The organism is Microbacterium sp. NPDC077644, assembly GCF_040702785.1.
GTDB lineage: Bacteria > Actinomycetota > Actinomycetes > Actinomycetales > Microbacteriaceae > Microbacterium.
Map to the genome: position 1 here is coordinate 475,968 of NZ_JBFBME010000001.1, position 55,886 is coordinate 531,853.

Below are 55,886 nucleotides of genomic sequence, written 5' to 3' on the forward strand. Positions count from 1 at the left end.
ACCTGGATCGGCGGTCACGGCTTCGGCGGAACCGTCGCCCGCGCTTTCGCCGCGGCGCACACCGATCGGGTCAACGGACTGCTCCTGCTGGGCGCTGAGGATGACGACACCCCGCTCGCCCCCGCCATCCCCGTTCTCATCGTGCAGGGCTCGGAAGACACCGTCACCCCGCCGGCCAACGGCGAACGGCTTCAGGCGACAGCCCCTGAGCGGGCGAGCGTCAAGAGCCTCGAGGGCGCCGACCACTTCTTCCCCGTGACGCACCCGATCGAGACCGCCGTCATCATCGAGGAGTACCTGGACTGGGACTGACCCCAGTCAGAGCAAAAGCACTGCTCCTCTCCGCGATTCCGCCGTCATGCATGCCGGCCCTCCGCGATCTCCTCGACGGTCTTCGCGTTGAACGCGGGAAGGTCATCCGGCGTCCGGCTCGAGACGAGTCCGTGGTCGACGGTCACCTGCTGATCGACCCACGTCGCTCCGGCGTTGCGCAGATCGGTGCGAAGGCTCGGGTAGCTCGTGAGCGTCCGCCCCTTGACGACGTCGGCCTCGACGAGGACCCACGCTCCGTGGCAGATCACGGAGACGGGCTTGGAAGCGTCGAAGAACGCTTTCGCGAAGGCAACGGCGTCCTGATCCATTCGCAGGTGATCAGCGTTCACGACGCCACCCGGAAGGACCAGCGCGTCGAAGTCGGAGGCGTCGGCGTCGGCCACATCCTGATCGACCTTCTGCTCGTGTCCGTTCTTCCCGGTCACCGTCCCGTCGGCGGGGGAGATCAATCGAGCCTGCGCCCCGGCATCGGTCACCGCACCCCACGGACTGGTCAGCTCACTGTCTTCGAAACCATCGGTGAGCAGGAACGCCACCTTCTTGCCATCGAGTTCTGCCATGATCTCTCCTCTCTTTCTGAATGATTCCACCTTGGCGCCGCTCCCGGCGGTCGAACAGGGGGTTGACGCGCTGACGCGAAGAGGGTGGGATGCCGGAGCATCCCACCCTCTTCGGACATCTCAGAACATCACGCCGGCTGCGCCAGGATCGTGAAGCTCACGGCTCCCTGCTCGTCGACACCGGCGTCGAGCACCTTGTCCGACAGGGCATCGGCGGCGACGTCCTCGAGGAAGACTCTGCTGCCCTGTCCCTCGACGACGACATCGGCCGGCTCGGGGGTGGGCACGACGTGAACCGCGAAGCGCGCTTCGCCGTTCGGACCCTGCCCCTCCGCGGTCTGGATGCGCAGCCCGGCCTCTGCACCGGCATCCTCTCGGCCGACGATCGTGGTGACGACGGCATCTGCATTCTCGGTCAGGGTGAGCACAGGGCTCTCCTTCCGTGTTGCGGACATGCTCCGGACGAAACATGTCCGGGCCACGATTCCGCACAGGAACGCCGTCTTCAAGCTCAGGTCAGGATTCTGAGGACTTTCTCATGTGGGCGGATGCAGTCGTTTGCGCAAGAAGACCTGTTCGGTGCCGTCGTCCTGCGGCACACGCTGCGTCTGTTCATACCCGCACGCTTCGTACAGGCGGATGTTCGCCTCGCTCAGGCTGCCGGTGAACAGCTCGGCCTGGGCGGCAGTGCTCGCCTCCTCGGCCGCCTCGAGCAACGCGCGGCCGACGCCCTCGCCCTGCATGTCGGGTGCGATCGCGATGCGCCCGATCATCAGGAGGTCTCCGTCTTGGACGGCTCGGATGGCTCCGACGAGGCGTCCGTCGACACGAGCGACCCACCCGTCGTTCTCCGCGATCTCCGCGCGCAGCTGCTCGAGCGTCTGCGTCAGCGGGGGCATGTCGGCCGATCCGTAGATCAGAGCCTCTGACACGAACGCCGCGCGTTGCACCGTCAGCACTTCACCGGCATCCCCCGGAGCGATGGGTTCGATCGTCAGGGTCATGCTCGGGGATCCTCTTCGCGAAGGCGAGGTTCGCGGCGATGCTCGGGGCGGAATCCCGCCTTGTCGGCGTAGAACGCGCGGATCCGATCCATGTCGGCCGACACCTCGCCGGTCAGCTCGAAAGTGGGGCCGATACCTGTCGTCATGGTGGTGCGGTCGACGAAGCAGAGCGTCACCGGCATGCCGGCATCCCGGGCAATGCGGTAGAAGCCCGACTTCCAGTATCCGGCGCCCGTGCGCGTACCGTCCGGCGTGATCACCAACCCGAACGTCTCGCCGGCGTGGACGCGTGAGACGACGTCGGCGACGACGCTGCTCGGGTCTTCGCGATCGACGGGGATGCCGCCGAGACGGCGCATCACCGGCCCGCGCCATCCGGCGAACAGGCTCTTCTTGCCGAGCCAGCGGATCTCGACACCGAGGCGCCAGGCGATCGCGAGCATGAGCACGAAGTCCCAGTTCGAGGTGTGCGGTGCACCGACGAAGACGGTGGGACGATCTGGTGCGGCTGCGCCGACGAGCCGCCAGCGGCTGACGCCCCAGAAGGCACGGGCGATGAGTCGTCGGAGCATCCCTCAACGGTAGGGGAAGTGGTATTCCGGATCGGGTATGGGGGTCTCACCCGCGCTCCCCGCTGCGCCTCATCAGAGCGGGCAGCGCGAGCCAGAGACCGAGCACGATCACCGCCCCGACGGCCGCGACGATCGTCGCCGGAGTGCGTCCGAGCGTGAAGTCGACGATCAGTGCGGTGACGCCGATGCTGAGCAGACCCACCACGACCAGGTCCGCCTTGACGAGGCGCGAGGCGATGCGCACCAGCTCCGGCTTGCGACGGCGGCCGAACAGTGAACGGTGCATGCCGACGGGCGCGAGCGCGAGGATCGTCGCGAGCGCCGCGAGACCGACGAGAACGAGATACAACCCGACCTGCAGAGGGTCGAGTTCGGTGAAGCGCGGTTGGAACGCCACCGCGAGCAGGAACCCCGACAGCACCTGCGTACCGGTCTGCATGACGCGCAGCTCCTGCATGAGCTCGTCCCAGTTGCGGTCGGCGCGCTCGTTCGCCGTCTCGTCGCGGCCGTCTTGGCTCAGGGCATCCTCGGCCGGGGCATCATGGTCCATGAGCCGAGTCTGGTCACGCGCCGGCCGTCCTGTCCAGCCTTCACCGCACTGGATGCCGCTTGCCGAGCTCGTGGTCAGAACCGGGCGTACCATGGAGGCATGACTTCTTCGCAGACCACGCAGCCGGGCGCCACGACCGAGGCGCAGCCGCTCACGGCGCCCGCCGGCCTCAACCTGCTCGGCGACACCGACGCCGGCGGTTGCTGCGGCGCCGACGGCTGCTGCTCGCTCTAGAGCAGCCAGCCGCCGACCGGCCGGAGGTCAGTGGCCTCCGGCGAACTCCGCATCCACGTCGTCCGCCGGCTTGCGGACGAAAGCGCTCAGCGCGACAGCACCCAGCGAGATGATCGCGGCGATCAGGAATGCCAGGCGTGCGCCCGGCGCACCGGCGACCGCGGTGTCCAGACCCTGATGCTCGCCCGCGTGCAGGATCGACGAGTACGTCACCGTGAGCAGGGCGACGCCGGCCGCACCCGCGACCTGCTGGATCGTGTTCAGCGCGGCCGAACCGTGCGAGTACAGGTGGCGACGCAACGATCCCAGCGACGATGAGAACAGCGGCGTGAACGACATGGCCAGGCCCACCGACATGATCGTCTGCGCGATGACCAGCATCCACCACACGGTGTGCTCGCCGACGGTCGAGTAGAAGAAGAGTGCGGCCGAGACCATGATCGTTCCGGGAACGAGCAGCGTGCGCGTCCCGCGGGCATCATAGATGCGACCCATGATCGGGCCGAGCAGTCCCATCAGCACCGATCCCGGCAGCAGGATGAGGCCCGACTGCAGAGCATCCAGGCCGGCAACGTTCTGGAGGTACTGCGGCAGGAGCGTGAGCGTTCCGAACATCGACAGCGCCAGCACGGCCATCACGATCACCGCGACGGTGTAGTTGCTGCTGCGGAACACGCGCAGATCGAGCAGTGCATCGTCGACGCGCTGCAGGACGAGCTGCCGCCAGACGAACAGTGCCAGGGCGATCGCGCCGACCACGAGCGAGACGATGCCGATCGTCGCGCCGCCGGACGCGCCCTCGCCGCCGAACTGGCTGAGGCCGTAGACGACCCCACCGAATCCGAACGCCGACAGCATGATCGAGAGGACGTCGATCGGCGCATCCTTGGTCTCGCCGAGGTTCGTCATCCACTTGGCACCCATCGCCAGGGCGATGATCGCGATCGGCAGGACGATGGCGAACAGGACGCGCCAGTTGAAGGCATCCAGAACGGCGCCGGCGAGCGTCGGGCCGATCGCGGGGGCGAGCGAGATGACGAGGCCGACGCGGCCCATCATCCGGCCGCGCGACTGCGGCGGCACGACGTTCATCATGGTGGTCATCAGCAGCGGCATCATGATGCCGGTGCCGCCAGCCTGGATGACGCGCCCGGTCAGCAGCACGGCGAAGCCGGGAGCGAGCAGGCACACGAGGGTGCCGATCGAGAACGCGCTCATCGCGGCGATGAACACCTGCCGGGTGGTGAAGCGCTGCAGGAGGAAACCGGTCGTCGGGATGACGACGGCCATGGTCAGCATGAACGCGCTCGTGAGCCACTGCCCGAGCTCGGGCGGAATGCCGAGGTCGGTGTTCAGGTGCGGGATCGCAATCCCCATCGTCGTCTCGTTGAGGATCGCGACGAAGGCGGCGACGAGCAGCAGCCAGATCACGCGCATGTCGGAGCGCGCGATGACGGGTTCCGCCTTCACGGTGGGAACGGAACCGGTGGAAGTGGTGGCCAAAACGTCTCCTCAAGAGATTGGGGCGGGCGGGAAGGCCGGGCGCGGAACCGACAGATCTGGCATCCGCTCGTGCGCGACGTTCCAAGATAACCCCGCACCGATGCGAGGAATTCCCTTCGACGCGAGATTTCTTGCGCGGTCTAGGCTGAGCGCATGAGCATGGGTGGCATGGGCGGAGGCCGCGGCGGTGGTGGCGGCGGCTTCCGGGGTGTCGACGAGGCAGCGCAGAAGAAGCTGAACGCGCAGGCGCCGAGGATCGAGGGCCTCGGCAGGCGAGTCGTCGCGCTGTTCCGGCCCTACCTCGGCCGCATCATCGTGACTGGCATCCTCGTGGTGGCGGGCGCCGCGATCGCCGTCATCCCGCCGCTGATCGTGCAGCGCATCTTCGACGACGCGCTCTTCCCGACCGATGGCGGAAGCCCGGAACTCGGCCTGCTCATCCGTCTCGTACTGGCGATGGTGGGGCTCTTCCTGCTGTCGGCGGTTCTCGGGGTCGCGCAGACCTGGCTCACCTCGACGGTCGGCAACAGCGTCACCGGCGACCTGCGCGTGCGCCTCTTCGAGCACCTGCAGGCCATGGAGCTCGGCTTCTTCACACGCACGAAGACCGGTGTCATCCAGTCGCGTCTGCAGAACGACGTCGGCGGCGTCTCGGGCGTCCTGACGAACACCGTCACGAGCATCCTGGGCAATGTCGTCACGGTGATCGCGTCGCTCGTCGCGATGATCCTCATCGACTGGCGGCTGACGCTGATCGCGGTCGTGCTGATGCCGTTCCTGGTCGTCGTACAGCGCAAGGTCGGCCAGGTGCGCGCACGGATCGCGGGGGAGACGCAGGAGTCGCTGAGCGAGCTCACGTCGATCACGCAGGAGACCCTGAGTGTATCGGGGATGCTGTTGTCGAAGGCCTTCAACCGGCAGCGCACGGAGTCCGATCGGTATCAGTCGGAGAATCGGAACCAGGTGACGCTGCAGGTGCGGCGGGCCATGAGCGGACAGGGATTCTTCGCGGTCGTGCAGGTGCTCATGGCGTCCGTGCCTGCCGTCATCTATCTCGTGGCCGGCTACCTCATCGCCGGCGGCGAGGGTGCGATCACCGCCGGAACCGTCGTCGCGTTCACCACCGTGCAAGCACGGCTGCTGATGCCGCTCATGGGGCTCATGCGCGTCTCGCTGGATCTGCAGACGTCGTCCGCGCTGTTCGCCCGCATCTTCGAGTACCTCGACCTCGTGCCGGAGATCGAGGACGCTCCAGGCGCCATCGCGGTCGCACAGGCGCCCGGTCCGCGGGGCCGGATCGAGTTCCAGGACGTCGTCTTCCGATACCCGGATGCCGCGCCCGACGCGCGCCCGACGCTGCAGGGCGTGTCGTTCACGGCCGACCCCGGACAGCACGTCGCGTTCGTCGGGCCGTCGGGTGCGGGCAAGACCACCGTGCTGTACCTCGCGCCGCGGCTGTACGAGGCGCACGGTGGTGCTGTGCTGTTCGCCGGGGCCGACGTGCGCACTCTCACCCAGGAGTCGATCATCGACGACGTGGGAATCGTGTCGCAGGAGACGTACCTGTTCCACGCGACGATCCGCGAGAACCTCATGTATGCGAAGCCGGATGCCTCGGACGAGGAGATGATCGCCGCGTGCCGCGCGGCCAACATCCACCACATCATCGCCGGGTTCGAGAAGGGCTACGACACGATCGTCGGCGAACGCGGCTACCGGCTCTCCGGCGGCGAGAAGCAGCGCATCGCGATCGCGCGCGTGCTGCTGAAGGATCCGCCCGTGCTCCTGCTCGACGAGGCGACGAGCGCGCTGGACACGGTCTCGGAGCGGGTCGTGCAGGAGGCCCTCGATGAGGCTGCTAAGGGGCGCACCGTGCTGTCGATCGCGCATCGCCTCTCGACGGTCATGGGCGCCGATGTCATCCATGTTCTGGAAGCCGGGCAGATCGTCGAATCGGGAACGCACGCCGAGCTGCTGGCGGCGGGGGGCCTGTACGCCGAACTCGCGGCGCAGCAGGTCGCGGCATCCCGGATCACGGGTGCCGAGGTGGAGATCGAGCGCGAGGTTTCCGGGGGATTGATGGCTGCCTTCGCCGACCGGCGGGCGGATCGCGCGCCGGCGGGATCCGTCGCCGAGGATGCTGTGAACACCCTCACCGCCTCGGTGCCTCTGCTCGACGGGGATGCCGGCGATCAGCGCGTCTACCCCGCTGAGGGGTGAGTCCGCCGGACCGAATCCCAGACGTCGCGTCTCCGTGACGGCGTGTCAGACGCCGGACACGCCGTCGTCCTGATCGATCGTCTGGGAATCGGCGCGCTCGCCGGCGCCCAGCGCGCCGACCTGTCAGTGCGCCGACATGCCGCCGTCCACGAACAGCGAGTGTCCGGTGATGTACGACGAGCCGGCGCCGGCCAGGAACACCGCGGCAGCCGCGAAGTCGCTCGGGAGTCCGTTGCGCCCGATCATCGTGCGCGCTGCGAGCTCGGCGACCTTGGCCTCGTCGTCCTGCAGCCGGGAGTTGAGCGGAGTGAGCACGAACCCAGGTACGAGTGTGTTGCTCGTGACGCCGTGGTGGCCCCAGGCCTCGGCTTCGGAGCGCATGAGCGACTCCACCGCGCCCTTGGAAGCGCCGTAGACCCCGCTGCCGACGAATGCGCGATGCGCCTGCTGCGAGCTGATGTGGATGAGGCGTCCGAATCCGCGCTCGGCCATGCCCTGTGCGTACCGCTGCCCGAGCAGGAAGGGTGCGAGGGCGTTCACGGTCATCGTGGCATCCCAGTCCGCTTCGGTGATCTCGGCGAACGGAGGCCGGATGTTGATCCCGGCCGAGTTCACGAGGATGTCCGGTTCGCCGAACGGCTCCGTCGCGGCCTCTGCTGCGGCGTGGATGCCGTCGCGGGTGCCGAGGTCGCCCACGACGCCGGCGGTGCGACATCCGTCGTCGGTCAGCGCGCGGACCGTGTCGTCGATGCGGTCCCGGCCGCGCGCGACGATGACGACGGATGCTCCGGCGCGAGCCAGTGCCGTGGCGATGCCGCGCCCGATGCCCGAGCTGCCGCCGGTGACGACGGCCGTTCGGCCCTCGAGCGAGAAGAGCTGCGACAGATACGGGTTCATGGTGCTCCGTTGCGGGTCGTTCACCAGGCCAGCGCCGCTGCGAGCGACGGGTCGGGTCGGGCGTCGGCGTATTCGGGCAGCGATCGCAGCTCGTGGCTGAACGACTCGACCTCGGCGCCGTACGCCGGATCGTCGTGGGTCGCCGCGATGGCCTGCAGCGGCGGCAGGTCCATGGCGAGGATGAGGTCGAGTCGGGCGACGACGGCGGCGGTCGCGCCCGCTTCGTGCAGGACGCGGATGCCGCCGCGCAGGGCCGCGATGTAGTCGCGCAGCACAGGCAGCGCGGCCTTGCTCTGCGTGATGGAGGTTCCGTCCGCCCGCAGCCGCCAGTGCACGACGACGTCGGGGATGACGTCGAACGCGGCCGCACGCGTGTACATCTGCTGCGCCACGATCTGATCCTCGTAGGCGACGCCTTCGGGGAAGCGCAGATCGGACCAGAAGTTCGTGCGACTGACCTTGGACCACGCGACGATGTTCGACGCGGCGGCCGGATGCTCGGCGATGGTCGTGGCGAGGCGCGCGGGATCGGTCGCGGCCGCCGTCCATGGCTGCACGCGTCCGGTGGCGTATCCGTCACCGCGGAGTCGGGAGCGCACGTAGGCTCCGGCGACGAAATCGCTCCCCGTCTCGGCGAGGGTTCCCGTCAGACGGGCGATCGCGCTCGGTGTGAGCTCGTCGTCGCCGTCGAGGAAGCCGAGCAGGGGCGTGTCGACCTCGGCGAGTCCGGAGTTCCTGGCGGCGCCCAGCCCGCGCGGCTCGTCGTGCCTCAGCAGCCGGAATCGCGGATCGGATGCCGCGGCATCCGCGAACACGTCGCCGGTGGTGTCGACGGAGCCGTCGTCGATGAGGATCGCCCGCCAGCGAGGCTCTGTCTGCGCCCGCAGCGAGGCGATCGCCGCCGGCGCGAACGACTCGATGTCGCGGCCGGGGACGATGAGCGTGACGATCGGGTCGGGCACGCCTCGAGTCTATGGCGCGTCATGCTCCGGAGACGGCGGCCACGGCATCCGCCACCAACGCCGCGAGGCGCTCCGGCGCGTCGCCCTGCAGCGGTTCGCGCGCGAACGTGAAACGCACGGACGTCTGCGCGACCTCTGGAGGGACGCCGCACGCCAGCAGCACGTGCGAGGGCTCATCGCTGCCGGCGGCGCATGCCGAACCGCTCGACGAGATCACGCCGCGGCGCTCGAGCTCGAGCAGCACGGCTTCGCCGCTCGTCCCGGCGAAGGTGAAGCTCGCGGTCGCCGGCAGCCGGTGCTCGGCATCGCCTGTCAGCGCCGCCTGCGGTACGGCATCCAGGACGCCGCGGATGAACCGACCGGTCAGGGCGCCGACCTGAGACGCGCGCGCAGCCCGCTCCGCTTCGGCGAGCTCGAGGGCCGTCGCGAGGCCGACCGCCCCGGCGACGTTCTCCGTGCCCGAGCGGCGTCCGCGTTCCTGGCCGCCGCCGTGCAGCAGCGGCTCGAGCGGGACGCGGCCGCGCACGGCGAGCGCGCCGATGCCTTTGGGGGCACCGAGCTTGTGCCCGGCGATCGAGATCGCATCGGCGCCGAGCTCGGCGAGCGGCAGCCAGCCCGCGGACTGCACGGCATCCAGGTGCAGCGGCACACCGGCATCCTTCGCGACCTGTCCGAGCGCGGTGGCATCCTGCACCGTGCCGATCTCGTTGTTCGCGTGCCCGATCGAGACGAGCGCGGTGTCGTCGCGCAGGGCGGCGGTGAGTGCCGCAGGGGAGACGCGGCCCGTGCCGTCGACGGGCGCGAGCGTCACCGTCACCCCGTGGAATCGCTGGAGGTACGCCGCCGACTCCAGGATCGACTCGTGCTCGATCGGACTCGTGATCAGATGCCGGCGCCCTCGCTCGAGACCGGCCAGCACGATGCCCTTGACGGCGAGATTGTCGGCCTCGGTCCCCCCGGAAGTGAAGATCACATCGCCTGTGCGCATCCCGAGCAGGCGTGCGACGCGCATCCGGGCGTCCTCGAGCGCGCTCGCCGCAGCCTCACCCGCCGTGTGGTGGCTCGACGGATTGCCGAAGACCCCGGTCAGGTACGGGCGCATCGCCTCGAGCACCTCCGGACGCACCGGAGACGTGGCGGCGTGATCGAGATAGAGCATCTCAGCCGATCCGGACGTCGAGCCCCAGGTCGAGTGCGCGCGCCGAGTGCGTCAGCGCACCGACCGAGATGACATCGACGCCGGTCTCGGCGATCGCCCGGACCGTTTCGCGATCCACACCACCGGATGCCTCGACCGTCGCCCGATCGCCGATCAGCGCGACGCCTGCGCGCAGGTCGTCGAGCGAGAAGTTGTCGAGCAGAACGGTGTGCGCGCCACCCGCGAGCACGGTCTCGATCTGGTCGAGCCGGTCGACCTCGATCACGACGTGCGTCGTGTGCGGGAGCTGCGCGAGCGCGCTGCGGAGCCCCTCGGCGAGGTCGTCGCCCCCGGACTGGAGCACGGCGAGGTGGTTGTCCTTGGCCATCACGGCATCCGAGAGCGAGAAGCGGTGATTGCGGCCCCCGCCGGATACGACCGCGTGCCGCTCGAACGCGCGCAGCCCGGGCGTCGTCTTGCGGGTGTCGGCGATGCGCGCGCCGGTGCCCTTGACCGCCCGGACGTATTGCGCCGTCAGCGTGGCGATGCCGCTCATCCGCTGGGTGAAGTTCAGGGCGACGCGCTCTGCGGTCAGGATGCTGCGCGCAGAACCGGTCACAGTCGCCAGCACGTCGCCGGGTGCGAACTCGTCGCCGTCGCCCACGTGCACGTCGACCGTGAGCGACGGGTCGGTGAGCGAGAACGCGGCGGCGAACACCGCGCCCCCACTGAAGATGCCGCGTTCCCGGGCCGTGAGATCGGCGACGGCTTCGACGTCGGCCGGCAACAGCGTGGTGCTCGTGAGGTCGCCCCACGGGGCGTCCTCGTCGAGGGCGGCGCCGACGACGCGGGTGAGGGTGGCGGGGGTGAGCATCAGGCTCCGATCAGGGCAGGGTGACAGTCGATGTGGTGCGCGCCGACGGATTCGGTGCGGGCGAGGGCGGCGGATGCCGTCGCCTCGGCGACCAGCAGCAGATTCGCGTCCTCGTGCTCGGCGCGGGTGGTCGGTGCCGAGGATGCGGCGCGGAAGGAGCGGATCGTGTCGAGCGCTTCGGCGAGTCCGTCGGGGGTGCGGAGGAGTCCGACGCGGTCCCACATGAGGTGCTGGAGGGCGGGGCGGGAGCATCCACCGCCGTCCAGGTCGCAGGAAATGCTGCTTTGAGCGCCGTTTGGCAGCGGAATGTGCGACCTGGAGATCGAATGCCCCACAGCATCCGCGGCCCTGGCCCCGAAGACCGCGGCCTCGAGCAGCGAGTTCGACGCCAGCCGGTTCCCGCCGTGCACGCCGGTACGCGCGACCTCGCCGGCCGCGAACAGCCCGGGCAGCGACGTGCGCCCGTCGAGGTCGGTGACGACTCCGCCCATCAGGTAGTGCGCGGCCGGCGTGACGGGAATCGGCTCGCGTCCCCAGTCGAATCCGCGCTCGCGAGTGACCCGGTCGATCGTGGGGAAGCGCTCCGCGAGCCGCGCCGCGCCGATGCCGGTGGCGTCCAGCCGCACCGGCGAGCCCTGCAGCGCGGCCTGCCGCGCCACGACCCCGGCCACGACGTCACGGGGCGCGAGCTCGCCGTCCGGATGCGCGTCGAACACGAAACGGCGGCCGTCGGCGTCGATGAGTGCTGCGCCCTCGCCACGGACGGCCTCGGAGATGAGGAAGGCGTCGCCGCCCGCGAGCACTGTGGGGTGGAACTGCACGAACTCCAGATCCGTCACGGCGGCGCCGGCGCGCAGGGCGGCCGCGATGCCGTCTCCGGTCGCGCCTGCCGGATTCGTCGTGTGCGCGTACAGCTGTCCGGCACCGCCGGTCGCGAGGATCACGGCGTCCGCATGCAGGTCGATCGCTTCGTTGCGGCGCAGCAGCCGGATCCCGTGCACGGCTCGATCGTGCACAGGGCCGTCGCCTGTGAGCAGATCGACGAGCAGGGCGTGCTCGATCACCTCGATGCCCGCCTCGCGGACGCGTTCCACGAGCGCCCTGCTGATCGCTGCGCCCGTGGCATCTCCGCCGGCGTGCACGATGCGGGCGTGCGAATGCGCGGCCTCACGGCCGAGGAGCAGCATCCCCTCCGCGTCGCGGTCGAACGCGACGCCACGGGCGATGAGCTCGGCGATGCGCGTCGAGCCGTCCTCGACGAGCACGTCGACCGCTGTGGCATCCGACAGCCCCGCGCCCGCCGTCAGCGTGTCGGCGGCGTGCAGCGCGGGGGAGTCGCCGGGGCCGTACACCCCGGCGATGCCGCCCTGGGCGAGCGCGGTGCATCCGCCGCCGAGGGCGTCCTTCGTGACGAGCGAAGTCCGATGCCCTGCCGCCGACGCGTGCAGCGCTGCGGTGAGGCCGGCGATGCCGGAGCCGACGACGACGACGTTCATGCGCGGGGCTTCGCCGCCAGCATCCGTTCGAGCGCGGCGCGTGCGGGGCCGGCGACGTCGTCGGTCACCTGGATGCGGTTGACGACGCGGCCGGCGACGAGCTCTTCGAGCACCCACGCGAGGTAGCCCGGGTGGATGCGGTACATCGTCGAGCACGGGCAGACGACCGGGTCGAGGCAGAAGATCTCGTGCTGCGGGAACTGCGCGGCCAGGCGCCGGACGAGATTGATCTCGGTGCCGATCGCGAACGTGGTCGGTTCGGTCGCGGCGGCGATCGCTCGGCGGATGTAGTCGGTCGATCCCGCCTCATCGGCAGCGTCGACGACCTCCATCGGGCACTCCGGATGCACGATCACGCGGACGCCGGGGTGCTCGGCGCGCGCCTGATCGATCTGCCCGACGGTGAATCGGCGGTGAACTGAGCAGAAGCCGTGCCACAGGATGACCTTCGACTCCTCCAGCTCGGCAGCCGTCGAACCGCCGAGCGGACGACGCGGGTTCCACATCGGCATCCGCTCGAGCGGCACGCCCATCGCCTTGGCGGTGTTCCGGCCGAGGTGCTGATCGGGGAAGAACAGTACGCGCCGTCCGCGCTCGAACGCCCACTCCAGCACCGTCTCGGCGTTCGACGAGGTGCACACGATGCCGCCGTGGCGCCCGACGAAGCCCTTGATGGCCGCCGAGGAGTTCATGTACGTGACGGGGATGACGGGCACACGGCCATCGGCGTCCGGTTGATCCAGCGGGCCGAGGACGTCGGCGAGCTGCTCCCAGCAGTCCTCGACCTGGTCGATGTCGGCCATGTCGGCCATCGAGCATCCGGCGGCGAGGTTGGGCAGGATGACGGACTGCGCGGGCCCCGAGAGCAGATCGGCGGTCTCGGCCATGAAATGCACGCCGCAGAAGACGATCGCCTCGGCATCGGGGTGCTCGAGCGCCGCGTTCGCGAGCTGGAAGGAGTCGCCCACGTAGTCGGCATGCTGCACGACCTCTTCGCGCTGGTAGAAGTGCCCGAGCACGACCGCGCGGTCGCCGAGGGCGGCCTTGGCGGCGCGGATGCGGGAGTCGAGCTCGTCTTCACCGGCCTCGCGGTACTCGGCGGGCAGTTCGCCCTGCCGGGGGGCGCCGGTGGGGATGACATCGCCCATCGAGGATCCGGGGCCGTAGCCGGGAACCCTGTCGAAGGTCCAGGGGTCTGCGGCCAGGTCGGTGGTGCAGGAGTCTGCCGGCGCGGCCTGGATCAGGTGGTCGACGGACGGGTCGCTGATGCGGATGGTCGTGGTTGGCATCGGAGCGCCGCCTTATGGTCGATTCGACACTTACTGTGCGAGATCAGATTATGTCGACTTGACCGTAAGTGCAATTCGCGCCGCGTCAGCTTCCCGTCGCGAGGCGGAACAGGCGGGCGGGGCGGTGCTTGCCTGTGCGGAACGACTCGGTCGGCACGAGCTCGTCCGACCCCTCGAGCAGTCGGCGGAAGTTCGAGGGATCCAGGCGCCTGCCGAGCACGGTCTCGTACACCTCGCGCAACTCCGTGAGCGTGAACTCGTCCGGCAGGAGACCTGCGCCGATCCAGCTGTAGCCGACCTTGTTGCGCAGCCGGAACAGCGCGTACTCGACGATGCGGTTGTGGTCGAAGGCGAGCTCCGGAAGGTCGTCGACGTCGAACCATTCGACGTTCTCCGGGGCGCCTGCCGCCGCGCGCTGGGCGTCGACGAGGTCCGAGCGCAGCAGCGCCCAGTAGACGATCGAGATGGCGCGCGTGGGGGAGCGGTCGACGTCGCCGAAGGTGTAGAGCTGCTCGAGGTGGCTCGGGCCGAGCGCCGTGGTCTCGGCGAGGGTGCGGGATGCCGCGGCATCCAGGTCTTCCGCCGGGTCCAGCCAGCCGCCCGGGAGCGCCCACATCCCCAGGTGCGGCTCGCGCGTGCGCCGGACGAGCGGCAGCATGAGCCGGTCGCCGTCGTCGCCCGCGCGCAGCGAGAAGATGACGGTCGAGACGGCGACGCGGATCGTGTCGGTCTCTCCGAACATGGGAGGGGCCACGCCGTCGAGCCTAGATGAGAGGTGCGGCTATGCTGGGAGCGCTAAGTGAACACAGGCCGCATGACCTGCGCGGGAGAGTCCGATGAACGCGATCGGGCACCGAAGGAGCAAGCCTCCCCGCCAATCTCTCAGGTATCCATACCGCGCGCGTCCGGCCGCTCTGAAAAGCGATCTCACGATCCGCCGACGGTGAAAGTCCCGCACACGCGGGACGAAACTCTCAGGCCCATGACAGAGGGGGAGTTCTCGGATACCGTGCATTCCGTACGGCATCCTTCCGATCGATACGGGAGAACTCCATGACCGAGGCCCGCTACACCCCGCTGCGCGAGCGACACGAGTCGCTGGGCGCGTCCTTCACGGACTTCGGCGGCTGGCAGATGCCGGTGCGCTACACGTCCGATCTCGCCGAGCACCATGCCGTGCGCGAGGCCGCGGGGCTCTTCGACATCTCGCATATGGCCGAGTTCACGATCGAGGGCCCGGATGCCGCGGCGTACCTCGACCACGCGCTCGCCGGACGGCTGTCGACCATGGCTGTGGGCAAGGCGAAGTACTCGCTGATCCTCACCGTGGACGGCGGCATCGTCGACGACGTCATCGTCTACCGCCTGGGGGAGGACCGGTTCCTCATCATCTCGAACGCCGGGAACCGGGATGCCGTCGCCGTAGCGCTCCCGGAGCGCACGGGCGAGTTCGAGGTCGTCGTGGCCGACGTATCGGACGACTATGCGCTCATCGCCGTGCAGGGCCCTGCATCCGAGCGGATCGTCTCGGCGATCGAGGGGATCACCGAGGTCGGCACGCCCTGGGGCGAGCAGAAGTACTACGCATGGGCGGACGCCTTCTTCCTGGGGCACCCGCTGCTCATCGCGCGCACCGGGTACACCGGCGAGGACGGCTTCGAGCTCCTCGTCCGCGCCGACGACGCCGCAACTCTCTGGGACGCCGTGCTCGGGGCAGGCTCCGCGCACGGTCTCGTCCCCGCCGGGCTCGCCGCCCGCGACACGCTCCGCCTCGAAGCGGGGATGCCGCTGTACGGGCACGAGCTCTCGCTCGACACGAAGCCTTCTCAGGCCGGGCTCGGTCGCGTCGTGGCCTCCGACAAGGACGACTTCGTCGGCAAGGATGCCGCCCTGCCCGCGGATGACGCCCGCGTCCTCGTCGGCCTCACCGCCGACGGGCGCCGTGCAGGCCGCGCCGGCTACGCCGTGGTGACGGAGGACGGCAATGCCGTCGGCGAGATCACCTCCGGCGCGCTCAGCCCCACCCTCGGCCACCCGATCGCGATGGCCTACATCGACCCCGCGGCGCAGACGATGCCGCTGTTCCTGGACGTGCGCGGAACGAAGATCCCCGCGACCGTCGCCGCCCTGCCTTTCTACCGGAGGAAGAAATGACCGATCTCACCGCTCTCAAGTACACCGACGAGCACGAGTGGCTCGCCGTCGACGGCGACACCGCGACCGTAGGCATCACCGACTACGCCGCTGACAAGCTCGGCGACGTCGTCTTCGTCGAGCTGCCGGCCGTCGGCACCGAGATCACCGCCGGCTCCGTCGTCGGCGAGATCGAGTCGACCAAGTCGGTCGGCGAGCTCTACGCGCCGCTGGCCGGCACCGTCACGGAGGTCAACGACGCCGTCGTCGACGACCCGTCGCTCGTCAACGCCGAGCCCTTCGCCGGCGGCTGGCTCATCAAGGTCGCCATCGCCGACGGTGCAGCCGACGGCCTGCTCGACCGCGACGCCTACGTCGCGCTGACGGAGGGTTGATCCGGCCCGTGACAGCTTTCGCCGACCGCCACATCGGGACCACCGCTCAGGCGCAGCACACGATGCTCGAGACGCTCGGGCTCACGCCTGAGAGCGAAGACATCAGTCCGATCGAGTCGCTCATGCGTCAGGCGGTGCCCGGGAGCATCTACACCGACCCGTCGCGGCAATCGTCGATCCCCGCTGCGGCCGCCGAGGCGCAGGCCCTTGCCGAGCTGCGCGGCTTCGCCTCGCGCAACACGGTGAACACGCCGATGATCGGCCTGGGCTACTACGGCACGATCACGCCGAGCGTGATCCAGCGCAACGTCCTCGAGAACCCGTCGTGGTACACCGCGTACACGCCGTACCAGCCGGAGATCTCGCAGGGGCGTCTGGAGGCTCTGATCAACTTCCAGACGATGGTCGCCGACCTCACCGGCCTCACGACCGCGAACGCGTCGATGCTCGACGAGTCCACCGCGGTCGCCGAGGGGATGCTGCTGGCCAGGCGCGCATCGAAGTCGAAGTCAGGCGTCTTCGTCGTCGACGCCGGAGCGTTCCCGCAGACCAAGGCGCTGCTCGCCACCCGTGCCGAGGCGCTGGACATCGAGCTCGTCGAGCGGGATCTCGCCGGCGGCGAGGCGCTGCCTGACGAGCTGTTCGGCGTGTTCGTGCAGTACCCCGCGGCATCCGGCCTCGTCTGGGACCCGAGCGCCGTGATCGACGCCGCTCACCTCGCCGGCGGCCTCGCGGTCGTCGCCGCCGACCTGCTCGCACTCACTCTGATCGCGTCACCCGGCTCCCTCGGCGCCGATGTCGCGGTCGGCACCACGCAGCGCTTCGGTGTGCCGATGGCGTTCGGCGGCCCGCACGCCGGTTACATGGCCGTGCGTCAGGGACTCGAGCGTCAGCTGCCCGGGCGCCTCGTCGGCGTCTCGGTGGATGCCGACGGCAAGCCTGCCTACCGGCTCTCGCTGCAGACGCGCGAGCAGCACATCCGCCGCGAGAAGGCGACCTCGAACATCTGCACCGCCCAGGTGCTGCTGGCCGTCATGGCCTCGATGTACGCGGTCTATCACGGGCCCGACGGGCTGGCGAACATCGCCCGCAACGTCGCCCTGCGCTCCTCGATGCTCCGCGACTGGCTCGTCGAGGCGGGCGCCGAGATCGTCCACGACGCGTTCTTCGACACCGTGCAGGTGCGCACAGCGGATGCCGCATCCATCGTCGCCCGCGCGCACGACGAGCACGGCATCCTGCTGCGCCTCGTCGACGAGAACACGGTCGGCATCTCGGTCGACGAGACGACCGACTTCGGTGCGCTGCACCAGGTGGCGATCCTGTTCGGCGGCAAGGAGCAGCGCTCGTTCGGCTTCTTCGGCAGCGGGTCGCACGGCGCGCTGCCCGAGGCGCTGATCCGCACCGACGAGTACCTGACCCACCCGGTCTTCCACGTGCACCGTTCGGAGACCGCCATGATGCGGTATCTGAAGAGCCTCGCCGACCGCGACTACGCGCTCGACCGCGGCATGATCCCGCTGGGGTCGTGCACGATGAAGCTCAACGCGGCGACCGAGATGGCGTCGATCACGTGGCCGGAATTCGCGCAGATCCACCCGTTCGCGCCCGAGTCCGACGTCGCCGGATACCTGGAGATGATCGATCAGCTCGAGGGCTGGCTCGCCGAGGTCACCGGCTACGACGCCGTCTCGCTGCAGCCGAACGCCGGCTCGCAGGGCGAACTCGCCGGACTCCTCGCGATCCGCGGCTACCACCTCGCCAACGGCGACGAGCACCGCACCGTGTGCCTCATCCCGTCGTCCGCGCACGGCACGAACGCGGCATCCGCCGTGCTCGCCGGCATGAAGGTCGTCGTCGTCGCCTGCGACGAACTCGGCAACGTCGATCTCGACGATCTGCGTGCGAAGATCGCCGCGCACGCCGACGAGATCGCGGCGCTCATGATCACCTATCCGTCCACGCACGGCGTGTACGAGCAGGACGTCGTCGACGTCACGACCGCGGTGCACGAAGCCGGAGGCCAGGTGTACGTCGACGGCGCGAATCTCAATGCGCTGCTCGGCTTCGCCCGGTTCGGCGACCTCGGCGGCGATGTCTCGCACCTGAATCTGCACAAGACCTTCGCGATCCCGCACGGCGGCGGCGGTCCGGGCGTGGGACCGGTGGCGGCCAAGGCGCACCTGGCCGAGCACCTGCCCTCGCACCCCCTCGCGCAGCGCACGGCGCACGCCGGCGGGTACGAGTTCGCCGGCGGGCCGGTCTCGGCCGCACCGTATGGATCGGCCGGCATCCTGCCGATCTCGTGGTCGTACGTCCGCATGATGGGCGCCGAGGGGCTTCGGGATGCTACGGCTGCCGCCGTCCTGTCGGCGAACTACATCGCCGCGCGCCTCGGCGAGCACTACCCGGTGCTGTACGCCGGAGAGAACGGCCGCGTCGCGCACGAGTGCATCCTCGACCTGCGCCCGCTCAAGGAAGCCACCGGCATCACGGTCGACGACGTGGCCAAGCGTCTCATCGACTACGGCTTCCACGCGCCGACCATGTCGTTCCCGGTGCCTGGGACGCTCATGGTCGAGCCGACGGAGTCGGAGGATCTCGGCGAGATCGACCGGTTCATCGAGGCGATGATCCTGATCAAGCAGGAGGCGGATGCTGTGGCCGCCGGTCGCTGGCCGGCCGACGACAACCCGCTCGTGAACGCGCCGCACACCGCGGTGTCGCTGATCGCGGGGGAGTGGAACCATGCGTACACCCGCGAGGACGCCGCGTACCCGGTGACTTCGCTGGTGGCAGGCAAGTACTGGCCGCCTGTGCGCCGGATCGATCAGGCCTACGGCGACCGCAACCTCGTGTGCGCGTGCCCGCCGATCGAGGCGTTCGCGTAGCATCCGCGCCCCGATACCGCCCCCTCCCGCCACCGGCGGATGAGGGGGCGGCGTCGTTTCCTGGGCGAGTCGCGTCTGTTTCGCAGTTGTGGCAAGTCAGTAACGGTTCATTAACGGAGCTATTCCAACGATGGAACGTCACGTAGCCTCTGGTGTATCCGGTGCGTCCGAAGCCGACGCACCCTGGACCTGTCCACAGGAGGACACCACAATGAAGCGAAACAAGATCACCCTGGCCGGGGTCGGTCTGCTCTCCGTCGGCGCTCTCGCGCTCGCCGGCTGCGCAGGCGGCAACAACGACACCGGCAACGGCGATGGTGAGGCCACCGGCGACGCCACGGCCATCATTTCGGTCAACGGCTCGGAGCCGCAGAACCCGCTGATCCCGACCAACACCAACGAGGTCGGCGGCGGCAAAATCCTCGACGCGATGTTCGCGGGCCTCATCGGCTACGCCGCTGACGGCTCGGTGTACAACGATGTCGCCGAGGACATCACGGTCGACGACCCGCAGCACCTGACGGTCAAGCTGCGTGAGGGCCTGACCTTCACCGATGGCGAAGAGGTCACCGCTGACAACTTCATCAAGGCCTGGAACTACGGCGCGCTCGCCTCGAACGAGCAGCTCTCGAGCTACTTCTTCGAGGACATCGAGGGCTTCAGCTACGACGAGGACTCCGAGCTGACCGGCCTCGAGCAGGTCGACGAGTACACCTTCACGATCGCGCTGAACAAGCCGGCCTCCGACTTCGCGCAGCGCCTCGGCTACTCGGCGTACTACCCGCTCCCCGACGCCGCATTCGAGGACATGGAGGCGTTCGGCGAGAGCCCGGTCGGCAACGGCCCGTACATGCTCGACGGCGAGGATGCCTGGCAGCACGATGTGGGCATCAACCTGGTGACCAACCCCGACTACGACGGCCCGCGCACGCCGGCCAACGGCGGCCTGGACATCAAGTTCTACGCCTCGCAGGACGCCGCGTATTCCGACCTGCTGGGTGGAGAGCTCGACGTGCTCGACGCCATCCCGGACTCCGCCTTCGCGACCTTCGAGTCCGACCTCGGAGACCGCGCGGTCAACCAGCCCGCCGCGATCTTCCAGTCGTTCACGATCCCGGAGCGCCTCGAGCACTTCGGTGGCGAAGAGGGTCAGCTGCGCCGCCAGGCGCTGTCGATGGCCATCAACCGCGAGGAGATCACCGACGTGATCTTCCAGGGCACCCGCACCCCGGCCAGCGACTTCACCTCGCCGGTCATCGACGGCTGGTCCGACTCGCTCGAGGGCGCCGAGGTCCTGGCGTACGACCCCGAGAAGGCCAAGGAGCTGTGGGCAGAGGCTGACGCCATCAGCCCGTGGAGCGGCGAATTCCAGATCGCCTACAACGCCGACGGCGGCCACCAGGCCTGGGTCGACGCGACCGTGAACTCGATCAAGAACACGCTCGGCATCGAGGCATCGGGTGCGCCGTACCCGACCTTCGCCGAACTGCGCGGTGAGGTCACCGAGCGCACGATCGAGACCGCGTTCCGCACCGGTTGGCAGGCCGACTACCCGGGTCTGTACAACTTCCTCGGACCGCTCTACGCCACCAACGCCGGCTCCAACGACGGCGACTACTCCAACCCGGAGTTCGACGACCTGCTCTCGCAGGGCATCTCGTCGACCGACCCGGAGGAGGCGAACACGCTGTACCAGCAGGCTCAGTCGATCCTGCTGCAGGACCTTCCCGCAACGCCCCTGTGGTACTCGAACGTGGTCGGCGGATACGCTGAGACCGTCGACAACGTCGAGTTCGGCTGGAACTCGGTGCCCCTGTTCGAACAGATCACCAAGGTCGGCTGACACCCGGTAGAGCGACGAGGCGGTGGTTGAACACCACCGCCTCGTCGCCCTGTGCGTCCCCTACCCGAAGGGAGGTCGAGGGTGGCTCTTTACATCCTCAAACGAATCCTGCAGGCGATCCCGGTGTTCTTCGGCGCCACCCTGCTGATCTACTTCATGGTCTTCGCCATGCCCGGCGATCCCATCGCCGCCCTGTTCGGTGATCGTCAGCCCAACCCGGCGCTGCTTGAGCGGCTGCGTGAGCAGTACCACCTCGATCAGCCGTTCATCGTCCAGTACTTCTACTACATCGCCGGCATCTTCCGGCTCGATTTCGGCATCAGCTTCTCCGGTCAACCCGTGATCGAGATCCTGGCCCGTACGTTCCCCGTCACGTTGCGCCTCGCCGTCATGGCCGTCGGCATCGCCTTCGTGCTCGCCATCGTGATCGGACTGTTCTCGGCGCTCGGCAAGGGCGGCATCTTCGACAACTCGATGCTCGTCGTCGCGCTGGTCTTCGTCGCCGTGCCGATCTTCGTGCTCGCGTTCCTCGCGCAGTACTTCCTTGCGGTGCAACTGGGGTGGTTCAGACCCACAGTCGGTGCCCGCAACGACTGGGGGGATCTCTGGCTGCCGGCGATCGTCCTGGGCTTCAGCGTGTATGCGACGAGCATGCGCCTCACCCGCAGCTCGACGATCGAGACGCTGAACCAGGACTGGGTGCGCACCGCGTACAGCAAGGGTCTGCCCCGCGAGCGCGTCATCCCCGTGCACGTGCTGCGCAACTCGCTGATCCCGATGGTCACCGACCTCGGCACCGTGTTCGGCATCCTCATGGTCGGCGCGACCGTCACGGAGGGCATCTTCAACGTGCCCGGTGTCGGCAACACGCTCTACCAGGCGATCATCCGCGGGGAGAACCCGACGGTCGTCTCCTTCGTGACGGTGTTCGTCGTCGTCTACGTGCTCATCAACATCGTCGTGGACCTGCTCTACGGCCTGCTCGACCCGAGGATCCGCTATGTCTCGAACTGACGCAAACACCGAGCACTACGTCGCTCCTGTCGACACGACGTCGGTTCCCGTCGACGTCGTCCGCATCAACGCCAAGCGCAGCAACCTGTGGCTCGACGCCTGGCGCGACCTGCGCCACCGGCCGCTGTTCTGGATCTCGGCCGCCTTCGTGCTGCTCGTGGTCATCGTCTCCGTGTTCCCCTGGCTCTTCACGAGCGTGGCGCCGAACAACGGATGCTCGCTGGCCAGCAGCAACGGCGGTCCTGAAGCCGGGCATCCGCTCGGTTTCACCCGTCAGGGCTGCGACGTGTACTCCCGCATCATCTGGGGCACGCGCACATCTGTGGTTGTCGGCCTGCTGGCAACGCTCATCAGCACGCTCATCGGAATGATCATGGGAGCGTTCGCCGGGTTCTACGGCGGCTGGCTCGACTCGCTTCTCTCCCGCGTCGGCGACATCTTCTTCACGATCCCGTACATCATCGCGGCGATCGTCGTCATGTCGGTGATGCCCGTCCGCAACGAGATCGTCCTCGCGTTCGCGATCGGCGGTTTCGCCTGGGCGTCGACCGCGCGCATCATGCGCGCCGAGGTGCTGCGCGTGAAGCAGGCGGACTTCGTCATGGGTGCGGAAGCGGTCGGACTCTCGCGATTCCGCACACTGATCTCGCACGTGCTCCCGAACGCGATGGCCCCGGTCATCGTCGTCGCCACGCTCAGCCTCGCCGCGGCGATCGTCGCCGAGTCGGTGCTGTCGTTCCTCGGCGTCGGTCTCGGCGGCAGCACCATGTCGTGGGGGAACGACATCAGTCAGGCGCAGACCAGCATCCGCACAGCACCGATGGCGCTGTTCTGGCCGTCGCTCGCGCTGACCGTGACCGTGCTGGCATTCATCACACTCGGCGAGCTGCTGCGCGACGCCGTCGACCCGAAGGCGAGGGCTCAGCGATGAACGACGCACCTCTTCTCAGCATCCGCGACCTGAAGGTCGCATTCCGCAGCGGCAAGGACGTGCGCGAGGTGCTGCACGGTGTGAGCTTCGACATCTATGAGGGCGAGACGCTCGCCATCGTGGGCGAGTCGGGCTCGGGCAAGTCGACGACCGCTGCGGCGATCATCGACCTGCTGCCGGGGACGGGGCATGTCACCGACGGCAGCATCGCCCTCGGCGGCAAGGACCTCACCAAGGCCGGTCGCCGCGAGATGGAGCGCATCCGGGGTCGCGAGATCGGCTACGTCCCTCAGGACCCGATGTCGAACCTCAACCCCGTGTGGTCGATCGGCTTCCAGGTCAAGGAGGCGGTGCGGGCGAACGGACTGGCGCAGGGACGCAAGCAGGTGCATGACCGCGCCGTCGAAGTCCTGCAGCAGGCGGGGCTCGCCGACGCCGCCCGGCGCATGCATCAGTTCCCGCACCAGTTCTCGGGAGGCATGCGTCAGCGCGCCCTCATCGGGATCGGCCTCGCCGCCGACCCGAAGCTGCTGATCGCCGACGAGCCGACGAGTGCGCTGGACGTCACCGTGCAGCGCGTGATCCTCGATCACCTCGCCACGCTCACGAGCGAGCGGGGCACCTCGGTGCTGCTGATCACGCACGACCTGGGACTGGCCGCCGAGCGCGCGGACCGCATCCTCGTGATGAACCAGGGCGAGATCGTCGAGGCCGGCCGCAGCGCCGAGATCCTGACGAACCCGCGGCATCCGTACACGCAGCGCCTGGTCGCCGCGGCCCCGAGCCTGGCATCCCAGCGCATCGGAGACACCGGCCAGACGTCCGAGGGCGTCGAGGCGATCCCGACCGTGGTCGAGGTGCGAAACCTCGTCAAGGACTTCTCGATCCGCACTGGAGGGCTCCGCCACGAGCAGTTCCGCGCGGTCGACGACGTCTCGTTCACGATCCCGCGGGGCAAGACGCTGGCACTGGTGGGCGAGTCCGGTTCGGGCAAGTCCACGGTCGCGAAGATGCTGCTGCAGCTCGAGAAGCCGACCGACGGCGAGATTCTCATCGACGGGACGCCGACGAGCACGATGTCGAGGGGCGACGTGTTCCGCCTGCGTAGGCGCATGCAGCCGGTCTTCCAGGACCCGTACGGTTCGCTCGACCCGCTGCGCAGCATCGGCAGCCTCATCGCCGAGCCGCTGCACGTGCACGGCATCGGCACGAAGGAGGAGCAGCACCAGCGCTCGCTCGAACTCCTCGAGCAGGTGGCGCTGCCGCAGGAGCTCGCATGGCGGTACCCGAACGAGCTGTCCGGTGGTCAGCGCCAGCGCGTCGCGATCGCCCGGGCCCTCGCGCTCAAGCCCGACATCGTCGTCCTCGACGAGGCCGTGTCGGCGCTCGACGTGCTGGTACAGGATCAGATCCTGCAACTGCTGTCGGACCTGCAGCAGGAGCTCGGCCTGACGTACCTGTTCATCACCCACGACCTCGCGGTCGTCCGCGTCGCCGCGGACCTCGTGTGCGTCATGGAGCAGGGGCGCATCGTCGAGCAGGGCACGGTGGACGAGATCTTCACCAACCCGCAGGAGGAGTACACCCGGCGACTGCTCGAGGCGATCCCGGGCGCATCGCTCACTCTGGGCGGCGGCGCCGCCTGATGGCACCTGCCAGGCCGCCCCGGGCCTTCCCGGTCACCGGGGCGGTCTGGCTGCTCGTCATCTGCGCGGTCGTCGCGCTGTACCTGCTGATCGATGCGGGCGTGCGCACCGGCGTCGGCAACGCTCTGCTGCTGGCTCCGTGGCCGCTGCTCGTGCTCTGGTCTGTCTACGTCGTCGGGATCGCATCCGACATCCGCGCCGATCGCGCGGGTGCCGAAGTGCAGAACCTCCTCCGCCGCACCTCGATGCCGTGGTCGCGCGTCAAGCGCATCGCGATGCGCTGGCAGATCGAGTTCGCTCTCGACGACGGAAAGGTCGTGCGCTGCTTCGGCGGGCCCGCACGCTCGCGTCCGCGGCGGATCGGCCCTGACCGGGCGAAGGAGGACGGCAACGACAACGCCGCCGACGGCATCGCGAAGCTGCAGCGTCTGCGCCTGGACGCGCAGGCGGCTCCGGATGCCACTGCTCCGGATGCCGCGGTCGTGAAATCGTGGGACTGGCCCGCGATCCTCGCCCTCGTGGTCCTCGCCGGGTGGGTGGCGGTGGCGGTCCTCCTCACCCGCTGACTTCCACCGAATCCCCAAGGCCGCGCCGAGACTGCGTCGGATCGGCGCAGTCTCGGCGCGGCCTTGCAGTCTCGGGATCAGGGGAGGAGCGGGGCGACCAGGGGATAGCCGACGAACGCGACCGCGTCGATGACGAAGTGCGCGACGAGGAACGGCAGCAGTCGCCCCGTCCTCGCGAACAGCCAGCCGAACAGCAGCCCCATCGCCAGGTTCCCGATGAACGCACCCGGTCCTTGGTACAGGTGGTAGCTCGCGCGCAGCACCGAGGTGGCGATGATGATCGGCCAGGTGCCCCAGCCGAGCTGCCGAAGGCGGAGGAACAGGTACCCGAGCACGACGAACTCCTCGGTGATCGAGGCGCGGGCCGCCGACAGCAGCAGGATCGGCACGGTCCACCAGTGCGCGTCGATCCCGCCCGGGTCGACGGCGACGAAGAGCCCCAGCATCCGGCCTCCGACGTACAGGGCAAGGCCCGGGATGCCGATCGCGAGGACGAGCAGGATGCCGTGGCCGATGTCGCGACCGACACGGGCGCCGTCGAGCCCCAGCCGGCCCAGGTGCGGGCGGCGGTGCTGCCAGACGAGGAAGCAGACGAGCAGGACCGGAACGATCGAGAAGCCGATGCCGAGCACCTGGTAGACGAGGTCGAAGACCTCCCGGTCGCTGCGGGACGGATTCAGCGTCGTCGACTGATCCGCCAGCGGGGTGGCATCCGTCAGCCGGTACACGATCTGCACGATCGCGTAGACGGCTGACTCGCCGAGCCCCAGAGCGAGGACGATCGCGATCTCCCACCACGTGCGGGCGCGTGAGGGAGGGGACGAGGGGAGGGCCACAGCCCGATGTTACGGGAGCGTTCATATGCCCACTCGGTGAGCGGTCAGCGACCGTGCGATATCCTGTACCGTCACTTCGTCTCGCTGACGCTCGCTCAGTACAAGCGGCACCTCCATCACATCACAATCCCTTTTAGGAAACCTGCATGGCGCACGCCCTTCGCTCTGACCTCCGCAATGTCGCAATCGTCGCGCACGTCGACCACGGCAAGACCACCCTCGTCGACGCGATGCTCCGTCAGACGGGCTCCTTCGGCGAACACGCGCACGTCGACGAGCGCGCCATGGACTCGAACGATCTCGAGCGCGAAAAGGGCATCACGATCCTCGCGAAGAACACCGCGATCACCTACAACGGCGCCCACACGGACGTCCCCGTCACGATCAACGTGATCGACACCCCCGGTCACGCCGACTTCGGCGGCGAGGTCGAGCGCGGCCTGTCCATGGTCGACGGCGTCGTGCTGCTCGTCGACTCCTCCGAGGGTCCGCTGCCGCAGACCCGCTTCGTGCTGCGCAAGGCGCTCGAGGCCAAGCTCCCCGTAATCCTGCTGGTCAACAAGACCGACCGTCCCGACGCGCGCATCGTCGAGGTGGAGGAGGAGGCTCACGACCTGCTCCTGGGCCTGGCATCCGACCTCGTCGACGACGTGCCCGACCTCGACGTCGACGCGCTGCTCGACGTTCCCGTCGTGTACGCGTCCGGCCGTGCCGGAGCCGCCAGCCGCACCCGCCCCGACAACGGCGCCCTGCCCGACAACGACGACCTCGAGCCGCTGTTCGAGGCGATCCTCGAGCACATCCCCGCCCCGGCGTACGACGACGAGGCGCCGCTGCAGGCGTGGGTCACGAACCTCGACTCCAGCCCGTTCCTCGGCCGTCTCGCCCTCCTGCGCGTCTTCAACGGCACGCTGAAGAAGGGCCAGACCGTCGCCTGGGTGCGTGCGGACGGCACCACCAGCAACGCCCGCATCACCGAGCTGCTCATGACCCGTGCCCTCGAGCGCTACCCGGCCGAGTCCGCCGGGCCCGGCGACATCGTCGCCATCGCCGGCTTCGAGGACATCACGATCGGCGAGACGATCGCCGACCCGAACGACGTCCGTCCGCTGCCGCAGATCCACGTGGACGATCCCGCGATCTCGATGACCATCGGCACGAACACCTCGCCGCTGGTCGGCAAGGTCAAGGGCCACAAGCTCACCGCCCGCATGGTGAAGGACCGCCTGGACCGCGAGCTCATCGGAAACGTCTCGCTCAAGGTCGTCGATATCGGTCGTCCCGACGCGTGGGAGGTGCAGGGACGCGGCGAGCTCGCGCTGGCCATCCTCGTCGAGAACATGCGCCGTGAGGGCTTCGAGCTCACGGTCGGCAAGCCCCAGGTGGTCACCAAGAAGGTCGACGGCAAGGTCCACGAGCCCTTCGAGCACCTGACGATCGACGCTCCTGAGGAGTACCTCGGCGCGATCACGCAGCTCCTCGCCAACCGCAAGGGCCGCATGGACAACATGATCAATCACGGCACCGGCTGGGTGCGCATGGAGTTCATCGTCCCCGCCCGCGGCCTCATCGGCTTCCGCACCGAGTTCATGACCACGACGCGCGGCACCGGCATCGCCAACAGCATCTCGCACGGCTACGAGCCGTGGGCCGGCCACATCACGACGCGTCAGAACGGCTCGATCGTGGCCGACCGCTCGGGTGTCGTCACGCCCTTCGCGATGATCGCACTGCAGGAGCGCATGTCGTTCTTCGTCAAGCCCACGCAGGAGGTCTACGAGGGCATGGTCATCGGCGAGAACTCGCGCAGCGATGACATGGACGTGAACATCACCAAGGAGAAGAAGCTCACCAACATGCGGTCGGCGACCGCCGACTCGTTCGAGTCGATGACGCCGCCGCGTGAGCTCTCGCTCGAGGAGAGCCTCGAGTTCGCCCGTGACGACGAATGCGTCGAGGTGACCCCCGAGGTCGTCCGCATCCGCAAGGTGATCCTCGACCAGACGACCCGTGGTCGCGAGACCGCGCGTCAGAAGCGCCAGGACGCCAACGCGTAACCTCTTCCCCGTCGAGGCCCCCTCCGGTCGTCGACGCCCTCGCTGACATGCGTCGCTGAGCGGGGGCGTCGACGACCGGAGGGGGCGTTGTCGTATCGGCGGCGGGTCGCAGTCGGCGGAGTGAGGGTCAGCGCAGCTCGCTGATCAGGACCGCGCTCGTGCCGGGGAGCAGCGCCTCGAACACGTGCGAGGCGTCGCCGGGGTAGGAGACGTAGTCGCCGGGATTCAGGATCACGGCATCGCCCGCCGGACCCAGACTCGCCTGACCGGAGACGAGCACGACGTGCTCGATCGTGCCGGCGTGGTGCGGCTCGGAACGCCGCGGCTCGCCGGGCTCGGCGCGGATGATGTAGACATCCCGGCGGGCGCCGGGAGGGCTGGCCGACAGCAGCGACGCGCTGTACGCGGCAGCGGCGGACGGCACCTCGGGGAGATCGTCGGCGCGGATCAGCGTCGGTGAGCTCGCCTGCTGGTCGACGAGAACGGCGAACGGCACACCGAGCGCGACGCCCAGCGCCCACAGCGTCTCGACGCTCGGGTTGCCGGCGCCGTTCTCCAGTTGCGACACGGTCGCCTTCGAGACGCCGGCCTGCCTCGCCAGTTCCGACACGGACAGACCGCGGGCCTCGCGTTCCCGTCGAAGGGTGCGGGCGATGCGCGTTCCGAGATCCATCTGTTCATCATGCCAAACGATCGTTCACTTGACTATCCTTCTCGCGATGTTCAGAATGATCATCATGTGTTCAGTAGATCGAACGGCGAAGGCCGAGCCGCCCGGCCTCGCCCGCCGCGAGGTGTGGCGCGAGGGTGTCGGCGTCGCCGTCGCCACGAGCGCCTACGGCATCTCCTTCGGCGCGCTCGCCGTGGCTTCGGGGCTGGACGTGTGGCAGACCTGCGTCCTGAGCCTGCTCATGTTCACGGGCGGATCGCAGTTCGCGTTCATCGGGGTCTTCAGCGCCGGGGGGATGAGCGCTCTGCCCTCGGCGGTGGCCTCGGCCGCGCTGCTCGGAGTGCGAAACATGGCCTACGGCATGCGGATGTCGCCCATCATCGGGTCCGGCTTCTGGAAGCGTGCGGCGGCGGCGCAGGTCACGATCGACGAATCTACCGCCGTGGCGATCTCGCAGAGCACCCGTCCGCAGCGCCTCCTCGGATTCTGGGTCACCGGCATCGGCGTGTTCGTCGGCTGGAATCTCACCACCCTCCTCGGAGCGCTGCTCGGCGATGTGCTCGGCGACCCCAAGACCTGGGGTCTGGATGCCGCGGCCGCAGCGGCCTTCCTCGCGCTGCTGTGGCCCCGGCTCAAGCAGCGGCAGGCGATCGCCGTGGGCGTCGCCGCGGCCGTGGTCGCCTCGGCGCTGACACCGTTCATCATGCCGGGGCTGCCCGTGCTCGTCGCCGCCGTCGTCGCGATCGTCGTCGGCTGGTTCAACTGGCTGGGCCGCGACGAGCGCCCGGCCGACGAGGGCGAGGCCGTCGCATGAGCGTCTGGAGCGCCGTCCTGCTGGCCGCGTGCATCTGCGTGGCGCTCAAGGCGTTCGGCTACCTGATCCCCGCGCATCTGCTCGAGGCGCCGCGGCCGGCGCGGATCTCCGATCTGCTGACCGTCGCCCTGCTGGCCGCGCTGGTCGGTGTACAGACGCTCGGCAGCGGGCAGGGCATCGTCGTGGATGCCCGCATCCCGGCCGTCCTGGTCGCTGCGGGACTGCTCTACCTGCGCCAGTCGTTCCTCGTCGTCGTGATCGCGGCGGCCGCCGTGGCGGCGCTGCTGCGACTGGCAGGATGGGCTGCCTGATCGGAGGCGGCACTGCACGCGCGTAGGATCGATCCGTGCCCAACTGGTTGTCCCGCCTGCTGTCCTGGATCGCCGCCGCGCTCGTCGGCGTCGTCTACGGAACTGCGGGCACGATCGCGCACAGCCTGATGTGGGGACCGGTGCCGATCGGGCTCATCGTCGCCGCCATCGCCTGCGGAGCCCTGCTCATCGCGGTCCGTGCACTGACGCACGACCGTGCGGCGACGATCGCCACCGCACTCGGGATGATCGGGATGCTGCTGATCATCTCGGGCCCCGGCCCCGGCGGCTCGGTCATCGTGCCGAACACGCCCATCGGGCAGATCTGGATCTACGTGGTCTGCGGCATCGCGCTGCTCGTGATCGCGTGGCCGAACCTCAAGCGCTCCGTGCCGCAGCAGCCGCGCCGGAGCGCACTGCACGAGAACGAGTCGTAGACTGAAGGGGTGACGTATGTGATCGCCCTCCCGTGCGTCGATGTCAAGGACCGCGCCTGCATCGACGAGTGCCCCGTTGACTGCATCTACGAGGGCGAGCGATCGCTGTACATCCACCCCGACGAGTGCGTCGACTGCGGCGCCTGCGAGCCGGTGTGCCCCGTCGAGGCGATCTACTACGAGGACGACCTGCCCGACGAGTGGCAGGACTATTACAAGGCGAACGTCGAGTTCTTCGAGGAGGTCGGTTCGCCCGGCGGCGCGGCCAAGGTCGGCGTCATCAAGCACGACCACCCGATCATCGCCGCGCTCCCGCCGCAGGGAGAGTAGGGCGTGGGGGTCAGGGATCTCGCCGACTACCCGTGGGATGCTGTCGTCCCGTTCCGTGAGCGCGCGGCGGAGTATCCGCAGGGGATCGTCGATCTCTCCATCGGCTCGCCCGTCGACCCGACTCCTGACGTCATCCGGCGAGCCCTTGCCGATGCCACTGACGCGCACGCCTACCCCCAGAACATCGGCACGCCGGCGCTGCGCGAGGCGATCGTGGAGTGGTACGCACGGCGCAGGGGAGTGCCGGAGCTCACCGTCGACAATGTGCTGCCCACGGTCGGTTCGAAAGAGCTCGTCGCGCTGCTGCCGACGCTGCTCGGACTCGGCGAGGGCGACATCGTCGTCTTCCCCCGGGTCGCGTATCCGACCTACGAGGTCGGCGCACGTGTCGCCGGTGCCACGCCGGTGGCCGAGGACGACCCCGCGGCGTGGCCCGAGGGCGCGAAGCTCATCTGGATCAACACCCCGGGCAACCCCGACGGACGCACCTGGACCGTCGCAGAGCTCACCGCGGCCGTGAGCCGTGCGCGAGAACTCGGCGCCGTTCTCGCCAGCGACGAGTGCTATGCCGAACTCGGCTGGGACGGACCCTGGGCGAGCGAACCGGTGCCCTCCGTCCTCGATCCCCGGGTGACCGGCGGCACGCGGAGCAACCTGCTGAGCGTGTACTCGCTGAGCAAGCAGTCCAACCTCGCCGGCTACCGCGCCGCCTTCGTGGCCGGATGTGCGCGCGTGATCGCCGACCTGCTCACTGCGCGCAAGCACCTGGGGTTGATGATGCCGGCGCCCGTGCAGCAGGCGATGATCGCCGCCCTCGGCGACGACGCCCACGTCGCGGCGCAGAAGGAGCTCTACCGCACCCGTCGTGATCTGCTCCGTCCGGCGCTCGAGGCGGCAGGGTTCCGCATCGACGGCTCGGAAGCGGGGCTGTACCTGTGGGCGACCGAGGGCCGAGACGCGTGGGAATCGATGGCGGCGCTCGCCGATCTCGGCATCCTCGCCGGCCCCGGACCCTTCTACGGAGCGGATGCCGCGCAGCACGTGCGCCTCGCACTGACCGCGCCGACTGATCGGGTCGCCGAGGGCGCCCGACGGCTGCACGCCCCGGGCTTGTAGGTTCTCACCGCGCAACTGCGGGATCTCTTGGCGGATGCGACAGTAGGCCGATCGGACGACTAGGCTGTAAAGGCGATTCGGTCGGAACGCCGGCCAGGTGCTCGGCGCCGCGTGATCGCCCTCGATACATCCGACCCAACAGGACGAATCAGACCAACAGGTCGCGTACAACGCACAAGGAGGTCCGCGTGAGTGCAGCGGGAGACCAGCAGGCCAAGGCCACTCTCACGATCGGTGAGACCACTGCCGAATTCCCGGTTCTGCGCGGCACCGCAGGCGCTGACAGCATCGACTTCTCGACGCTGACGAAGCAGACCGGCTACACGGGCCTCGACTACGGGTTCGTCAACACGGCATCCACGAAGTCCGAGATCACGTTCATCGACGGCGACCAGGGGATCCTGCGGTATCGCGGCTACCCGATCGAGCAGATCGCCAAGAACTGCACGTACCTCGAGGTCGCATGGCTGCTGATCTACGGCGAACTGCCCACGCCCGCCGAGCTCGAGGACTTCGACGACCGCATCCGGCGTCACACCCTCCTCCACGAGGACCTCAAGCACTTCTTCTCCGCTCTTCCGCACACCGCGCACCCCATGTCGGTGCTGTCGTCCGCGGTCGCAGCGCTCTCGACCTACTACGAGGGCCAGACCGACCCGAACAACCCCGAGCACGTCGAGCTGAACATGGTCCGCATGCTCGCCAAGCTCCCCGTGATCGCGGCGTACGCGCACAAGAAGAGCGTGGGGCAGGCCTTCCTGTACCCCGACAACTCGCTGAGCTTCGTCGACAACTTCCTCAAGCTCAACTTCGGCGTGCACTCGGAGCCTTACGAGATCAACCCGGTGATGTCGAAGGCCCTCGAGCTGCTGCTGATCCTCCACGAGGACCACGAGCAGAACGCGTCGACCTCGACGGTGCGCCTGGTCGGCTCGACCGGAGCCAACCAGTTCGCCTCGATCTCCGCCGGCATCCAGGCGCTCTCCGGCCCGCTGCACGGCGGCGCCAACGAGGCCGTGCTGAGCATGCTCGCCGAGATCCGCGACTCGGGTCAGGGCGTGCAGCGCTTCGTCGAGCGCGTGAAGAACAAGGAAGAGGGCGTCAAGCTCATGGGCTTCGGCCATCGGGTCTACAAGAACTACGACCCGCGCGCCAAGCTCGTCAAGGAGGCCGCTGACGAGGTGCTGCGCGAGCTCGGCGTGACCGATCCGCTGCTCGACCTCGCCAAGGAGCTCGAGGAGATCGCCCTCGCGGACGACTACTTCAAGGAGCGCCGCCTTTACCCGAACGTCGACTTCTACACCGGCGTGATCTACAAGGCGATGGGCTTCCCGACCCGCATGTTCACCGTGCTGTTCGCGATCGGTCGCCTGCCGGGCTGGCTCGCCCAGTGGCGCGAGCTGAACCTCGACAAGCAGACCAAGATCGGCCGCCCGCAGCAGCTGTACACGGGGTCGCCGGAGCGCACGTTCCAGACCCGCTGAGGTCGGGCGACGCGCCGTCCGCGGCGCGGGAGTGCGCGCTCGGTGGCGGGGGATAGTATTCCGCCATGGATGATGCGCTCTTCGACGCCGTGCCCGGTTCCATGGGCATCGCCTTCGCGATCTTCGGCGTCCTGTTCGTCGCGGCGGTGATCTTCATCATCGTCGCGGCCGCACGCAACTGGAAGGCTGCGAAGGATGCGGGGTACGACCCGCTGACCATGCAGACGCAGGCCACTGCTCAGGTTCTGCGCAGCGAGCTTCTGCGCCCGTCCGGGACACCTGTGGCCGGGGCGGCTCCACCATCGATCGAACAGCGTCTTGCCGAACTCGATGATCTGCACGCACGCGGAGTCATCACAGACGCGGAGCACGCCGCGGCGCGAGCCAGCGCGCTCGGCGCCTGATCAGACAGCACCCTGATCGATGTCGAAAGGCCCCGACCGGCGTCACCTGTCGGGGCCTTTCGGCGAGGCGCTCAGCGCACCTGGGATCCGCCGCCCTGCGCGCGGCGCGAGCGACGCGTGTCGACGCGCTGCCCCACCTGGATGCCGGGACGCTGGCCCTGGCGCTGACCCTGCGCTCCCTGCGCCTGGCCGCCGTGCGTCTGGCCGCTGTGGTTCTGGCCGCCGTGGCTCTGCGGACGGCGGCGCCGGCGGGCGGGTGATCCGGATGCCGGGGCTCCGCCCTGCTGCGGCTGGCGCGGCTTTTTCGGCTGCTGACGCTGCTGCGGCTGCGCCGGTGCCGGTTTGACGTGCGGGGCGCGCTCGGGGACGAGCTCCTCGACGATCGCGGCGTCGACCTGCTCGAGGTCGGCGGTGATCTGGGCCTTGCGCAGCAGGTCCTTCACGTCGCGGCGCTGCTCGGGCAGCACGACGGTGACCACGGTGCCCGCAGCTCCCGCGCGCGCGGTGCGGCCGGAGCGGTGCAGGTACGCCTTGTGCTCCATGGGCGGGTCGACGTGGACGACGAGGTCGACGTTGTCGACGTGCACGCCGCGAGCGGCGACGTCGGTGGCGACGAGCACGCGGACGCCGCCGTCGGCCGGGTCGGCCGAGAAGGCGCTGAGGTTGCGCTCACGGGCGTTCTGAGACAGGTTTCCGTGCAGGTCGACCGCGGGGATGCCGGCTGCGGTCAACGCCTTGGCGAGCTTCTTCGCCTGGTGCTTGGTGCGCGTGAACAGGATGCGGCGACCGGTGCCGGCGGCGAGCTCGCGCACGAGCACCGTCTTGTGCTCGGTGGACGTGGTCACCAACACGCGGTGCGTCATCTCGCCGACCGGGACGCTCGCCTCGTCGACCTCGTGGCTGACGGGGTTCGAGAGGAAGCGCTTCGCGAGCGCGTCGATGCCGCGGTCCAGCGTCGCGCTGAACAGCAGGCGCTGTCCGCCGGTCGGGGTCGCGGCGAGGATGCGGGTGACACCGGGGAGGAACCCGAGGTCAGCCATGTGGTCGGCTTCGTCGAGCACGGCCACCTCGACCGAGTCCAGCGAGACGAGCTTCTGCTTCATGAGGTCCTCGAGCCGGCCGGGGCAGGCGACGACGATGTCGACGCCGGCGCGCAGCGCCTGTTCCTGCGGGCGCTGGCTGACGCCGCCGAAGATCGTCGTGACGGTGAGGCCTGCGGCCTTCGCGAGCGGGGCCACGGTCGCCGCGATCTGGGTCGCGAGCTCACGGGTCGGGGCGAGCACGAGACCGCGGGGGTGCTGGGCGCGGGTGCGCTTCTGCGACGCGGCCATGCGGGCCACGAGCGGCAGGGCGAACGCGATGGTCTTGCCGCTGCCGGTACGGCCGCGGCCGAGCAGGTCGCGTCCGGCCAGGGAATCGGGGAGGGTGTCGCGCTGGATGGCGAACGCCTCGGTCTTGCCGTCGGCGGCGAGCACGTCGGCGAGGCGTGCGGGCACGCCGAGTTCAAGGAAGGTGGGCATGGATGTACTCCGTCAGCGCACGACGACTCGTGCGCGAATAGTGGGATGGGCGACCGCGCACAGGAGGTGCGCAGAGGTTCGCCGTTCGAAACGCCAACTGGTGGAGGAGCTCTGCAGCTCACTTCGGTCTGGGTGGACCCCGTGTCGACGACGCAGTCGCCCGATACCGGGCAACCTCACAAGACTAGCAGAGCGAGGGGGCGCGGTCCCTGAGCCTGTCGAAGGGCTCAGGCGTGCAGGGCCTCGTTGAGCGTGATACCCACACCCTCACGCTGCTTCGCCTCGATCGCGCCGGTGACGGAGTTGCGCCAGAACAGCAGTCCGTTGCGGCCGCTGAGCTCGGCGGCCTTGACGATGCGCTTGCCCCCGTCGGCCGTCTCGGGCCCGTCGACGAGCACCACCTTCGACCCGGCCGTGATGTACACGCCGGCTTCGAGGATGCAGTCATCGCCCAGGGCGATGCCCAGCCCGGAGTTGGCGCCGAGGAGCGTGCGAGCACCGATCGAGACGCGCACGGTGCCGCCGCCGGAGAGCGTTCCCATGATGGATGCTCCGCCGCCGATGTCGCTGCCCTCGCCGACGACGACGCCCTGCGAGATGCGGCCCTCGACCATCGAGGCGCCGAGTGTCCCGGCGTTGAAGTTCACGAAGCCCTCGTGCATCACGGTCGTGCCGGGGGAGAGGTGGGCGCCGAGGCGCACGCGTGACGCATCGGCGATGCGGACGCCCGCAGGCTGGACGTAGTCGGTGAGCCGGGGGAACTTGTCCAGCCCCTGCACCTGGATGCTGTGCCGACGCATCTGCGCCTGCAGGCGCGCGGCATCGTCGGGATGCATCGGTCCGGCGTTCGTCCACGCGACGTTGGGCAGGTGGCCGAAGATGCCGTCGAGGTTGAGCTCATTCGGCCGCACGAGCAGGTGCGACAGCGCGTGCAGGCGCAGGTAGGCGTCGACGGTGGACGCCGGGGCGGCATCCAGATCGATCTGCAGCTGCACGGTCTCGATCGTGACATTGCGGCGCTCATCGGCGCCGGCGTGCTCCTCGAGTTCGCCGAGCTTCGCCTCCATGACCGAACCGGTCCCGATGTGCGGGTACCAGGCGTCCAGCACGGTGCCGTCCCCGGCGATGGTCGACAGGCCGATGCCCCAGACGGTGCGCGCGTTGCTCATGCCTCCACGCTACCGCGGTCCGCTCGCGTGCTTCGCCCTAGGCTGGGTTCATGACGCTCGACCTGACCTCGTCCTCCGTCGACCTCACGCGCGCGATCTGCGACATCCCCAGCGTCTCCGGAGAGGAGGCCCCTCTGGCGGACGCCATCGAGGAGGCGGTCTCAGCGCTGCCGCACCTCGAGGTCATCCGCCACGGCAACACGATCGTCGCGCGCACGAGTCTCGGCCGCCCGCAGCGGGTGGTGATCGCCGGTCACATCGACACCGTGCCGATCAACGCGAACCTTCCCACGCGCACCCTCGACATCGACGGTGTCCCGCACCTGTGGGGGCGCGGCACGGTCGACATGAAGGCCGGGGTCGCCGTGCAGCTGAAGCTCGCCGCCGAGATCACCGACCCCGCGATCGACATCACCTGGATGTGGTACGACAACGAAGAGGTCGCGGCATCCCTCAACGGACTGAACCTCCTTTCGGCGGACCGACCCGAGCTGTTCGCCGCGGACTTCGCGATCCTCGGCGAGCCGTCGAACGGCGAGGTCGAGGGCGGATGCAATGGCACGCTGCGCGCGATGGTGCGCACGCACGGCGTCCGCGCGCACAGCGCCAGAGCGTGGGTGGGCGAGAACGCCATCCACGCCGCAGCGCCCATCCTCACCCGGCTCGCCGAGTACCGGGCCAAGGAGGTCCAGGTCGAGGGACTGGCGTACCGCGAGAGCCTGAGCGCCGTGCGCATCGGCGGCGGGGTGGCCGGGAACGTCATCCCGGATCTGTGCGAGGTCGAGGTCAACTACCGGTTCGCGCCCAGTAAGAACGCCGCCGATGCCGAAGCCCACCTGCGCGGTGTCCTGGACGGTTTCGAGGTCGAGATCACGGATGCCGCCGACGGTGCCCGCCCTGGACTGGATGCCCCCATCGCTCAGCAGTTCGTCGCCGCGGTCGGGGCGGTTCCCCGGCCCAAATACGGCTGGACCGACGTCGCGCGGTTCAGCGCGCTCGGCATTCCCGCGGTGAACTACGGTCCCGGCGACCCGCATCTGGCTCACCACGACGAGGAGCGCGTGCCGCTCGAGCAGATCGACGCGGTCGAGCGAGGCCTGCGCGCGTGGCTCACCGCGCGCTGATCGGCGCCGCGCGGCGCTGGGCGCGGCTGTCCACCGTCGCCAGGATCGGCATCATCTACGTGCTTGCACGTCTGGTGACCACCGGTCTCCTCCTGCTCGCCGCCGAGCGGTCGGATGCGGCATCCCGATTCGGTGAGAATGCGGGCATCGGCAGCTTCATCGTCGGCTGGGACGCCCAGTGGTACTGGCTCGTCGCGTGGGAGGGCTACCCGCAGACGCTGCCGCTGACCGAGACGGGCCAGGTCGCGGAGAACGCGTGGGCGTTCATGCCCGTGTACGCATACGCCGCTCAGATCGTCGGGGCGCCGTTCGGTTCGTGGGGCGCCGGCGCGCTGCTGATCTCCCTCGTGGCCGGATTCTTCGCCTGCGTCGCACTGCACCGGCTGCTGCGCCCGCGGATCAGCAACTCGGCGAGCATGTGGGCTGTCGCCTTCTTCGCCTGGGGACCGCTGGCCGCACTCTTCCAGGTCGGGTACGCCGAAGTGCTGTTCGTGCTCCTCCTGCTCACCGCGCTCGATCTGGTCGGGCGGCATCGCTACGGCTGGCTGTACGCGCTCATCCCCGTCATGGCATTCACGCGACCCGGCATCCTCGCCTTCGCCCTGTACCTGGGGCTGCACGGCATCCTGCGCTGGGTCCGTCGTCGTCGCGAACCGCTGCCGGCCCGCGACGTCGTCCACATCATCGCCCTCGGAGCGCTGGCGACGGCCACGGGGTTCGCCTGGCAGGCGATCGCGGGTCTCGCCACCGGGGATCCCGGCGCCTATCTCGCGACCGAGCTGGCCTGGCGGCGCAACTGGGGCGTCGGCGAGGCCGCCTTCGTGCCCTTCGACGGCTGGATCCAGGCGGCTCAGTTCTGGTTCGTCCAGTGGGGGATGCCCGGGGCGTGGGGGATCGTCGCGCTCGTCGTGCTCGTGCTCGCAGCGACAGCCGCTCTGCTGCTGCTGCCCCAGGTGCGCAGGCTCGGCGCCGACCTGCGGCTGTGGGGCGCGAGCTATCTGCTGTACCTGCTCGCGGTGTTCTTCCCGCAGTCCAGCACGTTCCGGCTGCTGATGCCGCTCACCCCGCTCGCCGGAGCGCTCGCCGTCCCGCGGTCGAGGACGTATCGATGGGTCGTGCTCGCGCTGTGCATCGCCGGTCAATGGCTGTGGATCGATCAGATGTACGCGAACGGGAACACGTTCTGGCAGGTCCCCTGAACGTCGGTGGGGCGGTGTTCACGAGGTATTCCCCCTGGGCGCGCACCGGGGCGGAAGTGTACCGATAAACTTGATGCATACCACCGAGGGAAAGGAAGCCACGATGGCAGCGATGAAGCCGAGGACCGGAGACGGACCCATGGAGGCCGTGAAAGAGGGACGACTCATCATCGTGCGCGTTCCCCTCGAAGGCGGCGGTCGCCTTGTCGTCTCGGTCAACGACGAAGAGGCGAAGGAGCTGCACGACGTCCTCGCCGGCGTCGTGAGCTGAGACACAGGTTTTCACCCTGAAGGGCGGCGGATCCTCGGATCCGTCGCCCTTCGTCGTCCTCCGGGGCTGCTCGACGACGATCCCATCCGATTCCGCATCGGGTCCGAACGACTCATTGTGCGGCGAATGCCGTACGGAACGGAAAGGAACATCATGCGCAAGATGACACGATTCGGACTCCTCAGCACGGCGGGCGCCAGCGCAGCGGCCCTCGCGATCGCAGGCTTCGCCCTGCCGGCCACCGCCGCAGAGTCCTCGGACAGCACGCAGGGAACAACGTCCACCACCACGGCGACCGACTTCATGAGCTCGATCGAGGGCCTTCAGGCCTGGCTTGGCGACACGGTTCTCGCCAGTGGGAACGATACCGGCCTCGTCGACGGACCCGTGGTCGAAGGCCCGCTGGTGAGCGACAGCCCGGTGCTCTCGGGCAACGACACCCCGGTCGCGTCCGGCAACGAGGTCTCGGCCCCGGTCGGATCCGGCAATGACGTGACCGCCCCGATCGACGCCCCCGTCGGTTCCGGCAACGACGTCTCCGGCAATGATGTCGGTTCCGGCAACGCCAACGACAACGTCGTCGGGTCCGGCAACGACTCCGGCGTCTCCGTCGGCGACATCGGCGCCGAGGTCGACGATCTCGTCGGCGACGTGTCGGGCGATGTCGACTCGATGCTGGGCGGCCTCCTCGACTGACCGAGCAGAAACCAGCTGCGCCCCGGGCATCCGTTCGGGGCGCAGCTGCGTGTTCGGGGTCAGTCGGTGCTGAGGCTGACGAGCTGCAGCAGCCCCTCGCCGGCGGTCGAGATCGCCGCCAGCACGGCGGGGGACTCCTGCGTCTCCTGGATCAGTGATCGGTATGCACTGGTGACGGCGTCGCGCTGCACCGGGTCGGCCGCCCGCCCGCCCGCGAGGATCCGGGGCACGGCGACGACGCCGCCGGTGCGGGCCAGGCGCAGCCCGTGCTCGACGTACTCGATGACGTTCTCGGGGTCGGCGTCGACGAGGACGATGTCGTAAGCCCCCTCGTTCATGCGGGGCAGCACCTCGGCTGCACGCCCGGTGATGAACCGAGCGCGGGTTGCGGGGACCTTCGCCTCGGCGAAGCCGCGCCGCGCCGCCGCGAGGTGTTCGGGCTCGTTGTCGATCGAGGTCAGGACGGCGCGCGGAGCCCCGCGCAGCATCCACAGGCCGGAGACGCCGGCTCCGGTGCCGATCTCGACGATCGATCGGGCATCCGTCGTCGCGGCGAGCACCGCGAGCTGCGCCCCGACGGCGGGGCTCACCGATGCGACGCCGAGCTCCTGCGCATGCGCGCGGGCGCGCGCGATGTGCGCGGGCTCGATGACCGCCTCGCGGATGTATCGTGCGTTCGCGTCATTCTCGCTCATGGCCGTATCCTCCGGTTCCCAGGGTATTCGCACGTCGGGTTCTTCACCGTCAGGCGCGGCGGGTAGCCTGTCTACATGGATTTCGGCCTCACCATCGAGAAGCTCTTTCTCATCGGTGTGATCGCCGCGGTCATCATCGGTCCTGAGCGGCTGCCGAAGGCGGCCGAGGCGTTCGCCGGCTTCGTCCGCAAGGCGGGGGTATACCTGCGGGACACGCGCACACGGATGCGCGACGAGCTCGGCCCGGAGATGGACGAGGTCGACTGGCGCAAACTCGACCCGCGGCAGTACGACCCGCGGCGGATCATCCGCGACGCCCTGCTCGAGGACGCGCCCGCAGCGCCCGCGACGGCAGCCTCGACGGCTGTGGCGTCGTCGCCCGCCATCACCGCTCCGAGCCCGGGCCCGCTCAAGACCCGGCCCGAGTTCACGCGCGATTCCCCGCCGCCGTTCGACCTCGAGGCCACCTGAGTCGACCGGAGCGCGCCGCCCTGTCCGTCAGATCCTGGACTTCAGCAGCGCGACGTCCTCGTCGGTGAGCACGACCCGCGGCAGGACCGTCACGACCGATGTTCCGCGCAGGCGCAGCAGCGCCGCATGCCGGCCGACGTGCACGGATCGGAACGTCGCATAGCGGACGTCGGAGACCCCGGCTTTGGAGACCGCCTTGAGCGACTCCTCGCCCACCTCGACACGGACCACCGATCCCGGCGGCATCGTCGTGCTGATGGCACGGCGCGTCGAGGCCCTCGTGAAGATCATCGACGCGACGATCAGGGCGGCGATCGCGAGCATGGTCCAGGTCAGCGTCGTCGTCTGCTCCTGATCGGCCCCGACCATCCCCAGGACGATCGCGTTGACGACGAACGCCGCGATCAGCGCCGTGTACGCGATCACGGCGAGCGGACGGGTGAGCGTGTAGATCACGGCATCCGTCGTCATTCCGCGGATCATCTCGGCATCCACGACGGCGGTGCGTGCGGGGGAATCGGCAGTCACCTCACGAGTCTTTCACGACTCGTCAGCGGAGGTCCTCGTCACCGTGATCGGCAGCGACCGGCCGGGCAGCCGCCGCCCCTGGTGCGCGAGCCGGCGAGCCAGGGCGTCGATCTCCTGCGCCGCGGCGTCCTCGGGCGCGCCGAGGACGACCGGGACGCCGGCATCGCCGCCTGCGCGCAGGGCGGGACTGAGCGGCACGGAGCCGAGCAGCGGCACATCGTCACCGGCTTGCGAGAGCGCGGCGGCCACCTCGGCTCCGCCACCGGATCCGAACAAGTCGACGGTCGTGCCGTCGGGCAGCGTGAGGGCGGCCATGTTCTCGACGACGCCGATCACGCGCTGACCGGTCTGTCGGGCGACCAGACCGCTGCGGATGGCGACATCGGCCGCCGCGGACTGCGGAGTGGTCACGACGAGCACCTCGGCGTGCGGCAGGAGCTGCCCGATCGAGATCGCGACATCGCCGGTGCCCGGAGGCATGTCGATCAGCAGCACATCGATATCGCCGAAGAACACGTCGGTGAGGAATTGCTGCACGGTGCGGTGCAGCATGGGTCCGCGCCAGGCGACCACGGCCTCGCCGTCGCGCAGGAACATCCCGATCGAGACGGTCTTCACGTCGTGGGCGACCGGGGGGAGCATGAGGTCGTCGATGCGGGTGGGCTGGGTGCCGGCGGGGATGCCGAGCAGCCCGGGGATGGAGAATCCGTGGACATCGGCGTCGACGAGGCCCACCGCGAGCCCCTGAGCCGCCAGCGCGACGGCGAGGTTCGCGGTGAGCGTGGACTTGCCGACCCCGCCTTTGCCGCTCGAGACGAGGATGACCCTGGTGAGCGAATCGGGTCCGAACGGCATCTGCCGTGCCGGTCGTCCGTCGCGCAGCTTCTCGGTGAGTGCGGCGCGCTCCGCAGGCGTCATCACGCCGACCTCGACGTCGACCTCGGCGATGCCGTCGACGGATGCCGCGGCACGGCGGACATCGGACTCGATCCGGTCGGCCGCGGGGCACCCGACGATCGTGAGGACGATGCCGACCGTCGCCCTGTCGCCTTCGACCGTGATGTCGCGGAGCATGTCGAGCTCGCCGATGGGGCGGCGCAGCTCCGGGTCGGAGACGGCGCCGACGGCCGCACGGACGCGGTCGGCCGCGCTCATGCGCGCGGTCGCCGCGGCCGGGTGATCGGGCCGGTCCTGGTTTCTCCTGCGGCCTCGGCGGGCGGCTCGTCGTCGAGGTCGGCGAGCAGCGCGCGCAGCTCGTGCCGCAGCACGTCGCGGGTCACCGCCTGCGCGTTGCGCTCCTCGAGAGCCATGCGCAGCGCGACGATCTCGCGGGCGAGGTACTCGGTGTCGGCGAGGTTGCGCTCGGCGCGCTGGCGGTCCTGCTCGATCTGCACGCGGTCGCGGTCGTCCTGCCGGTTCTGGGCGAGCAGGATCAGCGGTGCGGCGTACGAGGCCTGCAGCGACAGGATCAGCGTCAGTGCCGTGAAGCCGAGGGCCGCCGAGTCGAACCGCCACCAGCCGTTCTGCTCCGCGACCACGGTGTACACCATCCACAGCGCGCAGAAGAGCGTGAGCATCAGGAGGAAGACGGGCGTGCCCATCGCGCGGGCGACCCATTCCGTGAAGCGCCCGAACCGGTCGCGCGACTGCGGCTTCTGACGCGACGCGCCGCGGCCGAGCGGGGCGTCGAGGCCCGAGCGGTCGTCCTTGGCCATCATCGCGCACCCCCTGCGGTCAGCTCGTCATCGGCATCCTGGGTGCGCCAATCGTCGGGCAGCAGATAGTCGAGCACATCGTCGATGCTGACGACGCCCACCAGGCGCCCCGCCGCGTCGACGACGGGGAGCGAGACGAGGTCGTAGCTCGCCAGCAGCCGGGCGGTCTCCGCGGCCGAGGCGGAAACCGAGATCGGCTCCATGGTCTCGTCGACGATCGCGCCAAGACGCTCGTGGGGCGGGTAGCGCAGCATCCGCTGGAAGTGCACGACGCCGAGCAGGCGCCCCGTGGGCGTCTCGAAGGGCGGCAGCGTGACGAAGACGGCCGCGGCCAGTGCAGGATGCAGCTCGTGGCGACGGATCAGGGCGAGGGCCTCGGCGACGGTCGCATCGGCCGACAGCACGATCGGCTCCGTCGTCATGAGGCCGCCCGCGGTATCCGGTCCGTAGCTGAGCAGGGTCCGGACGTCCTCCGCCTCCTCCGGCTCCATGAGATCGAGGAGCTGCTCGAGCCGCTTCTCGGGCAGCTGCGCGAGCAGGTCGGCCGCGTCGTCCGGTTCCATGTGGTCGAGGATGTCGGCCGCGCGCTCGTCGCCGAGGCCGTCGAGGATGTGCACCTGATCCTCTTCCGGCATCTCCTCGAGGGCGTCCGCGAGGCGGTCGTCGGAGAGCTCCTCGGCGACCTCGATGAGTCGCTGCTGAGGAAGGTCGAGGAGGGTCGTGGCGAGGTCGGCGGCGTGCAGCTCGGAGTACGAGGCCACGAGCTGCTCCGCCGACTGCGACTCGCCCGGTGTGTGCTTCTCGGCCACCTCGTTCCAGGCGGCGAACGTCGTCGGCCCCTTCGCGAAGGGGGACGCGCTCGTCTTGGGCTTGCGCAGGAACAGCTGGTTGACGCTCCATTCGCCGAGCCGGTTCGGCTCGATGGCGACGTCCTCGATGACCGCGGTTCCGCTGCCGTCGACGAGGTCGACGCGGCGGCCCAGCAGCTCGGCGAGGACGCGCACCTCGCCGGGGCGGGGCTGGAAGCGGCGCACGTTGATGAGGCCGGTGGTCAGGACCTGACCGGCGCGGATCGACGTGACCCTGCCGATCGACATGAACACATGACGGCGGCCGGGGATCTCCACGACCAGCCCGATCACGCGGGGCGAGGCGGAACTTCGGTACACGATGACGACATCCCGGACCTTGCCGAGCCGGTCGCCCACGGGGTCGAAGACGGCGCAGCCGGCCAGGCGCGCGACGAATACCCGTTGTGTGCTCACGCGTCCAGCGTAGTGCGCGAGGCCGCGATCTCGGGCCCCGCAGAGGCGTGCGTGGAACAATGGACGGATGAGCATGTTGAACCGTCCAGCCACCGGCACCCCTGTCGGCGAGACCGTCGCATCGGTCCGCGAATACGAGGCCGCCCAGAAGACGGTGTCGAAGCTGATCGCCGCCGAGGTGCCCGCCCGTGACATCGCGATCGTCGGGCAGTCCGTCCGCACGATCGAGCGAGTCACCGGACGCCTCGGCTACGCGGCGGCAGCCCGGTCGGGAGCCGTCAACGGCGTGCTCATCGGCCTGCTCCTCTCGGCGATCCTCGTGATCGGGAATCCGGATGCCCCGATCCAGCTGTTCGTCGGATTCGTGTTCATCGGCGTCGCGCTCGGCATGATCCTCAGCCTCGTGACCTACGCGATCGTCCGCCGCCGGCGCGACTTCGCGAGCGTCACCCAGCTCGCCGCCGACCACTACGAGGTTACCGTCATGCCGGTGTCCCTCGCGAAGGCCCGCGAGGCCCTCGGCACGGGCCAGCGCACCGAGGTCGTGCGACCCCCGGTCGATCTGGACGAGCCGCCGCGCTACGGCGAACGCGTCGCCCCTGGCACAGATGCCGCCGCCGCGGCCCAGCAGAGTCCGGCAGGGCACGTCATTCCACCGCGACCGGCCGACCCCCGCCCTGCAGACACACGCCCTGCCGACGCGAAGCCGCAGTACGGCGAGCGGGTCGAAGCGAAGGAGAACGCCGGCGACGAGAAGCCGGACGCCGCGGCTGACGCGCCCGTCGAGAAGCGCGACGACGCGAGCTGACGTGGGCTTCGACGTCGAGCTGCCCCAGAGCGCCGTCACCGTCAGCGCCGCGTGGGGCGACGGAGACGGCAGAGGCACGATCGTCGTCGCGCATGGCGCCGGGGCCGGCATGGTGCATCCGTTCCTCGTCGGCTTCACCGACGCTCTGAACGCGCTCGGATTCTCGACGCTGAGATTCAATTTTCCGTACCGGGAGCAGGGCAGGCGGATGCCGGGCCCCGCGGCCCATGCAACCGCCGCCTGGCGCGCCGCGGTCGCGCATGCCCGGGAGATGTCCGCGGGGCCGATCTGGGCGACGGGCAAGTCGTACGGCGGCCGGATGGCGTCGATGGCCGTCGCGGAGGGCCTGGAGGTCGACGGGCTCGCCTACCTCGGATACCCGCTGCATCCGCCCGGATCGCCCGAGAAGCTGCGTGCGGATCATCTGCCGCTGATCGCGGTCCCGCAGTTGTTCGTCGAGGGGACGAACGACGCGTTCATCCAGCCCGTCTCGCAGCTCGAGGACATCGTCGCGACGTGCCAGGACGCGCGCATCGCGTGGATCGAGGGCGGCGGTCACTCGTTCGAGGTGAAGGGGCGAAAGCGCCCCGCCGATGAGGTCGGCGCATCCCTCGCCCCACTCGTGGCGGGGTTCGCCACGCGCTGACCCGACGGATTCTCAGCGGTGCTGCCAGCGGAACAGCAGTAGCCGCAGCGCCGCGCCGATCTTCATCGGCACGATCTCGCCGAACCGGTGCTCATCGGCGCGCACGAGTCGATCCGCCAGCTCGGGCCGCTGCTGCCGGAGGTACTCGCGGGCGACTTCGGCGTGCGGCGAGTTCGACACGATCTTGATGACATCGGCGTGCTCGATCAGGGGGATCGCGTTCTCGATGTTCTCCCACGTCGACCGGCTGTCCTGTTCGAGCTCGATCGCCCCGGTGTAGTCCAGCTCCTCACGGGCATAGCGCTCCATGATGACGGCCTCCGGCGTGTCGCCCTCCACGGTTCCGCCGCACAGGACGACCGTGGTGTCGGCTTCACGATCGATCGAGCGGATGCCGGCCCGCACCCGGTACCTGTTGACGAGGTTCGCCCGCTCGCCGGCATTGCCGTAGCCGAGCACGACCACGGCCTCCCTGACGGGGGATCCGCTCGCGATGCGCGCGGGAGCGACCGACCGTGTGCTCGATCGCCAGTTCACGAACTCCGCCCACGCGGCGACCGCCGTGTACGCCGCGAAGCCCGTCCAGAACAGCCGGCGTGCGAGGCTTCCGGACCGGTTCACGCCTCCGGGCCCGTCATCCCTGCGAATCGCGCGCGATCCACGCCTCGATCTCGTCCGCCGTCCGCGGAATGTCCGCCGAGAGATTCACCGGGCCGTCTGCGGTCATGAGGATGTCGTCCTCGATGCGCACGCCGATGCCGCGGAACTCCTCGGGAACCGTGAGGTCGTCGATCTGGAAGTACAGGCCGGGCTCGATCGTGAAGACCATGCCGGCCTCCAGGACGCCGTCGTAGTACATCTCCCGCCGCGCCTGCGCGCAGTCGTGCACGTCGATGCCGAGGTGGTGGCTCGTGCCGTGCACCATGTAGCGGCGGTGCTGCCCGCCGGCGTCGGCATCCAGGGCCTCCTCGGCGGTGACAGGGAGCAGACCCCACTCGGCGGTGCGCTTCGCGATCACGGCCATCGCGGCCTCGTGCACCTCGCGGAAGCGCACACCGGGGCGTGCCGCGGCGAACGCGGCGTCCGCGGCCTCGAGGACCGTCTCGTACACGCGGCGCTGCACGTCCGAGAACGTGCCGTTCACGGGGAGGGTCCTCGTGATGTCGGCCGTGTACAGGCTGTCGGCCTCGACACCGGCGTCCACGAGGATGAGGTCGCCGGGGAGAACCGTGCCGTCGTTGCGCGTCCAGTGCAGGTAGCACGCGTGCGGGCCGGATGCCGCGATCGTGTCGTAGCCCTCGCCGTTGCCGTCCTCGCGGGCCCGGCGGTGGAACACGCCCTCCACGACCCGCTCGCCGCGTGCGTGCCGTGCCGCATCGGGGAGTGCCGCGATGATGTCGTCGAACCCGCGCGCGGTGATGTCCACAGCGCGGCGCATCTCGGCGATCTCGTACTCGTCCTTGATGAGACGCAGCTCCGACACGAAGCGGGCGAGCTCGTCGTCGGCCAGGGTCACGTCGTCATCGGTGGCGCTGAACGCCTCGAGGTGGTCGGTCGCCACGGCGAGGTCCGCCGCGACGCCGGCGAGGGACGGACGCGGTCCGATCCAGAACTCGCCGATCGTGGCATCCGCATAGAACTCGGTCGTCGTGCGGTCGGCGCGCTCGCGGAAGTACAGCGTGATGTCGTGCCCCGCGCCCGCCGGCTCGAACACGAGCACGGAATCCGGCTCGGAGTCGGTCGCCCAGCCGGTCAGGTGCGCGAAAGCCGAGTGCGCGCGGAACGGGTAGTCGGTGTCATTGCTGCGCTGCTTGAACGAACCGGCCTCGATCACGACGCGCTTGCCGGGGAACGCGGCCGACACGGCATCGCGCCGGGCTGCGGCGAAGGCGGCCTGCGGGCGGGCGGCCGGCAGCGACTCGGGACGCTCGGCCCAGCCGGTGGAGATCGTGTCCAGGAAACCGCGCGGGAACGGCTGCTTGCGGTTCGTGACGGGGACTTCTTCGATCGTCTCGTTCTCTGCAGTGCTCATCCATCCAGTCTCTCACCCCTTTGTAGGCTGGGGAATGTGGTGATTCTGATCGATCTGGTGCTCGTGGTCGTCTTCTGCGTGATCGGACGGCTCTCGCATGCCGAGGGGATCTTCGGGGATCTGCCGGGAACGCTGAACACCGTCTGGCCGTTCGTCGTCGCCTTGCTCGTCGCACACGGCGCGCTGCTGCTGCGCCGGGCGCACGCCGAGCGGATGCTGCCGGGGCTCGTCGTCTGGGTCGTGACCGTCGCCGGCGGCCTGCTGCTGCGCGTCGTCAGCGGCCAGGGGACGGCGCTGCCGTTCATCATCGTCGCGACGCTCACGCTCGCGCTGCTCCTGCTGGGATGGCGTGCCGTCCGTGCGCTGATGCGGCGGCGTCCTGTCTCCTGAGGCTCAGCCGGCCGGTTCGAGCTGCACCACGAGGGCGCGGTGGTCGGAGCCTGCGGCGTCGAGCACGAGCGAACCGGTCGGGTTCCAGTTCCGGCTGGCCATGACGTGGTCGATCGGGGCGCCGGCGAGTGCGGGGTAGGCCGCAGGCCAGGTTCCGGTCGCGCCGGTGCCGGTGCGCGAGGCCGCGTCGCGGCACGTGCCCATGTCGCCGCCGTCCGTTCCGAGCCCCGCCATGTGGTCGAGGGTCGCGTTGAAGTCGCCGGCGAGGATGAAGTCGCCCTCGGGGCACTGGTCGGCGATCCAGTCGAGATCGGTCTGCCAGCGATCCATCGCCTCGACCCGCGGGGCGACCGCGTGCACGGCGACGATCGTGGGACCTGCGCCGTTGACCGGCATCACGACGGCGCTCGGCACGGAGCTGGTGTTGCTGCTGCCGTCCTCGGACGACGCGATAACGGAGTAGTCGCCGAGGTCGGGGGAGATGAGGATCGTCGTCTCCCAGGCCTGCGGGCCGTTCTCGACATCGCCGAACTGCACGTGATGCACCCACATCGGATGCCCCTGCTCGCGCAGCATGACGGCGATGCGCTGGCCGACGGACTCCGCCGTCTCCGGCAGGGTCACGACGTCTACCTCGCGGGTGAGGATGGCATCGGCGATCGTCTCGGCCGAGACGGCCTCGCCTGCGGTGTTCCAGGTGAGCACCCGCACGCTCGCGTCGGTCTTCTCGGGCAGTGATCCGGTCCCGAAGCCGCGCATCGCGCCGATCGCTCCCGTGGCGGCAGCACCCACGAGCGCGACGATGAGGATGGATGCTGCGAACCCGCGAAGCGGCCGGGCGAACAGCATGAGCAGTGAAAGCACCGCGATCGCGAGGAAGGCGGCGAGGACGACACCGCGGACGGCGACCAGCTGGGCGAACGGGAAGGTCTGCTCGAGCTGGAAGAACTGCGGCCAGACGACGATCGCCGTCGCGATCGCGAACAGCACCGTGAGGAGGATTCCCAGCAGTCGAAGCATCCTCACGAGCCTACGGGCGCACGCTGTGAATCACCTGCCGCGTCGCCGCCGCGCCGCGCACTCGGTCCCGCAGTAGTGTCGAGTCATGACCGACGCCGGCAGCTTCGCGGGGCCGAGTGACCTGCACCTGCACTCCAATCACTCCGACGGCACCGAGAACCCGGGTCAGGTCGTCCGGCAGGCCCACGCGCACGGCATCCGAACGCTCGCCCTCACCGATCACGATCGCACGACGGGGTGGGACGAAGCCGCCCGGACGGCGGGAGCACTGGGCATGACGTTCCTGCCCGGCATGGAACTGTCGGCCAAGCACCAGTGGCGGAGCGTGCACGTGCTCGGCTACCTGTTCGACCCCGAGGACGCGGCGCTGCGCGCCGAGACCGAGCGGATCCGCGATGACAGGGTCGGTCGCGCGGAGCGGATCGTGCGCAACATCGGCCGCGACTACGCTCTGACCTGGGCCGACGTTCTCGAGCAGACGACGGCGGATGCCACGGTGGGGCGCCCGCACATCGCCGACGCCCTCGTGGCGCAGGGCATCGTGCGCGACCGCTCTGAGGCGTTCGACGGCATCCTGCACCCGCGCGAGGGATACTACGAGCCGCACTACGCGCCCGACCCGCTCACCGCCGTGCGGCTGATCACGGACGCCGGGGGAGTGGCGATCATCGCGCACCCGGTCACGGCCGGTCGCGACAGGATGATGCCGCTCGCGTTCATCGAGGAGCTCATCGCTGCAGGGCTCGGCGGATTCGAGATCGATCATCGCGAGAACACCGAGTCCGGCAAGCGCACGCTGCGCGCGCTCGCCGCGAAGCACGACCTGATCGTCACCGGGTCGAGCGACTATCACGGCGCCGGCAAGCCGAACCGGCCGGGCGAGAACACCACGAGCGACGAGATGGTCGCCCGCATCATCGAGGCGGCGACGGGGACGAGTCCCCGTTACCCCTGACTCAGGCGCCGGTCGGCGCGGCACCGCCGGAGCGGCGGCGACGGCGACGGCGCTGCGGAGCCGGCTTGCCGTCGCGGTGCTCGCCCGTGACGTCGCCGTCGTGCGTGCCTGCGCCCTCCGCGTCGCGGTCGGTCGCGGGTGCCGATGCGGTTCCGGTGGCGGCGGTCTCCACACCCTCGGCGAAGGTCGAGCCGACCCCGCCGCCCGATCCGCCGCGCCGGCGACGCCGGCGACGCTTCGTGGTCCCCTCGTCCGTGCCCTCTGCGGCGGCATCGGCCGCCTTCTGCGGCTGACGCTGACGACGCTCGGATGCCGGCTTCTCAGCCTTCGGCGCGGTCCGCAGACGCCCCTTGGTGCCTTCGGGGATGTCGAGGTCGGTGTACAGGTGCGGGCTCGACGAGTACGTCTCGACGGGCTCGGGCTGCCCGAACTCGAGGGCGCGGTTGATGAGGGCCCACTTGTGCAGGTCCTCCCAGTCGACGAAGGTGATCGCGATGCCCGTCTTGCCCGCGCGGCCGGTGCGGCCGGCGCGGTGCAGGTACGTCTTCTCCTCGTCGGGGATGGTGTGGTTGATCACGTGCGTGACGTCGTCGACGTCGATGCCGCGGGCGGCGACATCGGTGGCCACCAGGACGTCGCGCTTGCCCGCCTTGAACGCGGCCATCGAGCGCTCGCGCTGCTCCTGGCCCATGTCGCCGTGCACGCCGCCGACGTTGAACCCGCGGTCGCCGAGCTCGTCGACGAGCTTCTGCGCCGCGCGCTTGGTGCGCGTGAAGATGACGGTCTTGCCGCGGCCCTCGGCCTGCAGGATGCGGGCGATGACCTCGTCCTTGTCGAGCGAGTGCGCCCGGTAGACCAGGTGCTTGATGTTCGCCTGCGTGAGGCCCTCGTCGGGGTCGTTGGCGCGGATGTGGATCGGGTTCGACATGAACCGGCGAGCGAGCGCCACGATCGGGCCGGGCATGGTCGCCGAGAACAGCTGGGTGTGGCGGACGGCCGGCACCTTCTGGAAGATCTTCTCGATGTCGGCGAGGAAGCCGAGGTCGAGCATCTTGTCGGCCTCGTCGAGGACGACCTCGGTCGCGTTCGACAGGTCGAGCAGGCGCTGGCCGGCGAGGTCGATCAGGCGACCCGGCGTGCCGACGACGATCTGCGCGCCGGCCTTGAGCTGGTCGATCTGACCCTCGTACGCCTTGCCGCCGTAGATGGCGACGACGCTCGTGGAGCGGTTCGAGGTCAGAAGGTCGATGTCCTCGTACACCTGCACCGCGAGCTCGCGGGTCGGCACGACGATGAGCGCCTTGACGCCGGGCTCGGGGTCCTTGCCCAGGCGCTGGACGACGGGGATGCCGAAACCGAACGTCTTGCCCGTTCCGGTCTTGGCCTGGCCGATGATGTCCTGGCCGGGAAGGCCGAGGGGGATGGTCTGCTCCTGGATGGGGAACGCGTCGACGATGCCCTTGGCGGCGAGTGCGTCGACGATGTCCTGATCGATGCCGAGATCAGCGAATGAAGTCACTATGTCCTGTGTGCCTGTCCGGCGGCCTTCGACTGAAGCGGCCACCACGTAGCGGATCCACGCCGTCTCGTGTGCCACAGGCGCGGCGTCCTGCTCCGACGGCAGGACGCGACCAGCCTACCGGAGGGGCGCCAGCAACGCCGATCCGAAGCGCGGGTAGTCTGATCACGTGGTGAAGTGGTTCTGGCAGCGAGACAAGCCCCGACGCACGCTGACGCTGCGCAGTCGCGGCGACATGGGCGATACGACCCGCGTCGACTTCGCCGAGCTCGCCCCCGAGCTGAACCGGTTCCTCGGGCAGGCGGCGTACCTGCAGCTCGGCTATTTCGAGACGCTGACCCGGCTCATCCGCGCCACCCCGGAGCTCGCCGAGAAGGAGGCGCTGGCACGGGCTGCGGGTGCGGCCCTCAGCAAGCATCGCGGAATCATCGAGGTGATCACCTCTCAGGGAGAGGATCCGACCGAGATCATGCTCCCGTTCCAGGAGTATCTCGACGCGTTCCGCCGCAAGACCATCGGTGCTCGCCCGCGCGAAACCCTGCTCGCCGTCTACATCACGGCGGGCATGCTCGACGACTTCTATCTCGCCCTCGCCTCGAGCTACGGCGAGACGGGCGCCCGCGTCGCTGCGATCCTGCGCGAGGACGATGACACCGGCGAGATCGTGGCGATCCTCAAGCGCACGATCGACAGCGACTCCGAGTGGCGATCGCTGCTGTCGATGTGGGCGCGCCGCATGGTGGGCGACACCGTGCTCGTGGCCCGTCAGGCTCTGCGCGCCGAGCGCCTCATCGAGGACGAGGACCGCGTCGAGCCGGTGTACACCGAGCTCATGGGAGCCCACGCGCGCCGCATGGACGCGATGGGCCTGGCCGCCTGAGCTCTCAGATGCCCAGGGCCGAGCGCTTGACGGCGTCGGCCGTCCGGCGGGATGCCGTCAGACCGTAGCCGACCGCCGCCGCGACGACGACCGCGCCGAGGATGCTCGCCAGCCACAGCCAGACGCTGTCCTCGCCGACGCCCGCCCACTGCATGCCCGTGTAGACGATCGCCGACGCGGCGGTCGCGACCGCGGGAACGACCGCGACGCCGCGCAGCGCGCGGTGCGGCAAGAGGAAGTGGATGCCGACGCCGAGGGCGCAGGCCGCGATCAGCGCGAGGAGGATGTACATCGTCTCAGGCGACGAAGCCGACGCGACGCGACTCCTCGGTGCCGAGCTCGATGTATGCGAGGTTCGCGGTCGGGACGATGAACGAGTTGCCCTTGACGTCGGTGAAGCTCACGTGGGCGGTGTTCTGCTCGAGGGCAGCGGCGACCTGGCTGCGGACGTCGTCCGCGCTCGTGGCGGTCTCGAAGTTCAGTTCGCGGCCGGTGTTGATGATGCCGATGCGGATTTCCACGCGTGCTCCTTGAAGATTCGGGGACTGACACGACTCTACCCCGGTGCTGCGGCGTCGGATCGGGGTCGACGGCCGGTTTCGCCGTGGGCGCACAAGCGCGTCGCGCGAGGCGTGCGCCGGCGGTGTCGGCGCCGGCCGATAGCGTGGACGACATGACCCCGAGCCCGCCCCGCGATGCACAGGACGCCGCGCAGCGCGAGGTGGTCGCTGCACCCGTCGGCGCATCCGGCGTCGTCATCGGCGGGCCGGGCACGGGCAAGACGCACACGCTCATCGATCGCGTCGACGCGCTCCTCGGCGAGCAGGGGCTGACGCCGGAGCAGGCGCTGGTGCTCACCCCGAGCAGGCAGGCGGCGACCGCGCTGCGCGACCGCATCGGCGTGCGCATCGGCCAGGCGACACCGGGGCCGCTGGCCCGATCGCTGGGCTCCTTCGCCTTCCAGGTCGTCCGCGGTGCGATGGTGCACGCGGGCGGCGAGCCGCCGGCGCTGCTCACCGGAGCCGATCAGGACCGCATCATCGCCGACCTGCTGGCCGGCGACGCCGACGACGAGGCCGCTGGCATGCTCAGCCGGTGGCCGGCATCCCTGCCCGCGACCGTGCGCGCGTCGAAGGACTTCCGCTCCGAACTGCGTGCCTTCCTGGCCGAGTGCACCGAGCTGGGCGTCCTCCCCGATGAGCTCCAGCGCTCGGAGCGCCCGGTCTGGGCGGCGGCCGGTGCGTTCATCGACGAGTACCGCACCGTTCTCGCCGACATGCGCACGGCCTATCGCGACGCCGCCGATCTCGTCAGCGAAGCCGCGGCGGTCCTGCGCGAGGCCGAGTCCGCGACCCTCGGACCCCTCGCCGGGTTGCGTGCCGTGCTCATCGACGACGCGCAGGAGATCACCCGCGGGGGACTCACGCTCGTGCGGGCGCTGCGTGCCAGGGGGATCGCGGTGACCGCGTTCGGCGACCCCGACATCTCCTCCGGCGCTTTCCGCGGCGCGAGCCCGCAGCTCTTCCACGAGCTGTCCACGCTGCTCGGCGACGTGTTCGTGCTCGACACCGCGCACCGGCAGACCCCGGCCCTGAGCGACCTCACCCGCACCGTCACCCAGGCGATCGGCGTCGCCGGCCGTGTCGAGCACCGCCGGCCTCCGGGACCGGCCCCCGAGACGGCGGACCCGTCCGTGCGGACCTTCCTGGCATCGTCGCCGTACGAAGAGGTCGATCGCATCGCCGGCACCCTGCGCGACTGGCACGTGAGCTCCGGGATTCCGTGGAGCGATATGGCCGTCATCGCGCACGACACGCGGCAGGTCGCCGCTCTCGAGACCGAGCTCGCCGCGCGCGAGGTCCCGACGCGTGCGGCGGGGGTGCAGCGCCCCCTGGGCAGCGAGCGCGTCGTCCGCGATCTCGTCGGCATCGTGCGTCTCGCGCTGCAGCCGGCGTCCGAGCGCACGCCGGAGGACCTCGTCGATGCGCTGCGTTCGCCCTTCGGCGGGTTGGACGCCGTCGGACTCCGGCGCCTGCGCGCCAGGCTGCGGCATCTCGAGCTCGATGAGGGCGGCTCGACGTCGGCATCCGAACTCCTGCGGCAGGCGATGGAGTTCCCTGCGCACTTCGCGTTCATCGACGCGCCGGAGGCGCGGGTCGCCTCCCGGTTCGCCGTGACCCTCGCCGAGACGGGGGCCGCGGCGCAGAACGAGACCATCCACGAGCTGCTCTGGCGCGTCTGGGACTCGTCTCGCGCACCCGGCGGCGCCAGGCTCGCCCAGCACTGGCAGGAAGCCGCAGCGCTCCCCGGTGGCGGGGAGATCGCCAGGAACCTCGATGCGCTTGTCGCGCTCTTCGACGCCGCGAAGAGATTCGTCGAGCGCACTCCGAACGAGGACCCGGAGACGTTCGTGCGCGACATCCTCGACAGCGAGGTCCCGGAGGACTCGCTCTCGACCCCCGACCGTCCCGGCCTCGTGACGCTGCTGACGCCGGCGACGGCCCTGGGCACGCAGTTCGAGGCCGTCGTGGTCGCCGGCGTGCAGGACGGCGTGTGGCCGAACACGCGGCTTCGCGGCGGGCTCCTCGAGACATGGCGGCTGGCGGACGCCGTGACCGCAGCCCGCACGGGAGCACCCGCCGTCGACCCCGGGGTGCTCGACCGGCGCCGCGACGCGCTGCACGACGAGCTGCGGCTCTTCGTGCGAGCCGTCTCCCGAGCGCGATCGCGGATCCTCGTGTCGGCCGTGGACGACGACGACTCCACGCCGAGCCCGTTCTTCGGGTTCCTCCCCGAACCACCGCCGGCATCCGATCATCCGGCGGCGGAGCATCCGCTCACCCTGCGCGGTCTCGTGGCGCGGCACCGCCGCACCCTCACCAGCGCACCGGATGCCGCATCGCGGGCCGAGGCCGCGGGGCAGCTGGCCGTCCTCGTGCGCGAGGGCGTACCCGGCGCGGACCCGGCCGACTGGTACGGCACGACCCCGCCGTCGACCGCGGCGCCGCTGCACGACCTCTCGGTCGAACCGGCACGGGTGTCGCCGTCTCGGATGGAGTCCTTCGAGGAGTGCGAGCTGCACTGGGCGATCTCCGCCCTCGGCGGCGACACGGTCCTGCCGCCGTCGGCGGGGATCGGCACGATCATCCACGAGGCGATGGAGAAGGTCCCCGCCGGTGATCTCGAGGCCATGCGCGCGATCGTGGCGGAGCACTGGGGCGAGCTGGACTTCGAGACCGAGTGGATCAGCCGCAAGGAGCACCGCCGAGCGGATCTGTACGTCGAACGGCTGCACGCGTATCTGGGCGAGGTCGCCCGCGACGGCGGGCGGGTGCTGGCCAGCGAGGTCGAGTTCCGCTTCGCGGTGGACGCGACCGGCGCAGGCGAGGAGCCCGCCGTGCACATCGGAGATGCCGCGGGCGAACCGGGACGCGCGCTGGTGCACGGCTTCATCGACCGCGTCGAGGCGTACC

Annotated in this window: 58 protein-coding genes and 1 riboswitch (2 of these 59 cut by a window edge); of the genes, 30 read left to right on the forward strand and 28 right to left on the reverse strand. The window is 69.6% G+C overall.

Annotated features, from left to right (window positions below; genetic code table 11):
* Positions 1-312, forward strand: partial view of an alpha/beta fold hydrolase gene (locus AB0269_RS02290; RefSeq protein WP_366209550.1) — the 3' portion only. The gene continues 246 nt to the left of window position 1, outside the view; only the last 312 of its 558 coding nucleotides appear in the window; the start codon falls outside the window, past its left edge; its stop codon occupies positions 310-312.
* Positions 313-356: 44 nt separating this feature from the next.
* Here AB0269_RS02290 and AB0269_RS02295 read toward each other — a convergent pair whose 3' ends face one another.
* From AB0269_RS02295 to AB0269_RS02315, 5 genes are all read right to left on the reverse strand, one after another.
* Positions 357-893 carry a type 1 glutamine amidotransferase domain-containing protein gene (locus AB0269_RS02295; protein ID WP_366209551.1) on the reverse strand — a complete coding sequence of 179 codons (537 nt, stop codon included), beginning with the start codon at positions 891-893 and terminating at the stop codon, positions 357-359.
* Positions 894-1,021: 128 nt separating this feature from the next.
* A complete protein-coding gene (locus tag AB0269_RS02300) occupies positions 1,022-1,321 on the reverse strand; it encodes a Fe-S cluster assembly protein HesB (RefSeq protein WP_175985851.1) in 300 nt (99 codons plus the stop codon).
* Positions 1,322-1,429: 108 nt separating this feature from the next.
* Positions 1,430-1,897 carry a GNAT family N-acetyltransferase gene (locus tag AB0269_RS02305; protein ID WP_366209552.1) on the reverse strand — a complete coding sequence of 156 codons (468 nt, stop codon included), beginning with the start codon at positions 1,895-1,897 and terminating at the stop codon, positions 1,430-1,432.
* The gene (locus AB0269_RS02310) at positions 1,894-2,469 is read right to left on the reverse strand and encodes a 1-acyl-sn-glycerol-3-phosphate acyltransferase (protein ID WP_366209553.1); all 576 of its coding nucleotides are present in this window, start codon (positions 2,467-2,469) and stop codon (positions 1,894-1,896) included. The genes AB0269_RS02305 and AB0269_RS02310 overlap by 4 nt, the downstream gene beginning before the upstream one ends.
* A gap of 46 nt (positions 2,470-2,515) precedes the next feature.
* Positions 2,516-3,019 carry a DUF6328 family protein gene (locus tag AB0269_RS02315; protein ID WP_366209554.1) on the reverse strand — a complete coding sequence of 168 codons (504 nt, stop codon included), beginning with the start codon at positions 3,017-3,019 and terminating at the stop codon, positions 2,516-2,518.
* Between the two features lie 99 nt (positions 3,020-3,118).
* Here AB0269_RS02315 and AB0269_RS02320 point away from each other — a divergent pair, with 99 nt between their 5' ends.
* Complete coding sequence (locus AB0269_RS02320) at positions 3,119-3,253, forward strand: hypothetical protein (protein ID WP_264675131.1); 135 nt, start codon at positions 3,119-3,121, stop codon at positions 3,251-3,253.
* Positions 3,254-3,280: 27 nt separating this feature from the next.
* Here AB0269_RS02320 and AB0269_RS02325 read toward each other — a convergent pair whose 3' ends face one another.
* Positions 3,281-4,690 (reverse strand): DHA2 family efflux MFS transporter permease subunit, encoded by a 1,410-nt coding sequence (locus tag AB0269_RS02325; RefSeq protein ID WP_366210483.1) that lies wholly within the window; start codon positions 4,688-4,690, stop codon positions 3,281-3,283.
* A gap of 225 nt (positions 4,691-4,915) precedes the next feature.
* Here AB0269_RS02325 and AB0269_RS02330 point away from each other — a divergent pair, with 225 nt between their 5' ends.
* Positions 4,916-6,976 carry an ABC transporter ATP-binding protein gene (locus AB0269_RS02330; protein ID WP_366210484.1) on the forward strand — a complete coding sequence of 687 codons (2,061 nt, stop codon included), beginning with the start codon at positions 4,916-4,918 and terminating at the stop codon, positions 6,974-6,976.
* A gap of 123 nt (positions 6,977-7,099) precedes the next feature.
* On the opposite strand, the gene AB0269_RS02335 is transcribed toward AB0269_RS02330, so the two are convergent.
* From AB0269_RS02335 to AB0269_RS02365, 7 genes are all read right to left on the reverse strand, one after another.
* Positions 7,100-7,873, reverse strand: a complete 774-nt coding sequence (locus AB0269_RS02335) for an SDR family oxidoreductase (protein WP_366209555.1) — start codon at positions 7,871-7,873, stop codon at positions 7,100-7,102.
* Between the two features lie 20 nt (positions 7,874-7,893).
* Positions 7,894-8,835 carry a glycosyltransferase family 2 protein gene (locus AB0269_RS02340; protein ID WP_366209556.1) on the reverse strand — a complete coding sequence of 314 codons (942 nt, stop codon included), beginning with the start codon at positions 8,833-8,835 and terminating at the stop codon, positions 7,894-7,896.
* 19 nt (positions 8,836-8,854) lie between these two features.
* Positions 8,855-9,994, reverse strand: coding sequence for a cysteine desulfurase family protein (locus tag AB0269_RS02345; RefSeq protein WP_366209557.1), 1,140 nt, complete (start codon positions 9,992-9,994; stop codon positions 8,855-8,857).
* Between the two features lies 1 nt (position 9,995).
* On the reverse strand, positions 9,996-10,847 hold the full coding sequence (nadC, locus tag AB0269_RS02350; RefSeq protein WP_366209558.1) for a carboxylating nicotinate-nucleotide diphosphorylase: 852 nt from the start codon (positions 10,845-10,847) through the stop codon (positions 9,996-9,998).
* Positions 10,847-12,343 (reverse strand): L-aspartate oxidase, encoded by a 1,497-nt coding sequence (gene nadB, locus AB0269_RS02355; protein ID WP_366209559.1) that lies wholly within the window; start codon positions 12,341-12,343, stop codon positions 10,847-10,849. The genes nadC and nadB overlap by 1 nt, the downstream gene beginning before the upstream one ends.
* Positions 12,340-13,632, reverse strand: a complete 1,293-nt coding sequence (nadA, locus tag AB0269_RS02360; RefSeq protein WP_366209560.1) for a quinolinate synthase NadA — start codon at positions 13,630-13,632, stop codon at positions 12,340-12,342. Before nadA ends, nadB begins: the two co-directional genes overlap by 4 nt.
* An 85-nt stretch (positions 13,633-13,717) precedes the next feature.
* On the reverse strand, positions 13,718-14,374 hold the full coding sequence (locus AB0269_RS02365; RefSeq protein ID WP_366210485.1) for an NUDIX domain-containing protein: 657 nt from the start codon (positions 14,372-14,374) through the stop codon (positions 13,718-13,720).
* A gap of 72 nt (positions 14,375-14,446) precedes the next feature.
* Positions 14,447-14,540: riboswitch (glycine riboswitch) on the forward strand.
* A gap of 145 nt (positions 14,541-14,685) precedes the next feature.
* Here AB0269_RS02365 and gcvT point away from each other — a divergent pair.
* From gcvT to AB0269_RS02405, 8 genes are all read left to right on the forward strand, one after another.
* Positions 14,686-15,786, forward strand: a complete 1,101-nt coding sequence (gene gcvT / locus AB0269_RS02370; RefSeq protein WP_366209561.1) for a glycine cleavage system aminomethyltransferase GcvT — start codon at positions 14,686-14,688, stop codon at positions 15,784-15,786.
* Entirely contained in the window at positions 15,783-16,160 is a 378-nt protein-coding gene (gcvH, locus tag AB0269_RS02375; protein ID WP_175985861.1) for a glycine cleavage system protein GcvH, read from the forward strand. The genes gcvT and gcvH overlap by 4 nt, the downstream gene beginning before the upstream one ends.
* Before the next feature lie 8 nt (positions 16,161-16,168).
* Positions 16,169-19,051 (forward strand): aminomethyl-transferring glycine dehydrogenase, encoded by a 2,883-nt coding sequence (gene gcvP, locus AB0269_RS02380; protein WP_366209562.1) that lies wholly within the window; start codon positions 16,169-16,171, stop codon positions 19,049-19,051.
* A 211-nt stretch (positions 19,052-19,262) separates the two neighbouring features.
* Complete coding sequence (locus AB0269_RS02385) at positions 19,263-20,894, forward strand: ABC transporter substrate-binding protein (RefSeq protein WP_366209563.1); 1,632 nt, start codon at positions 19,263-19,265, stop codon at positions 20,892-20,894.
* Between the two features lie 81 nt (positions 20,895-20,975).
* The gene (locus tag AB0269_RS02390; protein ID WP_366209564.1) at positions 20,976-21,908 is read left to right on the forward strand and encodes an ABC transporter permease; all 933 of its coding nucleotides are present in this window, start codon (positions 20,976-20,978) and stop codon (positions 21,906-21,908) included.
* Complete coding sequence (locus AB0269_RS02395) at positions 21,895-22,839, forward strand: ABC transporter permease (protein WP_366209565.1); 945 nt, start codon at positions 21,895-21,897, stop codon at positions 22,837-22,839. Before AB0269_RS02390 ends, AB0269_RS02395 begins: the two co-directional genes overlap by 14 nt.
* Positions 22,836-24,485: an ABC transporter ATP-binding protein gene (locus tag AB0269_RS02400; RefSeq protein ID WP_366209566.1), complete on the forward strand. Its 1,650-nt coding sequence runs from the start codon at positions 22,836-22,838 to the stop codon at positions 24,483-24,485. The genes AB0269_RS02395 and AB0269_RS02400 overlap by 4 nt, the downstream gene beginning before the upstream one ends.
* Entirely contained in the window at positions 24,485-25,051 is a 567-nt protein-coding gene (locus AB0269_RS02405; protein WP_366209567.1) for a PH domain-containing protein, read from the forward strand. Before AB0269_RS02400 ends, AB0269_RS02405 begins: the two co-directional genes overlap by 1 nt.
* 77 nt (positions 25,052-25,128) lie before the next feature.
* Here AB0269_RS02405 and AB0269_RS02410 read toward each other — a convergent pair whose 3' ends face one another.
* The gene (locus tag AB0269_RS02410) at positions 25,129-25,887 is read right to left on the reverse strand and encodes a CPBP family intramembrane glutamic endopeptidase (protein ID WP_366209568.1); all 759 of its coding nucleotides are present in this window, start codon (positions 25,885-25,887) and stop codon (positions 25,129-25,131) included.
* Between the two features lie 146 nt (positions 25,888-26,033).
* On the opposite strand from AB0269_RS02410, the gene typA reads away from it, so the two are divergent.
* Positions 26,034-27,944 (forward strand): translational GTPase TypA, encoded by a 1,911-nt coding sequence (typA, locus tag AB0269_RS02415; protein ID WP_366209569.1) that lies wholly within the window; start codon positions 26,034-26,036, stop codon positions 27,942-27,944.
* Positions 27,945-28,071: 127 nt separating this feature from the next.
* Here the strand turns inward: typA and AB0269_RS02420 are convergent, their stop codons facing one another.
* Positions 28,072-28,617 carry an XRE family transcriptional regulator gene (locus tag AB0269_RS02420; RefSeq protein WP_366209570.1) on the reverse strand — a complete coding sequence of 182 codons (546 nt, stop codon included), beginning with the start codon at positions 28,615-28,617 and terminating at the stop codon, positions 28,072-28,074.
* Positions 28,618-28,681: 64 nt separating this feature from the next.
* Here AB0269_RS02420 and AB0269_RS02425 point away from each other — a divergent pair, with 64 nt between their 5' ends.
* The 7 genes from AB0269_RS02425 to AB0269_RS02455 all read left to right on the forward strand — a co-directional run bounded on the left by AB0269_RS02425 (position 28,682) and on the right by AB0269_RS02455 (position 33,510).
* Positions 28,682-29,428, forward strand: a complete 747-nt coding sequence (locus AB0269_RS02425) for an AzlC family ABC transporter permease (RefSeq protein ID WP_366209571.1) — start codon at positions 28,682-28,684, stop codon at positions 29,426-29,428.
* Positions 29,425-29,739, forward strand: a complete 315-nt coding sequence (locus AB0269_RS02430; protein WP_366209572.1) for an AzlD domain-containing protein — start codon at positions 29,425-29,427, stop codon at positions 29,737-29,739. The genes AB0269_RS02425 and AB0269_RS02430 overlap by 4 nt, the downstream gene beginning before the upstream one ends.
* A 35-nt stretch (positions 29,740-29,774) precedes the next feature.
* A complete protein-coding gene (locus AB0269_RS02435) occupies positions 29,775-30,176 on the forward strand; it encodes a histidinol dehydrogenase (RefSeq protein ID WP_366209573.1) in 402 nt (133 codons plus the stop codon).
* A 9-nt stretch (positions 30,177-30,185) separates the two neighbouring features.
* Positions 30,186-30,506 carry a ferredoxin gene (fdxA, locus tag AB0269_RS02440; RefSeq protein WP_175985872.1) on the forward strand — a complete coding sequence of 107 codons (321 nt, stop codon included), beginning with the start codon at positions 30,186-30,188 and terminating at the stop codon, positions 30,504-30,506.
* 3 nt (positions 30,507-30,509) lie between these two features.
* Entirely contained in the window at positions 30,510-31,622 is a 1,113-nt protein-coding gene (gene dapC, locus AB0269_RS02445) for a succinyldiaminopimelate transaminase (protein WP_366209574.1), read from the forward strand.
* Positions 31,623-31,810: 188 nt separating this feature from the next.
* Positions 31,811-33,106, forward strand: coding sequence for a citrate synthase (locus tag AB0269_RS02450; RefSeq protein ID WP_366209575.1), 1,296 nt, complete (start codon positions 31,811-31,813; stop codon positions 33,104-33,106).
* 65 nt (positions 33,107-33,171) lie between these two features.
* On the forward strand, positions 33,172-33,510 hold the full coding sequence (locus AB0269_RS02455; protein WP_366209576.1) for an SHOCT domain-containing protein: 339 nt from the start codon (positions 33,172-33,174) through the stop codon (positions 33,508-33,510).
* Positions 33,511-33,581: 71 nt separating this feature from the next.
* Here the strand turns inward: AB0269_RS02455 and AB0269_RS02460 are convergent, their stop codons facing one another.
* Positions 33,582-35,030, reverse strand: coding sequence for a DEAD/DEAH box helicase (locus AB0269_RS02460; RefSeq protein ID WP_366209577.1), 1,449 nt, complete (start codon positions 35,028-35,030; stop codon positions 33,582-33,584).
* A gap of 227 nt (positions 35,031-35,257) precedes the next feature.
* Positions 35,258-36,199: a 2,3,4,5-tetrahydropyridine-2,6-dicarboxylate N-succinyltransferase gene (gene dapD, locus AB0269_RS02465; protein ID WP_366209578.1), complete on the reverse strand. Its 942-nt coding sequence runs from the start codon at positions 36,197-36,199 to the stop codon at positions 35,258-35,260.
* Positions 36,200-36,249: 50 nt separating this feature from the next.
* On the opposite strand from dapD, the gene dapE reads away from it, so the two are divergent.
* The 4 genes from dapE (at position 36,250) to AB0269_RS02485 (ending at position 39,489) form a co-directional block, all read left to right on the forward strand.
* Positions 36,250-37,323 (forward strand): succinyl-diaminopimelate desuccinylase, encoded by a 1,074-nt coding sequence (gene dapE / locus AB0269_RS02470; protein WP_366209579.1) that lies wholly within the window; start codon positions 36,250-36,252, stop codon positions 37,321-37,323.
* Positions 37,305-38,522, forward strand: coding sequence for a hypothetical protein (locus tag AB0269_RS02475; RefSeq protein WP_366209580.1), 1,218 nt, complete (start codon positions 37,305-37,307; stop codon positions 38,520-38,522). The genes dapE and AB0269_RS02475 overlap by 19 nt, the downstream gene beginning before the upstream one ends.
* Positions 38,523-38,625: 103 nt before the next feature.
* Entirely contained in the window at positions 38,626-38,793 is a 168-nt protein-coding gene (locus tag AB0269_RS02480) for a DUF3117 domain-containing protein (RefSeq protein ID WP_147039918.1), read from the forward strand.
* Positions 38,794-38,955: 162 nt separating this feature from the next.
* Positions 38,956-39,489, forward strand: a complete 534-nt coding sequence (locus tag AB0269_RS02485; RefSeq protein WP_366209581.1) for a hypothetical protein — start codon at positions 38,956-38,958, stop codon at positions 39,487-39,489.
* A 59-nt stretch (positions 39,490-39,548) separates the two neighbouring features.
* Here AB0269_RS02485 and AB0269_RS02490 read toward each other — a convergent pair whose 3' ends face one another.
* On the reverse strand, positions 39,549-40,184 hold the full coding sequence (locus tag AB0269_RS02490; RefSeq protein ID WP_366209582.1) for a class I SAM-dependent methyltransferase: 636 nt from the start codon (positions 40,182-40,184) through the stop codon (positions 39,549-39,551).
* Between the two features lie 75 nt (positions 40,185-40,259).
* Between AB0269_RS02490 and AB0269_RS02495 the strand changes: the two genes are divergently transcribed.
* Positions 40,260-40,655 carry a Sec-independent protein translocase TatB gene (locus AB0269_RS02495; RefSeq protein WP_366209583.1) on the forward strand — a complete coding sequence of 132 codons (396 nt, stop codon included), beginning with the start codon at positions 40,260-40,262 and terminating at the stop codon, positions 40,653-40,655.
* A 27-nt stretch (positions 40,656-40,682) separates the two neighbouring features.
* On the opposite strand, the gene AB0269_RS02500 is transcribed toward AB0269_RS02495, so the two are convergent.
* Genes AB0269_RS02500 through AB0269_RS02515 form a run of 4 tightly spaced genes read right to left on the reverse strand, consistent with a single transcriptional unit; the run spans position 40,683 to position 44,163 of the window.
* The gene (locus tag AB0269_RS02500; RefSeq protein WP_366209584.1) at positions 40,683-41,183 is read right to left on the reverse strand and encodes a hypothetical protein; all 501 of its coding nucleotides are present in this window, start codon (positions 41,181-41,183) and stop codon (positions 40,683-40,685) included.
* A gap of 12 nt (positions 41,184-41,195) precedes the next feature.
* Positions 41,196-42,338 (reverse strand): Mrp/NBP35 family ATP-binding protein, encoded by a 1,143-nt coding sequence (locus AB0269_RS02505; RefSeq protein WP_366209585.1) that lies wholly within the window; start codon positions 42,336-42,338, stop codon positions 41,196-41,198.
* On the reverse strand, positions 42,335-42,898 hold the full coding sequence (locus tag AB0269_RS02510) for a DUF1003 domain-containing protein (RefSeq protein WP_366210486.1): 564 nt from the start codon (positions 42,896-42,898) through the stop codon (positions 42,335-42,337). The genes AB0269_RS02505 and AB0269_RS02510 overlap by 4 nt, the downstream gene beginning before the upstream one ends.
* Entirely contained in the window at positions 42,898-44,163 is a 1,266-nt protein-coding gene (locus tag AB0269_RS02515) for a CBS domain-containing protein (protein ID WP_366209586.1), read from the reverse strand. The genes AB0269_RS02510 and AB0269_RS02515 overlap by 1 nt, the downstream gene beginning before the upstream one ends.
* A 67-nt stretch (positions 44,164-44,230) precedes the next feature.
* Between AB0269_RS02515 and AB0269_RS02520 the strand changes: the two genes are divergently transcribed.
* Positions 44,231-44,971 (forward strand): general stress protein, encoded by a 741-nt coding sequence (locus AB0269_RS02520; RefSeq protein ID WP_366209587.1) that lies wholly within the window; start codon positions 44,231-44,233, stop codon positions 44,969-44,971.
* Positions 44,972-44,990: 19 nt separating this feature from the next.
* Positions 44,991-45,617 (forward strand): alpha/beta family hydrolase, encoded by a 627-nt coding sequence (locus AB0269_RS02525; protein WP_366210487.1) that lies wholly within the window; start codon positions 44,991-44,993, stop codon positions 45,615-45,617.
* A gap of 12 nt (positions 45,618-45,629) precedes the next feature.
* Here the strand turns inward: AB0269_RS02525 and AB0269_RS02530 are convergent, their stop codons facing one another.
* Positions 45,630-46,238, reverse strand: coding sequence for a YdcF family protein (locus AB0269_RS02530; RefSeq protein WP_366209588.1), 609 nt, complete (start codon positions 46,236-46,238; stop codon positions 45,630-45,632).
* A gap of 13 nt (positions 46,239-46,251) precedes the next feature.
* Positions 46,252-47,649 (reverse strand): aminopeptidase P family protein, encoded by a 1,398-nt coding sequence (locus AB0269_RS02535; protein ID WP_366209589.1) that lies wholly within the window; start codon positions 47,647-47,649, stop codon positions 46,252-46,254.
* A 36-nt stretch (positions 47,650-47,685) separates the two neighbouring features.
* Between AB0269_RS02535 and AB0269_RS02540 the strand changes: the two genes are divergently transcribed.
* Positions 47,686-48,039 (forward strand): DUF3054 domain-containing protein, encoded by a 354-nt coding sequence (locus tag AB0269_RS02540; RefSeq protein ID WP_366209590.1) that lies wholly within the window; start codon positions 47,686-47,688, stop codon positions 48,037-48,039.
* Between the two features lie 3 nt (positions 48,040-48,042).
* Here the strand turns inward: AB0269_RS02540 and AB0269_RS02545 are convergent, their stop codons facing one another.
* On the reverse strand, positions 48,043-49,059 hold the full coding sequence (locus tag AB0269_RS02545; RefSeq protein WP_366209591.1) for an endonuclease/exonuclease/phosphatase family protein: 1,017 nt from the start codon (positions 49,057-49,059) through the stop codon (positions 48,043-48,045).
* 85 nt (positions 49,060-49,144) lie between these two features.
* Between AB0269_RS02545 and AB0269_RS02550 the strand changes: the two genes are divergently transcribed.
* A complete protein-coding gene (locus AB0269_RS02550; RefSeq protein ID WP_366209592.1) occupies positions 49,145-50,014 on the forward strand; it encodes a PHP domain-containing protein in 870 nt (289 codons plus the stop codon).
* Between the two features lies 1 nt (position 50,015).
* Here AB0269_RS02550 and AB0269_RS02555 read toward each other — a convergent pair whose 3' ends face one another.
* Positions 50,016-51,533 carry a DEAD/DEAH box helicase gene (locus tag AB0269_RS02555; protein WP_366209593.1) on the reverse strand — a complete coding sequence of 506 codons (1,518 nt, stop codon included), beginning with the start codon at positions 51,531-51,533 and terminating at the stop codon, positions 50,016-50,018.
* A gap of 169 nt (positions 51,534-51,702) precedes the next feature.
* Between AB0269_RS02555 and AB0269_RS02560 the strand changes: the two genes are divergently transcribed.
* A complete protein-coding gene (locus tag AB0269_RS02560) occupies positions 51,703-52,413 on the forward strand; it encodes a ferritin-like fold-containing protein (RefSeq protein ID WP_366209594.1) in 711 nt (236 codons plus the stop codon).
* A 4-nt stretch (positions 52,414-52,417) separates the two neighbouring features.
* Here the strand turns inward: AB0269_RS02560 and AB0269_RS02565 are convergent, their stop codons facing one another.
* The gene (locus AB0269_RS02565) at positions 52,418-52,705 is read right to left on the reverse strand and encodes a hypothetical protein (RefSeq protein ID WP_366209595.1); all 288 of its coding nucleotides are present in this window, start codon (positions 52,703-52,705) and stop codon (positions 52,418-52,420) included.
* Between the two features lie 4 nt (positions 52,706-52,709).
* Entirely contained in the window at positions 52,710-52,934 is a 225-nt protein-coding gene (locus tag AB0269_RS02570) for a DUF3107 domain-containing protein (protein WP_175985888.1), read from the reverse strand.
* Positions 52,935-53,086: 152 nt separating this feature from the next.
* Between AB0269_RS02570 and AB0269_RS02575 the strand changes: the two genes are divergently transcribed.
* Positions 53,087-55,886, forward strand: the 5' portion of a protein-coding gene (locus tag AB0269_RS02575; protein WP_366209596.1) for an ATP-dependent DNA helicase. The gene runs 446 nt beyond the window's last position; 2,800 of the gene's 3,246 nt are visible here — the first part of the coding sequence; its start codon is at positions 53,087-53,089; its stop codon lies beyond the right edge, outside the window.

Excerpts from the sequence above, each read along its gene's own strand:
- AB0269_RS02295 (WP_366209551.1), bottom strand. The coding sequence starts at position 893 with ATGGCAGAACTCGATGGCAAGAAGGTGGCGTTCCTGCTCACCGATGGT.
- AB0269_RS02305 (WP_366209552.1), bottom strand. The coding sequence starts at position 1,897 with ATGACCCTGACGATCGAACCCATCGCTCCGGGGGATGCCGGTGAAGTG.
- AB0269_RS02310 (WP_366209553.1), bottom strand. The coding sequence starts at position 2,469 with ATGCTCCGACGACTCATCGCCCGTGCCTTCTGGGGCGTCAGCCGCTGG.
- AB0269_RS02315 (WP_366209554.1), bottom strand. The coding sequence starts at position 3,019 with ATGGACCATGATGCCCCGGCCGAGGATGCCCTGAGCCAAGACGGCCGC.
- AB0269_RS02320 (WP_264675131.1), top strand. The coding sequence starts at position 3,119 with ATGACTTCTTCGCAGACCACGCAGCCGGGCGCCACGACCGAGGCGCAG.
- AB0269_RS02325 (WP_366210483.1), bottom strand. The coding sequence starts at position 4,690 with ATGCGCGTGATCTGGCTGCTGCTCGTCGCCGCCTTCGTCGCGATCCTC.
- AB0269_RS02330 (WP_366210484.1), top strand. The coding sequence starts at position 4,916 with ATGGGTGGCATGGGCGGAGGCCGCGGCGGTGGTGGCGGCGGCTTCCGG.
- AB0269_RS02335 (WP_366209555.1), bottom strand. The coding sequence starts at position 7,873 with ATGAACCCGTATCTGTCGCAGCTCTTCTCGCTCGAGGGCCGAACGGCC.
- AB0269_RS02345 (WP_366209557.1), bottom strand. The coding sequence starts at position 9,994 with ATGCTCTATCTCGATCACGCCGCCACGTCTCCGGTGCGTCCGGAGGTG.
- nadC (WP_366209558.1), bottom strand. The coding sequence starts at position 10,847 with ATGCTCACCCCCGCCACCCTCACCCGCGTCGTCGGCGCCGCCCTCGAC.
- nadB (WP_366209559.1), bottom strand. The coding sequence starts at position 12,343 with ATGAACGTCGTCGTCGTCGGCTCCGGCATCGCCGGCCTCACCGCAGCG.
- nadA (WP_366209560.1), bottom strand. The coding sequence starts at position 13,632 with ATGCCAACCACGACCATCCGCATCAGCGACCCGTCCGTCGACCACCTG.
- AB0269_RS02365 (WP_366210485.1), bottom strand. The coding sequence starts at position 14,374 with ATGTTCGGAGAGACCGACACGATCCGCGTCGCCGTCTCGACCGTCATC.
- gcvT (WP_366209561.1), top strand. The coding sequence starts at position 14,686 with ATGACCGAGGCCCGCTACACCCCGCTGCGCGAGCGACACGAGTCGCTG.
- gcvH (WP_175985861.1), top strand. The coding sequence starts at position 15,783 with ATGACCGATCTCACCGCTCTCAAGTACACCGACGAGCACGAGTGGCTC.
- AB0269_RS02385 (WP_366209563.1), top strand. The coding sequence starts at position 19,263 with ATGAAGCGAAACAAGATCACCCTGGCCGGGGTCGGTCTGCTCTCCGTC.
- AB0269_RS02395 (WP_366209565.1), top strand. The coding sequence starts at position 21,895 with ATGTCTCGAACTGACGCAAACACCGAGCACTACGTCGCTCCTGTCGAC.
- AB0269_RS02400 (WP_366209566.1), top strand. The coding sequence starts at position 22,836 with ATGAACGACGCACCTCTTCTCAGCATCCGCGACCTGAAGGTCGCATTC.
- AB0269_RS02405 (WP_366209567.1), top strand. The coding sequence starts at position 24,485 with ATGGCACCTGCCAGGCCGCCCCGGGCCTTCCCGGTCACCGGGGCGGTC.
- typA (WP_366209569.1), top strand. The coding sequence starts at position 26,034 with ATGGCGCACGCCCTTCGCTCTGACCTCCGCAATGTCGCAATCGTCGCG.
- AB0269_RS02420 (WP_366209570.1), bottom strand. The coding sequence starts at position 28,617 with ATGGATCTCGGAACGCGCATCGCCCGCACCCTTCGACGGGAACGCGAG.
- AB0269_RS02425 (WP_366209571.1), top strand. The coding sequence starts at position 28,682 with ATGTGTTCAGTAGATCGAACGGCGAAGGCCGAGCCGCCCGGCCTCGCC.
- AB0269_RS02430 (WP_366209572.1), top strand. The coding sequence starts at position 29,425 with ATGAGCGTCTGGAGCGCCGTCCTGCTGGCCGCGTGCATCTGCGTGGCG.
- AB0269_RS02455 (WP_366209576.1), top strand. The coding sequence starts at position 33,172 with ATGGATGATGCGCTCTTCGACGCCGTGCCCGGTTCCATGGGCATCGCC.
- AB0269_RS02460 (WP_366209577.1), bottom strand. The coding sequence starts at position 35,030 with ATGCCCACCTTCCTTGAACTCGGCGTGCCCGCACGCCTCGCCGACGTG.
- dapD (WP_366209578.1), bottom strand. The coding sequence starts at position 36,199 with ATGAGCAACGCGCGCACCGTCTGGGGCATCGGCCTGTCGACCATCGCC.
- dapE (WP_366209579.1), top strand. The coding sequence starts at position 36,250 with ATGACGCTCGACCTGACCTCGTCCTCCGTCGACCTCACGCGCGCGATC.
- AB0269_RS02480 (WP_147039918.1), top strand. The coding sequence starts at position 38,626 with ATGGCAGCGATGAAGCCGAGGACCGGAGACGGACCCATGGAGGCCGTG.
- AB0269_RS02485 (WP_366209581.1), top strand. The coding sequence starts at position 38,956 with ATGACACGATTCGGACTCCTCAGCACGGCGGGCGCCAGCGCAGCGGCC.
- AB0269_RS02490 (WP_366209582.1), bottom strand. The coding sequence starts at position 40,184 with ATGAGCGAGAATGACGCGAACGCACGATACATCCGCGAGGCGGTCATC.
- AB0269_RS02495 (WP_366209583.1), top strand. The coding sequence starts at position 40,260 with ATGGATTTCGGCCTCACCATCGAGAAGCTCTTTCTCATCGGTGTGATC.
- AB0269_RS02505 (WP_366209585.1), bottom strand. The coding sequence starts at position 42,338 with ATGAGCGCGGCCGACCGCGTCCGTGCGGCCGTCGGCGCCGTCTCCGAC.
- AB0269_RS02510 (WP_366210486.1), bottom strand. The coding sequence starts at position 42,898 with ATGGCCAAGGACGACCGCTCGGGCCTCGACGCCCCGCTCGGCCGCGGC.
- AB0269_RS02520 (WP_366209587.1), top strand. The coding sequence starts at position 44,231 with ATGAGCATGTTGAACCGTCCAGCCACCGGCACCCCTGTCGGCGAGACC.
- AB0269_RS02535 (WP_366209589.1), bottom strand. The coding sequence starts at position 47,649 with ATGAGCACTGCAGAGAACGAGACGATCGAAGAAGTCCCCGTCACGAAC.
- AB0269_RS02545 (WP_366209591.1), bottom strand. The coding sequence starts at position 49,059 with ATGCTTCGACTGCTGGGAATCCTCCTCACGGTGCTGTTCGCGATCGCG.
- AB0269_RS02550 (WP_366209592.1), top strand. The coding sequence starts at position 49,145 with ATGACCGACGCCGGCAGCTTCGCGGGGCCGAGTGACCTGCACCTGCAC.
- AB0269_RS02565 (WP_366209595.1), bottom strand. The coding sequence starts at position 52,705 with ATGTACATCCTCCTCGCGCTGATCGCGGCCTGCGCCCTCGGCGTCGGC.